This is a genomic window from Micromonospora sp. NPDC048907, assembly GCF_055586885.1.
The window spans coordinates 676,910-725,537 of the sequence record NZ_JBVJHI010000005.1 but is presented as its reverse complement, the minus strand read 5'-3'; the positions used below and the strand labels follow the sequence as shown (position 1 = coordinate 725,537).

The 48,628-nt window shown below is 75.1% G+C and carries 49 protein-coding genes (1 of these 49 only partly in view); 29 read left to right on the top strand and 20 right to left on the bottom strand.

All coding sequences use genetic code 11. From position 1 onward, the window contains the following. The first annotated feature begins 159 nt into the window (after positions 1–159). From ACZ6PY_RS21460 to ACZ6PY_RS21450, 3 genes are read left to right on the top strand one after another with little or no spacing between them, the layout of a single operon-like run. Complete coding sequence (locus ACZ6PY_RS21460; RefSeq protein ID WP_466074670.1) at positions 160–1,104, top strand: hypothetical protein; 945 nt, start codon at positions 160–162, stop codon at positions 1,102–1,104. 51 nt (positions 1,105–1,155) lie between these two features. Continuing rightward, positions 1,156–2,127 carry a pirin family protein gene (locus ACZ6PY_RS21455; RefSeq protein WP_466074669.1) on the top strand — a complete coding sequence of 324 codons (972 nt, stop codon included), beginning with the start codon at positions 1,156–1,158 and terminating at the stop codon, positions 2,125–2,127. Positions 2,128–2,159: 32 nt separating this feature from the next. Next, the gene (locus ACZ6PY_RS21450) at positions 2,160–2,855 is read left to right on the top strand and encodes a hypothetical protein (protein ID WP_466074668.1); all 696 of its coding nucleotides are present in this window, start codon (positions 2,160–2,162) and stop codon (positions 2,853–2,855) included. 245 nt (positions 2,856–3,100) lie between these two features. Here ACZ6PY_RS21450 and ACZ6PY_RS21445 read toward each other — a convergent pair whose 3' ends face one another. Next, complete coding sequence (locus tag ACZ6PY_RS21445) at positions 3,101–3,763, bottom strand: DUF1345 domain-containing protein (RefSeq protein WP_466074667.1); 663 nt, start codon at positions 3,761–3,763, stop codon at positions 3,101–3,103. A gap of 9 nt (positions 3,764–3,772) precedes the next feature. Next, positions 3,773–4,042 (bottom strand): DUF2795 domain-containing protein, encoded by a 270-nt coding sequence (locus ACZ6PY_RS21440; RefSeq protein ID WP_151465257.1) that lies wholly within the window; start codon positions 4,040–4,042, stop codon positions 3,773–3,775. Positions 4,043–4,201: 159 nt separating this feature from the next. Here ACZ6PY_RS21440 and ACZ6PY_RS21435 point away from each other — a divergent pair, with 159 nt between their 5' ends. Then, positions 4,202–4,606, top strand: coding sequence for a DUF2267 domain-containing protein (locus ACZ6PY_RS21435; protein WP_466074666.1), 405 nt, complete (start codon positions 4,202–4,204; stop codon positions 4,604–4,606). Between the two features lie 34 nt (positions 4,607–4,640). Here the strand turns inward: ACZ6PY_RS21435 and ACZ6PY_RS21430 are convergent, their stop codons facing one another. Beyond that, a complete protein-coding gene (locus tag ACZ6PY_RS21430) occupies positions 4,641–5,789 on the bottom strand; it encodes a CaiB/BaiF CoA transferase family protein (RefSeq protein WP_466074665.1) in 1,149 nt (382 codons plus the stop codon). A 249-nt stretch (positions 5,790–6,038) separates the two neighbouring features. Here ACZ6PY_RS21430 and ACZ6PY_RS21425 point away from each other — a divergent pair, with 249 nt between their 5' ends. From ACZ6PY_RS21425 to ACZ6PY_RS21410, 4 genes are all read left to right on the top strand, one after another. Next, positions 6,039–7,058 carry a TerC family protein gene (locus ACZ6PY_RS21425; RefSeq protein WP_466074664.1) on the top strand — a complete coding sequence of 340 codons (1,020 nt, stop codon included), beginning with the start codon at positions 6,039–6,041 and terminating at the stop codon, positions 7,056–7,058. A gap of 85 nt (positions 7,059–7,143) precedes the next feature. Beyond that, positions 7,144–7,743, top strand: a complete 600-nt coding sequence (locus tag ACZ6PY_RS21420; RefSeq protein ID WP_466074663.1) for a molybdopterin-dependent oxidoreductase — start codon at positions 7,144–7,146, stop codon at positions 7,741–7,743. 1 nt (position 7,744) lies between these two features. Next, positions 7,745–8,506 (top strand): ferredoxin reductase, encoded by a 762-nt coding sequence (locus ACZ6PY_RS21415; RefSeq protein ID WP_466074662.1) that lies wholly within the window; start codon positions 7,745–7,747, stop codon positions 8,504–8,506. Positions 8,507–8,523: 17 nt separating this feature from the next. After that, positions 8,524–8,817 (top strand): DUF6510 family protein, encoded by a 294-nt coding sequence (locus ACZ6PY_RS21410; protein ID WP_466074661.1) that lies wholly within the window; start codon positions 8,524–8,526, stop codon positions 8,815–8,817. Between the two features lie 28 nt (positions 8,818–8,845). On the opposite strand, the gene ACZ6PY_RS21405 is transcribed toward ACZ6PY_RS21410, so the two are convergent. After that, a complete protein-coding gene (locus tag ACZ6PY_RS21405; protein WP_466074660.1) occupies positions 8,846–10,504 on the bottom strand; it encodes a glycosyltransferase family 2 protein in 1,659 nt (552 codons plus the stop codon). Then, on the bottom strand, positions 10,486–12,057 hold the full coding sequence (locus ACZ6PY_RS21400; RefSeq protein WP_466074697.1) for a glycosyltransferase family 4 protein: 1,572 nt from the start codon (positions 12,055–12,057) through the stop codon (positions 10,486–10,488). Before ACZ6PY_RS21400 ends, ACZ6PY_RS21405 begins: the two co-directional genes overlap by 19 nt. A 248-nt stretch (positions 12,058–12,305) precedes the next feature. Between ACZ6PY_RS21400 and ACZ6PY_RS21395 the strand changes: the two genes are divergently transcribed. Further along, positions 12,306–12,839 (top strand): GNAT family N-acetyltransferase, encoded by a 534-nt coding sequence (locus tag ACZ6PY_RS21395; RefSeq protein WP_466074659.1) that lies wholly within the window; start codon positions 12,306–12,308, stop codon positions 12,837–12,839. A 51-nt stretch (positions 12,840–12,890) separates the two neighbouring features. Here the strand turns inward: ACZ6PY_RS21395 and ACZ6PY_RS21390 are convergent, their stop codons facing one another. Next, a complete protein-coding gene (locus ACZ6PY_RS21390) occupies positions 12,891–14,339 on the bottom strand; it encodes a M20/M25/M40 family metallo-hydrolase (RefSeq protein WP_466074658.1) in 1,449 nt (482 codons plus the stop codon). 116 nt (positions 14,340–14,455) lie between these two features. Between ACZ6PY_RS21390 and ACZ6PY_RS21385 the strand changes: the two genes are divergently transcribed. Together ACZ6PY_RS21385 and ACZ6PY_RS21380 are read left to right on the top strand one after the other, a co-directional pair. After that, the gene (locus tag ACZ6PY_RS21385) at positions 14,456–16,606 is read left to right on the top strand and encodes an amylo-alpha-1,6-glucosidase (RefSeq protein ID WP_466074657.1); all 2,151 of its coding nucleotides are present in this window, start codon (positions 14,456–14,458) and stop codon (positions 16,604–16,606) included. Positions 16,607–16,648: 42 nt separating this feature from the next. Further along, a complete protein-coding gene (locus ACZ6PY_RS21380; RefSeq protein ID WP_466074656.1) occupies positions 16,649–17,947 on the top strand; it encodes an NAD(P)/FAD-dependent oxidoreductase in 1,299 nt (432 codons plus the stop codon). Positions 17,948–17,963: 16 nt separating this feature from the next. Here ACZ6PY_RS21380 and ACZ6PY_RS21375 read toward each other — a convergent pair whose 3' ends face one another. The 3 genes from ACZ6PY_RS21375 to ACZ6PY_RS21365 all read right to left on the bottom strand — a co-directional run bounded on the left by ACZ6PY_RS21375 (position 17,964) and on the right by ACZ6PY_RS21365 (position 20,964). After that, the gene (locus ACZ6PY_RS21375) at positions 17,964–19,085 is read right to left on the bottom strand and encodes an AI-2E family transporter (RefSeq protein ID WP_466074655.1); all 1,122 of its coding nucleotides are present in this window, start codon (positions 19,083–19,085) and stop codon (positions 17,964–17,966) included. Between the two features lie 42 nt (positions 19,086–19,127). After that, entirely contained in the window at positions 19,128–19,919 is a 792-nt protein-coding gene (locus tag ACZ6PY_RS21370; RefSeq protein WP_466074654.1) for a spermidine synthase, read from the bottom strand. 70 nt (positions 19,920–19,989) lie between these two features. Continuing rightward, positions 19,990–20,964, bottom strand: a complete 975-nt coding sequence (locus ACZ6PY_RS21365; RefSeq protein ID WP_466074653.1) for a DUF2267 domain-containing protein — start codon at positions 20,962–20,964, stop codon at positions 19,990–19,992. Between the two features lie 184 nt (positions 20,965–21,148). Here ACZ6PY_RS21365 and ACZ6PY_RS21360 point away from each other — a divergent pair, with 184 nt between their 5' ends. Next, entirely contained in the window at positions 21,149–21,463 is a 315-nt protein-coding gene (locus ACZ6PY_RS21360; RefSeq protein ID WP_466074652.1) for a hypothetical protein, read from the top strand. A gap of 60 nt (positions 21,464–21,523) precedes the next feature. Here the strand turns inward: ACZ6PY_RS21360 and ACZ6PY_RS21355 are convergent, their stop codons facing one another. Both ACZ6PY_RS21355 and ACZ6PY_RS21350 read right to left on the bottom strand, forming a co-directional pair. After that, entirely contained in the window at positions 21,524–21,871 is a 348-nt protein-coding gene (locus ACZ6PY_RS21355; protein WP_466074651.1) for an STAS domain-containing protein, read from the bottom strand. A 46-nt stretch (positions 21,872–21,917) separates the two neighbouring features. Continuing rightward, on the bottom strand, positions 21,918–22,301 hold the full coding sequence (locus ACZ6PY_RS21350; RefSeq protein ID WP_466074650.1) for an STAS domain-containing protein: 384 nt from the start codon (positions 22,299–22,301) through the stop codon (positions 21,918–21,920). A gap of 205 nt (positions 22,302–22,506) precedes the next feature. Here ACZ6PY_RS21350 and ACZ6PY_RS21345 point away from each other — a divergent pair, with 205 nt between their 5' ends. The 5 genes from ACZ6PY_RS21345 to ACZ6PY_RS21325 all read left to right on the top strand — a co-directional run bounded on the left by ACZ6PY_RS21345 (position 22,507) and on the right by ACZ6PY_RS21325 (position 26,848). Next, the gene (locus tag ACZ6PY_RS21345) at positions 22,507–24,243 is read left to right on the top strand and encodes a PP2C family protein-serine/threonine phosphatase (protein ID WP_466074649.1); all 1,737 of its coding nucleotides are present in this window, start codon (positions 22,507–22,509) and stop codon (positions 24,241–24,243) included. After that, on the top strand, positions 24,240–25,289 hold the full coding sequence (locus tag ACZ6PY_RS21340) for a cobalamin B12-binding domain-containing protein (protein WP_466074648.1): 1,050 nt from the start codon (positions 24,240–24,242) through the stop codon (positions 25,287–25,289). Before ACZ6PY_RS21345 ends, ACZ6PY_RS21340 begins: the two co-directional genes overlap by 4 nt. A gap of 86 nt (positions 25,290–25,375) precedes the next feature. Then, complete coding sequence (locus ACZ6PY_RS21335; protein WP_466074647.1) at positions 25,376–25,723, top strand: STAS domain-containing protein; 348 nt, start codon at positions 25,376–25,378, stop codon at positions 25,721–25,723. A gap of 72 nt (positions 25,724–25,795) precedes the next feature. Beyond that, on the top strand, positions 25,796–26,242 hold the full coding sequence (locus ACZ6PY_RS21330; protein ID WP_355057930.1) for a response regulator: 447 nt from the start codon (positions 25,796–25,798) through the stop codon (positions 26,240–26,242). Positions 26,243–26,362: 120 nt separating this feature from the next. Further along, positions 26,363–26,848 (top strand): ATPase, encoded by a 486-nt coding sequence (locus tag ACZ6PY_RS21325; protein ID WP_466074646.1) that lies wholly within the window; start codon positions 26,363–26,365, stop codon positions 26,846–26,848. A 7-nt stretch (positions 26,849–26,855) separates the two neighbouring features. On the opposite strand, the gene ACZ6PY_RS21320 is transcribed toward ACZ6PY_RS21325, so the two are convergent. Continuing rightward, on the bottom strand, positions 26,856–27,698 hold the full coding sequence (locus ACZ6PY_RS21320; RefSeq protein WP_466074645.1) for a hypothetical protein: 843 nt from the start codon (positions 27,696–27,698) through the stop codon (positions 26,856–26,858). A 93-nt stretch (positions 27,699–27,791) separates the two neighbouring features. Here ACZ6PY_RS21320 and ACZ6PY_RS21315 point away from each other — a divergent pair, with 93 nt between their 5' ends. Further along, the gene (locus tag ACZ6PY_RS21315) at positions 27,792–27,941 is read left to right on the top strand and encodes a hypothetical protein (RefSeq protein WP_466074644.1); all 150 of its coding nucleotides are present in this window, start codon (positions 27,792–27,794) and stop codon (positions 27,939–27,941) included. Positions 27,942–28,029: 88 nt separating this feature from the next. Continuing rightward, on the top strand, positions 28,030–28,980 hold the full coding sequence (locus ACZ6PY_RS21310) for an endonuclease/exonuclease/phosphatase family protein (RefSeq protein WP_466074643.1): 951 nt from the start codon (positions 28,030–28,032) through the stop codon (positions 28,978–28,980). 4 nt (positions 28,981–28,984) lie between these two features. On the opposite strand, the gene ACZ6PY_RS21305 is transcribed toward ACZ6PY_RS21310, so the two are convergent. Then, positions 28,985–29,413, bottom strand: a complete 429-nt coding sequence (locus tag ACZ6PY_RS21305) for an OsmC family protein (RefSeq protein ID WP_262285231.1) — start codon at positions 29,411–29,413, stop codon at positions 28,985–28,987. Between the two features lie 75 nt (positions 29,414–29,488). Continuing rightward, positions 29,489–30,436 (bottom strand): serine/threonine-protein kinase, encoded by a 948-nt coding sequence (locus tag ACZ6PY_RS21300; protein ID WP_466074642.1) that lies wholly within the window; start codon positions 30,434–30,436, stop codon positions 29,489–29,491. Between the two features lie 150 nt (positions 30,437–30,586). Here ACZ6PY_RS21300 and ACZ6PY_RS21295 point away from each other — a divergent pair, with 150 nt between their 5' ends. Beyond that, positions 30,587–30,814, top strand: a complete 228-nt coding sequence (locus ACZ6PY_RS21295) for a hypothetical protein (RefSeq protein WP_466074641.1) — start codon at positions 30,587–30,589, stop codon at positions 30,812–30,814. Between the two features lie 6 nt (positions 30,815–30,820). On the opposite strand, the gene ACZ6PY_RS21290 is transcribed toward ACZ6PY_RS21295, so the two are convergent. Both ACZ6PY_RS21290 and ACZ6PY_RS21285 read right to left on the bottom strand, forming a co-directional pair. Next, positions 30,821–31,618 (bottom strand): alpha/beta fold hydrolase, encoded by a 798-nt coding sequence (locus ACZ6PY_RS21290; protein WP_466074640.1) that lies wholly within the window; start codon positions 31,616–31,618, stop codon positions 30,821–30,823. Further along, positions 31,615–32,568 (bottom strand): SDR family oxidoreductase, encoded by a 954-nt coding sequence (locus ACZ6PY_RS21285; RefSeq protein WP_466074639.1) that lies wholly within the window; start codon positions 32,566–32,568, stop codon positions 31,615–31,617. The genes ACZ6PY_RS21290 and ACZ6PY_RS21285 overlap by 4 nt, the downstream gene beginning before the upstream one ends. A gap of 128 nt (positions 32,569–32,696) precedes the next feature. Between ACZ6PY_RS21285 and ACZ6PY_RS21280 the strand changes: the two genes are divergently transcribed. The 5 genes from ACZ6PY_RS21280 to ACZ6PY_RS21260 all read left to right on the top strand — a co-directional run bounded on the left by ACZ6PY_RS21280 (position 32,697) and on the right by ACZ6PY_RS21260 (position 39,182). Further along, positions 32,697–33,437 carry a response regulator transcription factor gene (locus ACZ6PY_RS21280; protein ID WP_466074696.1) on the top strand — a complete coding sequence of 247 codons (741 nt, stop codon included), beginning with the start codon at positions 32,697–32,699 and terminating at the stop codon, positions 33,435–33,437. Next, positions 33,415–34,923: a HAMP domain-containing sensor histidine kinase gene (locus ACZ6PY_RS21275; protein WP_466074638.1), complete on the top strand. Its 1,509-nt coding sequence runs from the start codon at positions 33,415–33,417 to the stop codon at positions 34,921–34,923. The genes ACZ6PY_RS21280 and ACZ6PY_RS21275 overlap by 23 nt, the downstream gene beginning before the upstream one ends. 45 nt (positions 34,924–34,968) lie before the next feature. Beyond that, complete coding sequence (locus ACZ6PY_RS21270; protein WP_466074637.1) at positions 34,969–37,098, top strand: ArnT family glycosyltransferase; 2,130 nt, start codon at positions 34,969–34,971, stop codon at positions 37,096–37,098. A 3-nt stretch (positions 37,099–37,101) separates the two neighbouring features. Then, the gene (locus ACZ6PY_RS21265) at positions 37,102–38,328 is read left to right on the top strand and encodes a bifunctional glycosyltransferase family 2/GtrA family protein (protein WP_466074636.1); all 1,227 of its coding nucleotides are present in this window, start codon (positions 37,102–37,104) and stop codon (positions 38,326–38,328) included. An 89-nt stretch (positions 38,329–38,417) separates the two neighbouring features. Beyond that, positions 38,418–39,182, top strand: a complete 765-nt coding sequence (locus ACZ6PY_RS21260; protein WP_466074635.1) for a helix-turn-helix domain-containing protein — start codon at positions 38,418–38,420, stop codon at positions 39,180–39,182. 18 nt (positions 39,183–39,200) lie between these two features. Here the strand turns inward: ACZ6PY_RS21260 and ACZ6PY_RS21255 are convergent, their stop codons facing one another. After that, positions 39,201–39,599 carry a VOC family protein gene (locus tag ACZ6PY_RS21255; RefSeq protein WP_466074634.1) on the bottom strand — a complete coding sequence of 133 codons (399 nt, stop codon included), beginning with the start codon at positions 39,597–39,599 and terminating at the stop codon, positions 39,201–39,203. Positions 39,600–39,778: 179 nt separating this feature from the next. Between ACZ6PY_RS21255 and ACZ6PY_RS21250 the strand changes: the two genes are divergently transcribed. The 4 genes from ACZ6PY_RS21250 (at position 39,779) to ACZ6PY_RS21235 (ending at position 44,865) form a co-directional block, all read left to right on the top strand. Continuing rightward, positions 39,779–39,928 carry a hypothetical protein gene (locus ACZ6PY_RS21250; RefSeq protein WP_167364301.1) on the top strand — a complete coding sequence of 50 codons (150 nt, stop codon included), beginning with the start codon at positions 39,779–39,781 and terminating at the stop codon, positions 39,926–39,928. A gap of 5 nt (positions 39,929–39,933) precedes the next feature. Further along, positions 39,934–41,349, top strand: coding sequence for a class I SAM-dependent methyltransferase (locus ACZ6PY_RS21245; protein ID WP_466074633.1), 1,416 nt, complete (start codon positions 39,934–39,936; stop codon positions 41,347–41,349). After that, positions 41,342–43,387, top strand: a complete 2,046-nt coding sequence (locus ACZ6PY_RS21240) for a sulfatase-like hydrolase/transferase (protein ID WP_466074632.1) — start codon at positions 41,342–41,344, stop codon at positions 43,385–43,387. Before ACZ6PY_RS21245 ends, ACZ6PY_RS21240 begins: the two co-directional genes overlap by 8 nt. A gap of 194 nt (positions 43,388–43,581) precedes the next feature. Continuing rightward, complete coding sequence (locus tag ACZ6PY_RS21235) at positions 43,582–44,865, top strand: citrate synthase (protein WP_466074631.1); 1,284 nt, start codon at positions 43,582–43,584, stop codon at positions 44,863–44,865. Between the two features lie 70 nt (positions 44,866–44,935). Here the strand turns inward: ACZ6PY_RS21235 and ACZ6PY_RS21230 are convergent, their stop codons facing one another. The 3 genes from ACZ6PY_RS21230 to ACZ6PY_RS21220 all read right to left on the bottom strand — a co-directional run. Then, a complete protein-coding gene (locus ACZ6PY_RS21230) occupies positions 44,936–47,752 on the bottom strand; it encodes a M14 family zinc carboxypeptidase (RefSeq protein ID WP_466074630.1) in 2,817 nt (938 codons plus the stop codon). A 91-nt stretch (positions 47,753–47,843) separates the two neighbouring features. Beyond that, a complete protein-coding gene (locus ACZ6PY_RS21225) occupies positions 47,844–48,542 on the bottom strand; it encodes a fasciclin domain-containing protein (protein ID WP_466074629.1) in 699 nt (232 codons plus the stop codon). Between the two features lie 73 nt (positions 48,543–48,615). Next, positions 48,616–48,628: the end of a M14 family zinc carboxypeptidase gene (locus tag ACZ6PY_RS21220; RefSeq protein WP_466074628.1), read on the bottom strand. Its footprint extends 2,090 nt past the window's final position; only the last 13 of its 2,103 coding nucleotides appear in the window; its start codon lies beyond the right edge, outside the window; it ends in the stop codon at positions 48,616–48,618.

The window sequence follows — 48,628 nt, the reverse complement described above, 5'->3', positions numbered from 1 at the left end:
AGGCCACCGACATCGTCCACCAGCACTGGAACAGCTGACCCAACGCAAACTGGCCGGCACCCCGGAACACGGGGTGCCGGCCAGCGGCGTATCCGAGGAATGAACTGCGCCCGGAACGGAGACGTATCAGCCGACGGGGACCGGCGAGAGGGGACGACCATGACCGACACCGAGCCGACCGGGTCGGGATGGTCCCGAACCACCCGCGTGCTGGCCGCCGCCGCCGTGCTGGTGGTGGCGCTCGGCGTGGCGGCCGTGGTCGCGACCCTGTCCCACCCGACCCGACTCGGGATCGCCTTCTCCGGCGAGGCACCCCCGCCGGCCCGGGGCCACGGTCCCACGCCCACGGTGTGCCACGATCCCACGCCCTCGGTGTGCCACGACCCGGCGCCGGCCGAGGGCCACGGGTCCACGCCGCCGGAGCCGGCCCCCGCCGACGGTCACCGTCCCACGGCGGGGGAGGACAGCCGGCCGGGCGGCGTGACCACCGCGGCCGAGGAGACGCTCACCGCCCCGCGCGGCGACCGGCGGCAGGCCGATTTCGAGCTGGTCGACCCAATCGCGAGCTTCACCCTGCGGGCCGCCGACCTCGGCGACGACCTGTACCGGGTCGGCGCGCCGGACGGTGCGGGCGTCACCCCGCGGCCCGAGGTCACCGGTGACCTGGTCCGGCTGCGCGTCCAGGGCAACGGCCGGTCCGGGCCGGCCGCCGTGGAGGTGGTGCTCAACTCCGGGGTGACCTGGCGGCTGCGCCTGGCCGGCGGGGTCAGCGAGCAGCAGCTCGACCTGGGTTCGGCCCGGCTGGCCGGGATCGAGCTGGCCGGCGGGGCGTCCCGGACCGGGCTGCGGCTGCCCCCGCTGCGCGGCGCGCTGACCGTCCGGGTGAGCGGCGGCGTCAGCGAGCTGACCGTGATCGTTCCCGGCGGGTCGCCGGCCCGGGTCCGGGTCGCGGCCGGTGCCGGCTCGGTGGCCGTGTACGACGTCCGCCGCACCGGGGTGGCCGCCGGCCAGCTCATCAGCTCACCCGGCTGGGACGGGGCCCGGGACCGGCTCGACCTCGACCTGGCGGCCGGCGCGAACACGGTACGCGTTTCCGCAGGCTGAGCCGGGGGGAACGCCGCGAGCGTCGCGGTCGGCTGAGCGTACAGTCGGGCGGTGGACCGTACCGAATCCCTGCCCGCGCAGACTCTCCCACCTGGCGTGGGCCCCACGGACCCGGGCAGCGTGCTGCTGCCCGGCCACGACGTGCCGCTCGGGCGCTACACGACGGTGCGCCGCCTGCTGCCGCAGCGGCAGCGGCGGCTGGTCGGCGCCTGGTGCTTCGTCGACCATTTCGGACCGGACGACGTGGCCGAGCGCCCCGGCATGGAGGTGCCGCCGCACCCGCACACCGGGCTGCAGACGGTCACCTGGCTGCTCGACGGGGAGATCCTGCACCGGGACAGCCTGGGCAACGTCCAGCCGATCCGGCCCGGCCAGCTCAACGTGATGACCTCGGGGCACGGCATCGCCCACTCGGAACGCTCACCCCTCGTGCATCCGCCGGTGATGCACGGCGTGCAGCTCTGGGTGGCGCTGCCGGACCCCGCGCGGGCCGGCGCGGCCGACTTCGCCCACCACGCCGAGCTGCCCCGGTGGCGCGACGGCGACCTGGACGTCACCCTGCTCGTCGGCGAGGTGGGCGGGGAACGCTCCCCGGCCGTGGTGCACACGCCGCTGGTCGGCGCGCAGCTCGAGGTCCGCGGCCCCGCGCCGGCCACGCTGCCGCTGCGCCGCGACTTCGAGTACGGGTTGCTCGCCATGTCCGGCTCGGCCGAGGTGGACGGCGTGGCCTTCGCCCCCGGCGCGCTGCTCTACCTGGGCGCCGGCCGGGACGCACTGACCCTGCGGGCCGCCCCGGGCAGCCGGTTGCTGCTGCTCGGCGGCACCCCGTTCGAGGAGCCGCTGGTGATGTGGTGGAACTTCGTGGGCCGGTCGCACGAGGAGGTGGTGGCCGCCCGCGAGGACTGGATGGCCGGCCGCCGGTTCGGCACGGTCGCCGACGACGCCGCGCCTCCGCTGCCCGCCCCGGCGCTGCCCACCACCCGGCTCAAGGCGCGGGACCGGCGCGGCGGCATGGTCGGCTGAATGCCCCGGCCCGCCCCGGGTAGACGGCGGGCATGCCCACCACCAGTGCGATTTCCAGTGTCGAGGACAAGAAGCGGCTGGTCCGCCGGCTCGCCGGGGACGGGCGGGGGTTCGCCGAACGGTACGGGTTCCGGGTCACGAACAACCCGTCCCAGCTGTTCCAGGTGCTCTACCTGTCCGTTCTGCTCGCCCGGCGGGGCGACTTCCACAAGGCGATCGACGCGGCGACGGGGTTGCGGGACGCCGGCTGGGACAGCGCGGCCCGGCTGGCCCGGTCGTTGCACGCCGACCGGGTCCGCGTGCTGCGCGCCGCGGGGCAGCGCGGTGATCTGGACGCGCTGGCCGCCACGCTCGGTGACCTGGCGCAGCACGTGGTCGACGCGTACCGGGGGGACCTGCGCCGGTTGCGCACCGAGGCGCACCAGGATCCGGGCCGGGAGCGGCGGTTGCTGACCGGGCTGCCCGGTGTGGACGACGAGGTCGCGGACCTGTTCCTGCGCGAGGTGCAGGCGGTGTGGCGCGAGGTGGCGCCGGTGGCCGACCGGCGGGCGCTCGCGGCGGCCCGCCGGTTGGGGCTGGGCCGCTCCGCCGACGACCTGGCGGAACTGGCCGGCAGCCGCGAGTCGGAGCGCCTGGCCTGGCTGGTCGGGGCGCTGGCCCGGGTGGATCTGGAGAAGCGGTACGCCGAGGTGACGGCCGGCGGCGCCGGGTCGCGGCGCGGCGGATGACGCGCCGCGCGGTCGCCGGGCGCGGCACGTGCCGCGGGCCACAATAACGCGATACTCACCCGTTCGGCTGATGCCCTGTCGTATGATGATCGTGGCAGCGATGCCCGCCCGGTTCGGGCGAACATCCACCGCCTGTCGGTCGCGACCCGGTTCGGGCGCGGACCGGCGGGGACAGGTGCTGCGTGGCGCCCCAGGTCGCGGTTCGTGACCCGGGGCGCCCGCCTGCCTGGGGGGCTGCCCGGGTCTCACTGGGCGAGGCTGGCGAGCAGGTTCACGGTGGCGGCGATGATGACCGCGCCGAACAGGTACGACAGCAGCAGGTGCCGCAGTGCCGTGCGGCGCATCTCGGAGCTGCACAGGTCGGTGTCGGAGACCTGGAAGGTCGCGCCGACCGTGAAGCCGACGTACGCGAAGTCGGAGAAGCAGGGCGGTTCGTCCTGGTGGAAGTTGATCCCGCCCGGCTCGCCGCTGTAGTACAGCCGGGCGTACCGGGTGGTGAAGACGGTGTGCACCACGAACCAGGACACCACGATGCTCAGCACGCCGAGCCCCCCGTAGAGGTCCCGGGGCAGTCCGGGCGGGACGCTGTGCGCGGTGGTCAGCACCAGACCGACCGCCAGCAGGCTGGCCAGGCAGGCGGCCAGCAGCAGGGCGTCGCGTGTCGCCCGGTTGGGGTCCTCCAGCTTCGCCAATCGGGCGGTCCGGACCGCGTCCAGCCGGGACAGCCGCCCCCACTGGAGGACGAGCCAGCTCAGCGCGGCGCCGTCCCAGCCGACGAGCGGGGCGAGGGCCGGCGTGAGCATGGTGGCGGCGGCAGCGGCGGCGAAGACGCCGACCAGCGCCATCACCACGAGCTGGACCGCCGCCGGGATGTGCTCGTGGACCCGCGCGGCCGTCGGGCGGGGCACCGGGCGGGGTCAGATGCCGCGCAGGTGCTGCGAAACCCGCGTGTGCGGCTCCCGGGCCTGCGCGGCGCGCTGGGAGCGGCCCACCTCGGGGGCGGCGTCGATGCCCGCCGAGCGGGCCACCTCGGTGCCGTTGGCGTAGTCCACCGGCGGCAGCGCCCGCAGCGCCTTCAACACCTCCGGCGGCGCGCCCTCCCGTTCGGCCTCCTGGATGACGTCGTCCTTGCCGGCCGGGTAGTCCAGCGCGGACAGGTACTCGAGGACGTCGGTGTAACTCGCCATGGGTGGGGCTCCTCGCGCCTGTAGTTGCGGTCACGACCGGCGGCGGTTACCCGGCGCCGGGCCGGTCACGCACCCGCCGGTGCGGAAAATGCGGCCGTTTCCGGCCCGCCCCGGCGGGTACGCCGCGGGGCGCGTGAGCAGCCCTGAGGGGGTACACCGATGGATTACGAGACCTTCGTCGACCGGGTGGCCGGGCGGGCCCGGACGGCGCCGGAGCGGGCCGCCGAACTGACCCGGGCCACGCTGGAGACGCTGACCGAGCGGCTGACCGGGGGTGAGGTGCTGGACCTCGCCGCGCAGCTGCCGAAGCCCCTCCAGCGGGTGCTCAACCCGCACCCCCGCACCGAGGCCGCGGACCGTTTCGGGGCGGCCGAGTTCGTCGCCCGGGTCGCCCGACGGGCCGCCGTCGACGAGAACGCCGCCCGGGACGCGATCCGGGCCGTGTTCTGCACCCTGCACGAGGCGATCACCAGCGGGGAGTTCCAGGACGTGGCGGTCCAGTTGCCGCGCGACTTCCGGGACATGGTGGAGCCGGCCCTGGCGCCGGCCTCCCGCCGGACCTGAGGCCCCTGGCCGCTCCGGCGCCCCGATGACGTGGTCAGGCGACCGTGCCGGCGGCGCGCAGGGCGGCGATCCGGGCGGCGTCGAGACCGGCCTCGGCCAGCAGTTCGTCGGTGTGCTCGCCGGGCCGCGGCGGGGGCCGGCGTACCGAGGTGGGGGTGGCGGAGAAGCGCGGCGCGGGGGCCGGCTGGGTGACCCCGTCGGGCGCGACGAAGACCTCCCGGGCGGCCAGGTGCGGGTGCTGCGGGGCCTCGGCCCAGTCGAGCACCGGCGCCACGCAGGCGTCCGAGCCGGCCAGCAGCGCGGCCCACTCGTCGCGGGTGCGGGTGCGGAACAGCCGGGCCCAGGCCGCCCGCAGCGCCGGCCAGTTCGCCGGGTCGTGCCGGTCGGGGGCCTCGTCGCCGTCGAGCGGGAAACCGGTGAGCCGGACCAGCTCGTCGTAGAAGCGCGGCTCCAGCGCGCCGACGGCGAGGTGCCGCCCGTCGGCGCACTCGTACGTGTCGTAGAAGGGCGCGCCGCCGTCGAGCAGGTTCACCCCGCGCGGGTCCTGCCACATGCCGGCGCGGCGCAGCGCGTGGATCTGGGTGGACAGCACCGACACGCCGTCCACGATGGCCGCGTCGACCACCTGGCCGGGAGCGCCGGCGCCTACCGCGTAGAGCGCCGCCACGACGCCGAGGGCCAGCATCATCCCGCCGCCGCCGAAGTCGCCGAGCAGGTTCATGGGCGGCACCGGGCGTTCGCCGGCCCGGCCGACGCCGTGCAGCGCGCCGGTCAGGGCCAGGTAGTCGATGTCGTGTCCGGCCGTGTGGGCGAGCGGGCCGTCCTGCCCCCAGCCGGTCATCCGCCCGTACACCAGGCGGGGGTTGACGGCGCGGCAGTCGTCCGGGCCGAGGCCGAGCCGCTCGGTGACTCCGGGCCGGAAGCCCTCGATCAGCACGTCCGCCCCGGCGACCAGGGCGAGCACCACCTCGCGTCCCTCGGGCGTCTTGAGGTCGACGGCGACCGACCGGCGGTTGCGGTTCAGCAGGTCGCCCGGGACGTCGCCGAAGCCGCCGCCGCCGATCCGGTCCACCCGCACCACGTCCGCGCCGAGGTCGGCGAGCATCATGGCGGCGAACGGGCCGGGGCCGATGCCGGCCAGCTCGATCACCCGTACGCCGGTCAGCGGCCCCTGACTGCTCATCGCGCCACCATAGGCCCCCGCCGGCGGGGCACCACGCCCCACCGCCCCGCACAGCGGTTGACCAGGGCAATCATCCGCGTCGAGACTTGGCGCGCGGGTTGAGGTTGGCCTAACCTTGGACCCGCGAGGGGAGTACTTCCCACGAACCATTCCGGTCAGTACGGCGGGCCCCGGGCCCGCCTCGGGTGGTTGCCCACGATCGGTGGGTGAAGGAGACCTCGGACATGGCACCGTGTTCGAGGAGGCTCCATGACCGAGTTGCCGTACCTGTCCGCCGCCGAGTTGTCGTCGGTCGGCACCCCCACCCTCTGGGCGGTGACCGTCGCCGGTGTGCTGGCGCTGCTGGTGCTGGACTTCCTGGTCACCCGGAAGCCGCACGAGGTCTCCCTGAAGGAGGCGCTGGGCTGGTCGGCCTTCTACGTCGCCCTGCCGCTGGCCTTCGGCGCCTGGGTGTGGGGTCGCTACGGCTCGGAGCAGGGCGTCCAGTATCTCACCGGCTACCTGGTGGAGAAGTCGCTCTCGGTCGACAACCTCTTCGTCTTCATGCTGCTGCTGGCCGCGTTCGCGGTGCCCGCCGTGCTGGCCCAGCGGGTGCTGCTCTACGGCATCGCCGGCGCGCTGGTGCTGCGCGCGATCTTCATCGCCCTGGGCGCCGCCGCCCTGCAGACCCTCGACTTCGCCTTCCTGCTCTTCGCGCTCATCCTGGTCGCCACCGCGGTCAAGCTGCTGCGTGACGCCCTCACCGGGCACGAGCAGGAGGTCGACATCGACAAGATGCGGTCGGTCCGGCTGCTGCGCAAGGTCATGCCGGTGGTCGACGAGTACCACGGTCCGAAGATGACCGTCCGGCGGGACGGCCGGCGGGCGCTCACCCCGTTCGCCCTCGTGGTGGTCGCCGTCCTCGCCACCGACGTGGTCTTCGCCGTCGACTCGGTACCCGCCGTCTACGGCATCACCGAGGACCCCTACCTGGTCTTCGCCACCAACGCCTTCGCCCTGCTCGGCCTGCGGGCGCTCTACTTCGTCCTGCACGCCGCCCTGAGCCGCCTCGTGCACCTCAGCTACGGCCTGGCCGCCATCCTGGCCTTCATCGGCCTCAAGCTGGGCCTGCACTGGGCGCACGGCATCTGGCCCGGGGTGCCGCAGATCCCGACCCTGGCCTCGCTCGGCGTCATCATCGGCATCCTGGTGATCGTGACGCTGACCAGCCTGCGGGCCACCCGCGACCGCGCCACCGGCGAGGAGGCCGTGGTCGCCGAGCGGCGCTGAGCCCGGCCGCCGCGCCGGTCACCCGGCGCGGCGGCTCCCGGCCGAACCCGTGGCCGCGGCCCACCCCAGGTGGTACGACTGACGCGTGGGAATCGTCTCGCCAGGCTTTCAGGGCCGGCCCCGTACGGCCGAACCGGCCCTGCCGCCGGGCCAGTACCTCACCCAGGACTTCCCGGTGCTCTCCGCCGGGCCGACGCCCCGGGTGCCGCTGGACACCTGGGAGTTCGTGCTCACCACGGAGACGGGCGCCGAGTACCGCTGGTCGTGGGACGAGCTGATGGGCCTGCCGCAGGAGACGCCGCACGTGGACATCCACTGCGTCACCCGCTGGTCCAAGCTGGGCACCGACTGGCAGGGGGTCTCGCTGGACACCCTGCTCGACGGCGTCGACACCACCGCCTGGTACGCGCTGGCCCACTCCTACGGCGGCTACACCACCAACCTGCCGCTGGACGACCTGCGGGGCGGCCGGGCTTGGGTGGTCCACACCTACGAGGGCGGCCCGCTGCCGGCCGAGCACGGCGGCCCGGCCCGGCTGCTCGTGCCGCACCTCTACTTCTGGAAGTCGGCCAAATGGGTGCGGGGGGTCCGGCTGTTCGCCGACGACCAGCCGGGCTTCTGGGAGACCGCCGGCTACCACGACTACGGCGACCCGTGGCGCGAGCAGCGCTACCAGGGCGACTGAGGTGGCCGCCCCGACGACCGGCGGCCGGATGGTCGCTCCCCTGACCTGGCGCGTCGCCCGGCTGGTGGAGCGGCGCGTCGAGACACCGAGCGCGCAGACCCTGGTGCTGGACGTGCCCGGCTGGCCGGGGCACGAGCCCGGGCAGCACCTGGACATCCGGCTCACCGCCGCCGACGGTTACCAGGCGGCCCGCTCGTACTCCCTGGCCGGGCCGGCCGAGGGGGAACGGATCGCGGTGACCGTGCAGCGGGTGCCCGACGGGGAGGTGTCGCCGTACCTCACCGACACCTACGCCGAGGGCGACCCGGTGGAGGTGCGCGGGCCGGTCGGCGGTTGGTTCGTCTGGCGCACCGACGAGACCGCGCCGGTGCTGCTGGTCGCCGGCGGTTCCGGCGTGGTGCCACTGATGGCGATGGTCCGGGCCCGGCGGGCCGCCGGCAGCCGGGCGCCGTTCCGGCTCATCTACTCGGTGCGCACCCCCGACGACGTCATCTACGCCGACGAGCTGCGCCGCCGCACCCGCGATGACCAGGGCCTCGACGTCGCGTACGTCTACACCCGGGCGGCGCCGGAGGGCTGGCGGGGGGAGCCGCACCGGATCGGCCTGGCCGACGTGAACAGCCACGGCTGGCCGCCCGACCTGGAGCCGCTCTGTTACGTCTGCGGCCCCACCGGGTTCGTGGAGACCGTGGCGGACCTGCTGGTCGGGCTGGGCCATCCGACCCGGCGGGTGAAGACCGAGCGGTTCGGCCCGACCGGCTGACCACCCGAGGAGAGCGCATGACCGACATGTCCTACCTGGACGGCAACATGCTCGACGGGCCGCTGCGCGACCTCTTCGCGGTCGACCTGAGCTCCGCCACCGGGCGCTGCGACCACTGCGGCATGACCGGCCCCGTGGCCGGGCTGCACGTCTACTCGCACGCGCCCGGGCTGATCGGGCGCTGCCCGGCGTGCTCCGAGGTGATGGTGCGGCTGGTCCGCGCCCCCGACCGGGCCTGGCTCGACCTGCGCGGCACCACCTTCCTCCAGGTGCCCATGGCCCTCGACCAGCCGCACCCCCGCCCGCTCTGACGCCGCCCCGGACGACCGGGTCGGCGGCTCAGGACGCGACGGTGAGCTGACCCACCTGGCTCGGGGTCGGCTCGGCGTGGTTCGTCGGGTGGAGCGGCGCCGGGGCGCCCACCGGCCGGGCCGGCGCCGGGACCGGGCGGGCGGCGGCCGGCGCGGTCCGCCGCCACCGCCGGCGCAGCCGGCTGACCAGCTGCCCGGCGGTCACCGGCACCACCGACAGCACGAGCTGGCCGTTGCGCGGGTCGACGGTGGCGGCGATCCCGTACAGGCGGGCGCCCTGGCGCAGCAGCCGGGGGCGCCCGGCGGCGAGCCGGGGCGCGCGGACCGGGGCGCTGCCCCGGCCGTGGCCGCCGTCGACCTCCGCCCGCACCGGGTGGCGCTGGCCGCTGGCCGCGCTGCCGGCGAGGAGCCGGTCGACCGGGAAGTCGGTCCGCACCGTCCGGCCGGTCGGGTCGGTGGCGTCCAGCAGGGTGGTGCCGGTGACCGGGCCAGCCACCAGCCGCACCGGCCCCGCCTCCGCGGCGAAACGGGGGTACGGGCTGCGCGTGGTCACCGCGAGCGTGTGGGCGTCCGTCCAGCTCACCGTGACGGTGTCCAGCCGGGCCAGCCAGTCCGCGCGTACCGCGGTGACGTCGGTCCAGTCGGCCGGCGCGCCCGGGTAGCCGGCGTGCCAGCGGCCGTCTTCCACCACCGTGGCCGGGACGCCCCGCTCGGCGTCCTGCTCGATGACCGCCAGCAGCTCGTCGACGCCCCCGGCGGTCACCGCGCCCAGCCGCAGCCGGGCCTCGATGTCGAGCCGGTCGCGGAGCCCGTCGGTGACGTACCGCTCGACGAGGCGGCGCACCGCCGCGTGCACCCGCTCCTGCGCGGCGCGGTCCAGGCGGCGGAAGTCGTCGCCGACCAGGTTGGCCAGCTCCAGCCCGACGTGCCGGCGCAGCACCGCGTCCCGCCGCGGGCCGGCCGGGATCAGCCCGGCCACGAAGGCGAACAGCCGCTCCACGCTGACCAGGCGCTGGTCGACGCGGCTGTGGTAGGTGATGTTGCGGGCGTCCAGGCGGCGCACCGCGTGGTAGTAGTCGTAGTCGGCGAGCACCGAGATCCGCCGGGCGTGGTAGCAGGCGGCCAGCGTGAACGGCTGGTCGCTGAGCACCGGCATGTCCTCGGGGAAGCGCAGCCCGAGCCGGTCCACGAGCTCCCGGCGGAACAGCTTGGTGTTCGCCAGCGACCAGGGCAGCGCGGAGTCGAACAGGCTCACGTCGACCACGTTGCCGGCGGCGAAGACGTCGGAGAAGACGTGCCGGCCGTTGACACCGACCACCTTGCCGAGGACCACGTCCGAGCCGTACCGGTCGGCGGCGGCGACCAGCCGTTCCAGGGCCTCGGGGCCGAGGTGGTCGTCGGAGCCGAGGAAGAAGACGTACCGGCCGGTCGCCACCTCCAGGCCGCGGTTGCAGGGTGCGGCCGGGCCGCCGGAGTTGGCCTGGTGGAGCACCTTCACGGTGCCGGGGTGGCGGGCGGCGAGCCGGTCCAGCAGCCGGCCGCTGCCGTCGGTGGAGCCGTCGTCCACCGCCACGATCTCCAGGCGGTCGCGGCCGATCGTCTGGCGCAGCAGCGAGTCCAGGCAGGCCCGCAGGTAGGGCCGGGTGTTGTAGACCGGGATGACGACGCTCACGTCTGGGGTGGGCACCGGAGCGCTCCTCGGGAAGTCGACGATTCGGACGGGTCCGTGTCGGGCGGGGGCGGGGCGTCGGGCAGCAGCCGGCGGTACGCCGCCTCCAGCACCTCGGCCTGCGCCGACCAGGTCCAGGCGGCGAGCAGCCCCGGCCGGTCGTACGCGGCGCGGTGCCGGGCCGGGTCGGCCAGCACGGCGGTCACCGCGCGGACGAGGTCGTCGACGTCGCCGGCCCGGAACACCTCGCCCTGGCCGGTCTCCCGCACCGTCGCCGCCATGGTCCGCACGTCGCTGACCACCACCGGCAGCCGCGCGTGCGCGTACTCGAAGAACTTGGTGATCAGGGCGATCTCGTGGTTGGGCCAGTGGTGGATCGGGATCACCCCGACGTCGGCGCCGGACAGGAAGGGCACCACCTGCCAGTGCGGCACGTACGGCAGCACGTGCAGCCGGTCGGCGACGCCGAGCCGGGCGGCCCGTTCGGCGAGCCGCTCGACGTACCGCAGCGCCGGGTTGACCACCAGCGCGAGGTGCACGCCCGGCAGCCGCGGCAACGCCTCGACCAGGGTGTCCAGGCCGCGCTGCGGGGCCGCCGCGCCGCTGTAGACCAGCAGCGGGACGTCGGCGGCGAGCCCGCACTCGGCGCGCAGGTCCGGCGGCGGCGCGTCGTCGGCCGGGCGGTGCTCGTCGGCGGGGGCGTTGAGCAGCACGCCGGGCGTCTCGGCGAGCCGGTGCTCGCGGCGCAGCAGCTCGGCCAGGTCCGCCGAGACGGTGAGCACCGCGTCGGCGTACGGGGCGTACTCCCGCTCGTGGGCCCGGTGGGCGGGCAGCCAGCGGGCGTGGTCCCGCCACGGCTTGATCCCGGGAAGGAACTCGTGGGCGTCCCAGACCAGCGCGATCCGGCGGCCCCGGCCGGCCGCGCGGATCTTGGCGCGGGCGCCGACGCCGAGCATCCGGAAGTCGTGCGCGTGGATCAGGTCCGGGCGCAGCCGGTCCACCTCGGGGCCGTACGCCAGCTCGTAGTCCCAGAGCCCCGGCTCCAGCCGCCGCCACGCGCGGTCGCCCTGGGCGAGCTGCCAGAACAGCGTGTAGGCCCGGTCCCACGGTCCCCGGAAGCGGCGGCCGTACCGCACCCGGTTCATCATCTTCGTGCGCAGCCACACCCAGCGGTCGAGCAGCCGGGCGGCGACCTCCCGCCGGCGCAGCGCCCGCCGCGCCCGGCCCAGGCGGGCGCCGGCCAGCTCGCCGTCGGCGGCCCGCCGGGCCACCAGGGCGCCGCGGACGGCCAGGTCGGCCCGCCAGGCCCGGACCCACTGGGCGCGGTGCTCGGCGATGCCGCCCGACCGGTACGCGAGCGGCCAGCGCAGCGAGCGGCGGAACTCGTGCCGGCGCCGGTGCAGCGGCTCCGGCACCGGCAGCAGCCGCACCTCGGCGGCGCCCAGCCGCCAGGTCCGCTCGACGCCGTCCGGGGAGCGGCCGAGCAGGGTGACGTCCCACCCGGCCTCGGCGGCCGACCGGGCGATCTTCTGCACCCGGGAGTCGCCCTCGACCTTGTTGTCGACGAGCATGACGATCCGGCCGCGGCGCGGCGGTGTCGCCTCGTCGTGTGCCACTGCTGGTCCTCCGCTGGTCGGCCGGCCGCTCCGGCGTGACCCCAACCTGCTGGAGGCATCGGTCGGCGCGGCGACACCGACATGACGCCGAGGTGACCGAGAGGCGGCGGTTGGGTGGTGACCCGGACAGGCGGGCACGGACCGCGCGGGGTGGCGTGACCCGGTTGGACAGCGGGCGGGCGGGTGACCGAGAGTGGATCACCGTGAGGTACCTGCGCAGCGACGGCCGCGTCGCGATCCGCCGTCCCCGCCCCGCCGACGAGGAGGAGTTCGTCGCCGCCGCGCGGCGCAGCCGCGACCTGCACCACCCGTGGCTCGCCGCGCCCGACGACGCCGAGCAGTACGCCGCCTACCTGCGCAAGATCCGGGCGCGGAACAGCTCCGGGTACCTGCTCTGCGACCGGGCCACCGGCGAGATCGCCGGGTACGCGAACATCAGCGGCATCGTGCTGGGCGCGCTGCGCGGCGGCTACCTGGGCTACGCCGCCTTCCGGCCGTACGCCGGCACCGGGCAAGCCTCGGCCGGGGTCCGGCTGGTCGTCGAGCACGCGTTCACCGCGCTGGGGCTGCACCGCCTGGAGGCGAACATCCAGCCCGGCAACGAGCCGTCGAAGAAGCTGGCCCGGCGGCTCGGTTTCCGGCGGGAGGGTTTCTCGCCGGACTACCTGTTCATCGACGGCGCCTGGCGGGACCACGAGCGCTGGGCGATCACCGCGCCGGAGCCGGGGCGGGGCTGACGGCGCGGTGGCGGCCGCGGCGGCCGCCACCGGTCTCGTCGCCCCGCCGGGTCAGCTGCCCGGCCGGGGGAACGCCACCGGGCTGCGGTGCCCCGCCCGGTCCACCGCCCGGACGCCGAAGAACACGTTGTCCTTGGACAGGTCGATGGTCACCTCGGTGACGTCGCCGACCGGGAGCACCTTCTGCCACTCGGGGGCGGTGGTCTCCCGCCACACCACCTCGTAGCCGGCGAGGTCCGGCTCGGTGCCGCGCTGCCACCGCAGGGTGGTGTCGTTGGTCAGGTTGGTGGTGACGACGGTGACCCCCTTCGGGGTGCCCGGCGCCTGCGCGAGGGACCACAGCGTCGCGGCGTTCACCCGGGCCACCCGGGTGATGTAGTCGAAGTCGCAGAACTCCGGCAGGTCGCCGTACTGGACGCCGTCGACCACCCGGACGTCCTGGTGCTGGTGGGCGAAGTCCTCGTTCGGTTCGGTGAACCGGCCGGCCGGCCAGCCCTCGCGCAGGAACGAGATGTGGTCGCTGCCGCGCAGGTAGCGGTCCCGCCGGTAGATCACCCGGACCCGCATCCCGGTGGCGCCGTTGTCGGCCACGTCGGACACGAACCGGGCGAGCTGCCGGGACGGGGAGTCGTTCTCGCCGCCGACGGACTGGCGCACGCTGGCCTCGGCCGGGGTCTCGGCGGTCGGCACGCCCTCGGCGAAGAGCCGGACGGTCCGCGGGTCGCGGGTGCCGTCGTCGGCGGTGCTGCTGCCGACGATGTCGTTGCTGAACATGCCCTGGACGTCCACCCCGGCGGCCTTGAGCTGCCCGGCCAGGTACGCCGAGCCGTACAGCCCCTGCTCCTCGGCGGCCACCGCGGCGAGGACGATGGTGGCCTCGGTGCGCCGGGTGGCGAGCACCCGGGCCAGTTCCAGCACGACCGCCACGCCGGAGGCGTCGTCGTCGGCGCCCGGGGCGTCGCTGACCGCGTCCATCACGTCGGTGGCCCGGGAGTCGTAGTGGCCGGTGATCACGTAGACCCGGTCCGGCGCGGTGTCGCCGCGCAGGGTGGCCACCACGTTGGTGATGGTGGTGGGCGTGGGGATGCGGGAGGCGGGCTGCTGGACGTACGACTGGAGGGCCACGGTCATCCGGCCGCCGGAGGCGGCGGCGTACCCGGTGAGCTGGGCGTGGATCCAGTCCCGGGCGGCGCCGATCCCGCGTACCGGATCGTCCTGTGCGGACAGCGTGTGCCGGGTGCCGAACGCGGCGAGCCGGCGGACGGTGGCCTCGATGCGGTCCTGGTCGATCTCGCGCAGCAGCGCGGTGAGTTCGCGGCCCGGCGGCTGCGGCCGGACCGGGCGTCCGGGGCCGGGCGGCGTGGTGGCGCCGGTGGCGGCGGCCGGCGTGCCGGCCAGCGGTGCGGCGACGGTGGCGGCGGTGGCCGCGGCGGAGGCGGTGAGGAAGGTGCGCCGGGTGGACCTCGTGGGCCGACCCCCGGCGGTCTCGTGGGTTCCCATCAGGGCATCCTCGCCCCGAGGATGACAGTTGTCCATATCGACGACTGTTGATAACGGGGATTTCACCCGGAGCGGGTGATGCCGGCCTCGCCCGCGCTCCTCCTACCGTGGGCGGTATGGCTGTCGCGCGTCCGACTCCCGCCGACCCGACCCCCGGCCTGGCGGCCGCCGCCGAGCCCGGTGACCAGCGAGCCGTCCCGCCCGAGCTGGGCCCCGAGTCGCTCGCGGTGCTGAGCGGGCCCACCTTCATGTACTCCGACCCCACCGGGGACGTGCCCCCGGGCAGCATCGGCGGGCTGGTCCACCTGGATACCCGGCTGGTCAGCGGCTGGGTGCTGACCATCGACGGCCACCGGTTCCCGGTGCTGCGCTCGGAGACCATCGACCACTACTCCGCGCAGTTCATGCTCACCAATCCCGAACTGCCCGGGCTGCCGCCGGACAGCCTCACCGCGCGGCGGCTGCGCTACGTCGGCGACGGGTTCCACGAGCGCATCGAGGTGGTGTCGTTCTACACGGAACCGGTCCGGTTCGAGCTGCGGCTGGCCGTCGCCGCCGACTTCGCCGACCTGTTCGAGGTCAAGTCCGGGGTGCGGGACCGCTCCGCCGACATCGTCCGCCGGCACGGCGCCGCCGGCGCCGCGCTCCAATTCCGGTACGACCGGGACGGCTTCACGGCCACCACCGAGGTGCGCTCCAGCCGGCCGCCGGACCGGATCGAGGGCGACGACCTGGTCTGGCAGGTGGAGCTGGACCCGCGCGAGGACTGGAAGGTCGACCTGCAGGTGCCGCTGCCGCCCGGGCTGGGGGTGGTGGAAGCGGTGCGCGGCGACATCGCCGAGGTGGTGCACCGCCGGGCCGACGACCCGCTGCGCCGGTGGACGGAGAGCCGCGCGCTCCTGCACAGCGACAACCCGGTCCTGGAACGGGTCGCCCGCCGGACCCGCTACGACCTGGCGGCGCTCCGGCTCGACCTGGAGGTCAAGGGCCAGCGGGTCATGCTCCCCGGGGCCGGGCTGCCCTGGTTCCTGACCGTGTTCGGCCGGGACACCCTGATCACCGCCTACCAGACGCTGGTGGCCGGGCCGGGCCTGGCCCAGGGCGCGCTGCTGGCACTCGCCCGGCTCCAGGGGACCCGGTGCGACGACTTCACCGACGAGGAGCCCGGCCGCATCCTCCACGAGGTGCGCAGCGGCGAGCTGACCCGCACCGGGACCAAGCCGTACACCCCGTACTACGGGACGTCCGACGCCACCCAGCTCTGGTTGATCCTGCTGTCCGAGTACTGGCGGTGGAGCGGGGACGACGACCTCGTCCGCCGGCTTCGCGAGCACGCGCTGGCCGCGTTGAACTGGATCGACACCTACGGCGACCGGGACGGCGACGGCTACGTCGAGTACGCCACCCGCTCGCCGGAAGGGCTGGGCAACCAGTGTTGGCGGGACTCCCCGGACGGGGTCTGCTTCTCCGACGGCCGGATCCCCGTGCTGCCGATCGCCACGTGCGAGATCCAGGGCTACACCTACGACGCGAAGCTGCGGCTGGCCGAGCTGGCGGAGGGCCCGCTGGCCGACGCGTCGCTGGCCGCCCGACTGCGCGCCGACGCCGCGCGGCTCTACGAGCGGTTCAACCGGGACTTCTGGCTCGACGAGCGGGGCGGCTTCTACGCGGTCGGCCTGGACGGCGACAAGACCCCGATCGACTCGAAGACCTCCAACATGGGCCACCTGCTGTGGAGCGGCATCGTCCCGCCGGAGCGCGCCGAGGCGGTGGTGCGCCAGCTCATGCATCCGGACATGTTCACCGGCTGGGGCATCCGCACCCTGTCCCGGGAGGACCGGCCGTACAACGCCCTCGGCTACCACCTCGGCACGGTGTGGCCGCACGACAACTCGATCGCGGCCCTTGGGCTGACCCGCTACGGCTACCGGGCCGAGGCCAACCGGGTCGCCCTGGCCCTGCTCGACGTGGCCGAGCAGTTCGGCCACCGGCTGCCCGAGGCGCTCAGCGGGTACGACCGGCACCGGACCATGTTCGCCGTGCCGTACCCCACCGCGTGCAGCCCGCAGGCGTGGGCGGCCGGCGCTCCGCTGGCCCTGATCCGGGCCATGCTCGACATCAACCCGGTCGACGGGCGGCTGGAACTCGACCCGGACGTACCGCCCGAACTGGGCCGGGTCACCGCCGAGCGGGTCCGCGCCTTCGGCCGCTGCTGGGACCTCGAAGCGGTCGGCCGGACCGGGTACGTCCGGCTCGCCCCCGACTGACCGCCACGTTTGTCGGGGTCCTCGACGGGAACGGCAGCGGGCATGACGAAACCTCGTGTGGTGATCGTGGGGGCCGGGTTCGCCGGATACCACGCGGCGAAGACGTTGAGCCGGCTGGCCGGCAAGCGGGCCGAGATCGTCGTGCTGAACACGACCGACTACTTCCTCTACCTGCCGCTGCTGCCCGAGGTCGCCGCCGGCGTGGTCGAGCCCACCCGGATCGCCGTGCCGCTCGCCGGCACCCTCGACGGCGTCCGCGTGGTCATCGGCGAGGCGGAACGGGTCGACCTGCAGAACCGCTGGGTCGGCTACCGCTCTGTCGAGGGCGACCACGGCCAGCTCGCGTACGACCGGCTGGTGCTGTCGGTCGGCAGCGTCAACAAGCTGCTGCCGATCCCCGGGGTCACCGAGTACGCGCACGGCTTCCGCGGCCTGCCCGAGGCGCTCTACCTGCACGACCACGTGGTCCGGCAGATCGAGCTGGCCGAGCTGGCCGAGGACCCGGCCGAGCAGCGCTCCCGGACCACCTTCGTGGTGGTCGGCGCGGGCTACACCGGGACCGAGGTCGCCGCGCACGGCCAGCTCTTCACCGACCGGCTGATGGCCCAGCGGCCCCACCTCAAGGTGCGGCCCCGCTGGATGCTGCTGGACGTGGCCCCGCGCGTGCTGCCCGAGCTGGACCCGCGGCTCTCCGTCACGGCCGACCGGGTGCTGCGCCGGCGCGGCGTCGACGTGCGGATGGGCACCTCGGTTTCCGAGGCCACCCCGGACGGGGTGCTGCTCACCGACGGCGAATACGTCCCCACGTGCAGCCTGGTCTGGTGCGTCGGGGTGCGCCCCGACCCGTTCGTCGCCGAGCTGGGGCTGCGTACCGAGAAGGGCCGCCTCGTGGTGGACGAGTACCTCAACGTCCCCGGCTACCCGGAGGTGTTCGCCTGCGGCGACGCGGCGGCCGTGCCCGATCCGACCCGCCCCGGGCAGATCTGCGCCATGACCGCCCAGCACGCGCAGCGGCAGGGCAAGCTCGCCGCGCACAACATCGCCGCCTCCTACGGCAGGGGCACCCGGAAGACGTACAAGCACCGCGACCTGGGCTGGGTGGTCGACCTGGGCGGCAAGGAGGCGGCGGCGAACCCGCTGCACGTGCCGCTGGCCGGCCTGCCGGCCAAGACGGTCACCCGCGGCTACCACCTGTACGCCATGCCGAGCAACCGGGCCCGGGTCGGCGCGGACTGGCTGCTCGACGCCACCCTGCCCCGGCCGGCCGTGCAGCTCGGCCTGGTCCCGGCGAACGCGGTGCCGCTGGAGAGCGAGTCGCCCGAGATGGTCCGGCACCGCTGACTCCGGTCCGCGCGGCTCACCCGCCGGCCGGCGGCGGCTTCCCGTCCCCGGGAGCCCGTCCGCCGGCCGCGGCGTCCGGCGCGGGCGCCGGGACGGGCAGGGCCTCCCGCCCGGTCCGGGCGAACTCGCGCAGCAGCACCTGCCCGATCCCGGCCACCGGGATGGCCAGCAGGGCGCCCACCAGCCCGGCCAGCTCGGCGGCGAGCAGCACGCTCACCAGCACGGTCAACGGGTTCAACCGGACCGCACGGGCCATGATGACCGGTTGCAGCAGGTGGTTCTCGACCTGCTGGTAGACCACGAAGAAGACCAGCACCACCACGCCGGCCGTGGGGGAGTGCAGGAACCCGGCCCCCGCCGCGACGATCGCCCCGATGGTGGCCCCGACCAGCGGCACCAGGTCCGCCAGCGCGACCACCAGGGCGATCACCCCGGCGAACGGCACGCCGACGAGGGCGAGCACCGCGAAGGTCAGCCCGCCGCAGATGACGCTGATGAGCAGGTTGCCGCTCAGGTAGCCGGTGATGATCCGGGAGGAGTCCCGGCCGATGCGCCGCAGCCGTTCCGCCGCGCCGTCGCCGATCAGCTGCAGCGTGCCCGCGATGATCTTCGGGGCCTCCAGCACCATCAGGTAGGCCAGCACCACCACGGTGAGCACCGCGGCGACGATCTCCAGCACGCCCCGGAGCACCCCGACCGCCGGCTGGCCGAGCCGGGAGCCGTAGCGCTCGATCTGGTCGGCGTGGGTGTCGGCGTACCGGAGCAGGTGGAACCGGTTGAGCACCTCGCCGACCGGTCCCCGCCCGGCGCGTGCCTCGCGGAGCAGCTCCGGCGCCCGGTCGGCGAACCGGCCCAGCTCGTCGGCCAGCGGCAGCACGATCATCGCGCCCAGCGCGGCCAGCAGCACGAAGGTGGCCAGGAAGACCAGCAGGGTGGCCAGTGCGCGGCGCCGGACCAGCCGCCGTTCCACCCGGTCGACCAGGGGGTTCAGGGCCACCGCGAAGAACGCCGCGACGAGACCCCAGACCAGCACCCGCCGGGTCGCCCACACCAGCGCCAGCCCCGTCAGCGTGGCGAGCACCAGACCGATCACGATCAGCGCCCGGCGGGCGGTGGACCGGTCCTCGGCTCTGCTCATCCGGCGCGGCTACCCGCACCGGATGAGTGGAAACCCCGCCGGTCAGCGCTCGGCGAGGGTGGCGTCGGTGGCCGGCCGGGTCCCCGCGACGAACGCGTCCAGCGTCGCCCCGTGCAGCACGCCGCCGGGCACCGGGTCGCCGGCGGCGCGGGCCACGAGCCGGCGTACCGGCAGCCGGTCGGGGCCTGAGGACGCGGCGAGGACCAGGTTGCCGTACCGCCGGCCGCGCAGCATCCGCCGGTCGGCGACCAGGAGGACGTCGGCGAAGACCGCCCGCAGGGTGGCCACCTGGGTCCGGGTGTGCACGAGCGGCGGCAGGTCGGTGACGTTGACCAGGAAGACGCCGTCCGGGCGGAGCACCCGGGCCACCTCGGCGGCGAACTCCACGCTGGCCACGTGCCGGGGCATCCGGGCCGCCCGGTAGACGTCGGCCAGCACCACGTCGTACCCCCCGGCCGGAGCGGCGGTGACCGCGTCCCGGGCGTCGCCGATCTCGACGACCACCTCGGGCGGCACCGGGGGCAGCTCGCGGCGGACCAGCTCGACCACCGCCGGGTCCCGCTCGATCACCCGCTGGGGTGAGCCGGGCCGGGCGGCGGCCAGCCAGCGGGGCAGGGTGAGCGCCCCGCCGCCCAGGTGCAGCACGGCCAACGGCCGACCCGGCGGGGCGGCCAGGTCGACCACGGCGGCCATCCGCCGCACGTACTCGAAGTGCAGGTGACGCGGGTCCGCCACGTCGACGTACGACTGTTCGACCCCCGCGGCGAGCAGCGTCCGGCCGGTGGGCCGGACCGGGTCCACGACGATCTCCAGGGCCTCGGCGTCGCTGTTCACGGCGGGCAACGGTACCCGGCGCACCCCGGGCCGGCGGGCGAGGCGCCCGCCGGCCCGGACCGGCCGAGGCTCAGCCGGCGGCCATCCCGGCGCCGGCCTCGTCGATCGCGTCGTCGACCCGCCGGGCCAGGTCCACGTCCGCCGCCGTCACCCCGTCGACCTGCTGGCTGCGCACGGTGAGCACGGCGCTGTCCGGGTCGGGGCGGCCGATCTGCGGGCCGCGCCCGGTCTCGCCCCGGAGCTGGTCGAGCCGGTCGAGCACCCGGTCCAGGTTGCCGTTCGGCAGCTCGATGGTGCGCACCAGCGACTGCCGGTCGCTGGACCAGTACGGCAGCCGGCCGAGCGCGTCGCGCAGTTCCGCCTCGTCCAGCGGGGCGGTGGCGGACGTCGCGCCCACCAGCCCGCCGCCGACCGCCGGCGGCGGCGCGAGCAGGTCCTGCAAGCCGTCCGGTACGCGCAGGGACTCGACGAGTTCGCCGTCCGCCTCGGCCAGCGCGGCCAGGGTGGCCTGCGCCTGGTAGCGGGCCTGCTCCGGGGTCAGCCGACTGCGGCGGCCCACCTCGGCGAGGAAGCCGGGCAGGTCGTGCCGCCGTGCGAGCCCGTCGACCGGCACCACGTCGTGCAGCTTCACCGGCACCGCCTCGAGCAGCCGTTCCCGCTCGGTCTCGTCGAGCGCCCGGGCCAGTGCGAGCACGGTCGCCTCCGCCGCCACCTTGGCGGTGGCGAAGTCGACTCCCGCCCGCCGGCTCACGTCGCCGACGAGGTCCCGGTAGCCCAGGGTGGTCACCGGGGCCGGCCGCTCGTCGGGCAGCGGGCGCGGGCGCTCCGCCACGGCCGCGGGCGGCGGGGCGGGGCCGCCGCGCGTCGTGTCCGGCTTGCGCCGGCCGGCCGGCGGCGGGCCGGACCGTTCGTTTCGGTCCAGCGAGGTGATCTGCTTGGACGCGCTCAGGCTGGCGCCGGTCTGGCTGGGAAGCCGACCGCGTCCCCGCGCGTCCCGGGCCAGAGCCCGGCGGCGCTGGTTGTCGCCCTCCATCTGCTTGCGCATCGTCGCACCTCGTTCCTGGTCGGTTGCGCTTGCGCCGGTGGCCTTCCCGGCGCTGCCGGGAAGGAAACGGCCGCCGGCGGACCGACAGCTTCACTCCCTGCGGGTGAGGGCCGGTCACCCCGGTGAGCCGCACGATCGCGGTGGACCGGAAGAACTTCCGACGCACGCGGAAGGGCAGGTCGTCATGAAACGGATCGTGGAGATCGTCCCCGCCCGGCCCGGCTGGTACGCGAGGTGGCAGGTCGACCCGGAGGCCACCCGCAGCTACCCGGTGACCCTCTGGGCGCTGCTGGAGGAGAACGACGGCGGCGGACGCGAGGTCGTCGGCGTCGACTGTGTGGGGCAGTGGCCGGGAGCCGACGACAACGAGGTGGGTGGGGAGTTCGTCCGTTACCTGTTCCAGACGCCCGATTCGGGCACGCCGGAGGACGCGGCGTCGCCCACGGTGGGGGAGCTGCGCGAGTCCGGCCCGCGCCTGCAGGCCGTCCCCGCCGGCTGAGCCACCCTCCCCGGCCCCCGGCCCCTGGTCCCAGGGTCGGGGGCCACCCCCCGTCCGCCGTCAGCCGACGTCGCGGGTCGCCGCCGTCTCCCCGAAGGGCCGGACGGCCAGCAGCTCGGCCAGCCCGGTGCGGTCGAGCAGCTGCCGCACCCGGGGGCTCACGGCGTCCAGCCGCACCGGACCGTCGCCGGCCCGGTGGATGACCACCAGCGCGCTGAGGCCGGAGGAGTCGCAGAGCGCCACGCCGGAGAAGTCGAGAAGCAGCTCCCGGCAGCCGTCGCGCCGCAGCTCGGCGGCGGCGGCGACGAGTTCCGGCGCGCTGTCGAAGTCCAGCTCGCCGGTCAGCCGAAGCCGGGCACGTCCGGCGTCGAGCCGGTCCACCTCGATGGTCAACAGCTGCGGGCGCATGCCGCCATGTTTCCAGCTCGAGCCGGCCCCGCAAAGCCCAGAGTGCTCAGACACGAGCGGACGGGCCGGTCGTGGGCCGATCGGGCTGCGGGCGGGACAGCAGGCCGGCGACCCCGGTCATGTCGAGGATGGTGGCGAGGAAGCGGGGCGTCTCCCGGAGCTGGACGGCCGTGCCGCCCCGCTGGCCGTCCCGCCAGGCGTGGACGATCAGCGACAGGCCGGTGCTGTCGATGAAGAGCAGGTCGCGGAAGTCCAGCACGAGCGTCCGGGGGGTCCGGGCCAGCAGCCGGTCCACCTCGGTGCGCAGCGGGGCGGCCGTGGTGTAGGCGAGGTCCCCGCCGATCCGGATGGCCGGCGCGGTCGGGTCGGATCGGTCCACGGAGATGCGCAGCGGGGTCGCCTCGGGGATTCTCCGTCGGGGTGCCACCATCACGCCTTTCGCGGCTGCCGGTCGGACCGGGTCGCCCGGATCGTAACAACCCTCGGACCGCCCCGCCGGACGGCGCGTCCGCAGGCCGGGGCATGAGCGTGGGGTGGCGGTACCGGCGCACCGGCGTAGGGTGGGCGAAGGAAGATTTGACCATACGCGCCGTTTCGCGGGGACCGCGGGTATCGACAGGAGTGGGGCTCAGCTGGTGACTGCTGCCGACGTCAGGGGCGCTGACCCGGGCGACGGACGGATCTCCACGCCGGGTGCCAGACGGCCTCGGGCGTGGTCGCAGGCCCTGCCGCCCCTGGCCCCGGACCGCGGCCCGGGCACCCCCGACCTGTCGGAGGTGGTGGAGCACTTCCGCGAGGGTCTGATCGTCTGCGACGCCGACGGCGTGGTGCGGCACCTCAGCCCGGTCGCCGAGCGGCTGGTCCCCGAGGTGGTGCCCGGCAAGGTGCTCGCCGCGGCCGGCGTGCCCGCCCTCGGCGGCGACCCGGGCGAGTTCACCCATCACGGCCGGCGACTGCGCCTGCGCCGGGTCGGCCTCTCCGCCGGCCGCCGCTGCTGGTACGTCGAGGACGTCACCGAGAGCGTCAGCCGGGCCGACGCGCTGCTCGCCGAGCGGGCCCGCTCGGCGTTCCTCGCGGTGGTCGGGGAGAAGCTCGGCAACCCCCTGCACCCCGACCGTGCCGCCGCCGCGGTGGTGCGGCTGGCCGTGCCGACGGTGGCCGACGTCGCCGTGCTGGTGCTGACCCCGCGCTCCGGCCGGGCCCGCTGGTGGCGGGCCGTGCCCGCGGACGACGAGGTGCCCGCCGTCGACAGCGGCGTGCTCGCCGCCGCGGAGCTGCCGACGGCGATCGGGGAGGGGCTCGGCGGTGTCGAGCCGCACGCCCTGGACTGGCTTGTGGAGCAGGCCGTCGAGGCGGGCTGGCTGCCCGGTGTCGACGCGGCCGGCGCCACCGCGCGGGTGGTGCCGCTGCCCGGGCGGGACGCCCCGGCCGGGGTGCTGGTGGTCGCCCGCCGGGCCGACCGCTGGTACGACGACGCCGACCTCGACCTGGTCCGCGCGTTCGCGGCCCGGGCCGGCGCCGCGCTCACGACCGCGCTGCTCTACCGCGACCAGGCCGAGGTCGCCGACACCCTCCAGGCCAGCCTCCTGCCCGTCGAGCCGGCGGCGGCCCCGGGCGTGCAGTGGGGGACCGCCTACCGGCCGGCGCAGGCCGGGCTGCGGATCGGCGGGGACTTCTACGGCTCGCACCGGCTCCTCGACGGCGGCTCGGTCTTCTTCCTCGGCGACATCTCCGGCAAGGGCGTCGAGGCGGCCGTTTTCACCGGCCAGCTCCGCCAGTGCCTGCAGGCGCTGCACCGGGTCGAGTCGCAGCCGGGTCGGCTGCTGAAGCTGCTCAACGACGCGCTGCTGGAGACCACCCAGGCGAACGGGCAGGGCCGGTTCGCCACCGTGGTGCTGGGCGTGGTCCGCCCGCAGCGCGACGGCGGCCTCACCCTGGCCATGGCCGGCGGTGGCCACCTCCCGCCCCTGGTGCTGCGGGCCTCCGGCGAGGTCGAGGTGGTGCCGCTGAGCGGGATGCTGATCGGTGTGGTGCCGGATCCCCGGATCGGCGAGGTGACCGTGCGCCTGGCGCCGGGCGAGACCTGCCTGCTCTACAGCGACGGGGTGACCGAGGCGCGCGGCGGCCGGCGGGGTGACGAGCAGTTCGGCCCCGAACGGCTGGTGCACGCCGTGACCGGCTGTCACCGGATGCCCGCCCCGGCGCTGGCCGAGCGCGTCGAGCAGGTGACCTGCGACTGGCTCGGTCACGGCGACCACGACGACATCGCCGTGCTCGCGTTGCGGGCGACCGGCCCGGTCCGTTCCGGCCGCCACCTGCACGCCGTGCCCGGCCTGACCGACGCCGAGCGGACGAGGGAGACCGACGCGTGACCTCGACGACCACGGAGGCCGACCCGGCGCAGGTTTTTCCCGGCTACCTGGAATGTCTGGCGGAGGCCGACGAGCAGGCCGCGGTCGAGGTGGCCCTCGGGCTGCTGGAGTCCGGTGTGCCGGCCGAGCGGGTGCTCCTGGACCTGGTCGCGCCGGCGCAGGCCGAGGTGGGGGAGCGGTGGGCGCGCGACGAGTGGAGCGTGGCCCAGGAGCACGCCGCCACCCACATCAGCGAGCGGGTCGTGGCGGCCGTCGCCGCGTACGCGAATCCGCGCCCGACCCGCGGCCGGATCGTGGTCGCCTGCATGGACGGCGAGTGGCACGCCCTGCCGGCCCGGCTGGTGGCCGAGGTGCTGCGGCTGCGCGGCTGGCAGATCACCTTCCTCGGTGCCAGCGTGCCCGCCGCACACCTGGTGTCCTACCTGCACCGCCACGACGCGCACGCGGTGGCCCTCGCCTGCGCGCTGCCGATGCGGCTGCCGCACGCGCACCGCATGGTCGAGGCGTGCCGCCGCTCGGACGTGCCGGTGGTGGTCGGCGGGCGCGGCTTCGGGGCCGACGGGCGCTGGGCCCGGGCGCTCGGCGTGTCGTGGGCGCCGGACGCGCCGACCGCGGCGGACCTGGTGGCCGACGAGCGGGCGCTGCGGGCGGTGGCGCCGGTCCGGCTCGGCCACCTCGCCGACGACGAGTACGCGAGCCTGGCCAAGCGGCGCGGTGAGCTGATCGACAGCGCCCTGGCCGACCTGCGGGAGCGGGTGCCGGGGGTGCGCGACTACAGCCCGGCGCAGTTCGACTCGACCGTCAGCGACCTCGGCTACATCGTCGACTTCCTCGCCGCCGCCCTCTACGTCGACGACGAGACCCTCTTCACCGAGTTCGTCGAGTGGCTGGTGGCGATCCTGGTCAGCCGCGGGGTTCCGGCGGGCGCGGTCGGGCTGACCCTCGACCACTATGGACAGCGGCTGCGCGACTTTCCCCGGGCCGGCCGGTTCCTCGACCGGGCCCGCGCGCTGGTCGGCGGGCTGTCTGCCGGATCGGGGCGCTGACCGGCGGGCGCGGGCACACCGGGGCGACCCGCGTATACTTGGCGCACTGCAAGGATCGGCCTGCGGTCGGAGCGAGAGGGGCCACGGTGACGTTCTCCGTCACGCACGGCCAGCGGGAGGGCGTTCCGGCCCGCCTGCGGCTCGCGGGCGAGCTCGACCTGGGCACCGCGCCGGAGCTCAACGCCGCCATCGACCGGCTGGCGGCCGAGGGGCACCGCGAGCTCCTGCTGGACCTCACCGAGCTGACCTTCTGCGATTCCAGCGGCATCGCTGCGTTCGTCCGCGGCGACAATCTCGCCACTGCGGCGGGTGGCTGGCTGCGGATCACCGGGGCGACCGGGCGGGTGGCCCGGGTGCTCCAGGTGACCGGCCTGGCCGAGGTGTTGAGCCACGAGGCGGACGTGGCCGACCCGGCCACGCCGGCCGCCTCCTGATCGGATAGATTGCCCCGCCAGCCGTCGACTCCGCCGTCGGCGTCCGCCTCCCGAGACGAAGCAGGTAGTCCCATGGGTCATGGCACCCCGAGCCCCGTTCGCATCCTGGTGGTGGACGACGACCCGGGCGACGTCCTGATGATCGAGGAAGCCCTCGAGGACTCGGACGTCGAGAAGGTCATCGACGTGGTCAACGACGGCCAGGAGGCGATGGAGTTCCTCCGTCGCGAGGGCCGGCACACCGAGGCCCGGCGCCCCGACGTCATCCTGCTCGACCTGAACATGCCGCGGATGGACGGGCGTCAGGTGCTCGGCGAGGTGAAGCGGGACGAGAACCTGCGCACCATCCCGATCGTGGTGCTCACCACCTCCAACGCCGACACCGACATCCTCGGCAGCTACACCCTCCAGGCCAACGCGTACGTGACGAAGCCGATCGACCTGGACGACTTCAACGACGTGGTGCGCCGCATCGACGAGTTCTTCGGCCGGGTGGTCGTGCTCCCCAAGCACCCCTGAGCGCTTCGTCCGGGCGTCCGGATGCTGAACATTTTGCGGGAAGCGCCGCGGGCGTGGCCGCCGGCCGCCCAGGATCGTCAGGTGGGGGACGTGACACCAGCTGCCTGGGGGGCGACACAGATGAGGTTCTCCGTGGTCGAGACCGGATACGACCAGCGGCAGGTCGACGCCTGCCTGGACGAGCTGAAGATCCGGTTGGTCCGGCTCGCGGCCCGCGCGGAGAACGCCGGCGCCGGACGCGAGTGGGACCAGGTCCGGGAGGACGCCACCCACCTCTGCGACTTCCTGCGCCGCCGGACCGCCGTCGTGGACGGCGAGGAGGCCGCCGGGACGGCCGCCGAGCGGGAGGCCGCCGCGCTGCTGGACGAGGCCCGCGGCGAGCTGGAGGCCGCCCGGGAGGAGGCCCGGCGGGTACGCGAGCAGGCGTACGCCGACGCGGTCCGGGCGCGCCGGGACTTCGAGGCGGCGCTGCTGGCCCGCCGCCGCCGGGAGGCCCGCGTCGACGAGATCCTCGCCGGGGCACGGGGCGACACGGTGCCCCCGGACACGCCCACCGCCGCCGCGGGCGTGCCGACCGCCGGCGCCGCCGGGCGCAGCGCCGCCTGAGCGCGGCTCAGACCAGCGCCGCCACCACCATGGTGGCCCGCTCCTCGTGCTGCGCGTACGCGTCGGGGAAGGCGGAGACCTGCACGGCCTGGGCCGCCGCGGTGAGGCTCATCTCGGTCCAGCCGGGCACCTCGTTGAGCGCGGTGAAGAAGGCGCGGGCCGCGTACGCCGGACGCATGATCTCGGCGACCGTGCCCCAGCCGCTGCTGGGTCGCTGCTGGAACAAGCCGATCGAGTCGTGGTCGGAGCCGCTGCCCTGGTGCGGGTAGTCGAACGACTCGGGGAGCACGTCGCTGGCCAGGTTGTAGAGGTTGCTCTCCTGCATGGCGGTGGCCACGGCCACCACGAGCGCCCGGCGCGGCATCTTCATGGCCAGGCCGGCGTCGACGATCGCCTTGGCGTTGTCCATCTGCCGCTGGTCCAGCCCGGCGACGGGCCGGGGGTGCTTGGGTCGGACCGGCTTCTTCGGCGTCTTCTTCCTCGTGGGCGCCGGGGTCGGGGTGGCGGCCGGTATCGGTGTGACCGGCACGGCGACCGGCGGGGCGGCGCGCTCGAAGTCCCGGGACGCCCGCTGCTCGGCGGCTGCGGCAGCCCGGTCGGCGAGCGCCTCCTGGACCGGCTCGTGCCGCTGCCCGGGCTCGCGCGCGCCGATGACGCCGATCAGACCGAGGCAGCAGGTCACGCCGGTGGCGACGGCGAGCCGGGCGGGGGTGGAGCGGACGGGTCCGCGGCGGGCCGGCTCCGGGGCCCGGTGCCGCCCGATCCTCCGTTCGGCTGATGCCGGGTCGATCGTACGGCGAACGGGCCGCGTCTCGGTCGTCTGCTGCGTGTCGGGGTGGTCGGGATGCACCCGCCGAGGCTAGAGAGCTTCCCGGCGCTTGCCATCGGGGTGATTGGTGGCATGCGCCACACTTTGCCATGATCGGCCCGCACATTACGCTCGGTGGACCACGAATTCGATCATCCACGTCTTTCGCATTTTCCGTTCATGCCGGAAAGGGACGGACAAACCCCGCGCATGATCTTCCTCTCGGCGGTTCCGCCCGCCCTCCTCCGTTCGGGTGAGGTGCATGCCCGTCACCTGGGCGAATGAGCGTGGGCCGGACAGCCCAGGTCGCCGGAGACCCCGGGTGTCCGGATCGACCCCACCGGAGATCCCGTCGCTCGATACGATGCGGACGGTGACGGAGCAGATGGTCGATGAGCGGGCCGCCGACGAACCCGCCGGCCGCCAGGGCCGGCGGGGGCTCGTCGTCGCCCTGTGCGCCGTCCTGCTCGCCCTGCTGATCGTCGGCCACCGGGCGGTGCCCAACGTGCACGGCCTGGGCAGCCTGGTGGACAGCGCCACCCCGCTGCTCGGGCTCGGCGTACCCCTGCTCGCCCTCGCGGCGCTGCTGCGCCGGTCCCGCCGGGCCCTGCTCGTGGTCCTGCTGCCGGCGCTGGTGTGGCTGGCGTGCTACGGCGGCGCGTGGTTGCCTCCGGCCGCCGGCGCGGGCGCCGCATCGCTGCGGGTGGCCAGCCAGAACCTGCGCTCCGGCAACCCCGACCCGGCCGCCACCGTCGACGCCCTCGTCGACGCCGCCCCGGACCTCATCGGGCTTCAGGAGATCGACGACGGCGAGCAGGTCGCCGGCGCGCTGGGCGGGCGCTACCCGCACCGGGCCGCGGTCTCCACGGTCGGGCTGTGGAGCCGCTGGCCGATCCGTGAGGCGCACGGCGTGGACACCGGCCTCGGGTGGGACCGCGCGCTGCGGGCCGTGGTCGCCACCCCGCAGGGCGACCTGGCGGTCTACGTGGTGCACCTCGGTTCGGCCCGGGCCGGGCACACCGCCACCCGCGACGAGACGCTCGCCGCGCTCGCCGCGACCGTCCGGGCCGACGACGCGCCGCGACTCCTGGTGCTCGGCGACCTGAACACCGCCACCACCGACCGGGTCTTCGGGCCCCTCACCCGCCTGCTCGGCGACGCCCAGGCCAAGGCCGGGCAGGGCTTCGGTTTCACCTGGCCGGCAGAACTCCCGGTGACCCGCCCGGACCACGTCCTCTACCGGGGGCTCACCCCCACCGCGGCCGGGGTGCTGCGCACCCCGGACAGCGACCACCGCGCGGTGACCGCCGGTTTCCGCTGGTGAGCGGTCAGTGCCGGCCGTTCTCCGCCGGGGTGACGGTCAGCCGGTGCCGGCTGTTGTCGCCGCTGGAGAACGGCCAGAGCCGGTCGGCGTGCGCGACCAGGTCGGCCAGCTGCTCCCGGGTGAGACCGGCCGAGGAGATCTCGGCGTGCACATCGGCCCGGTAGCGGCCGTCGTCGTCGCGCCCCAGCTTCGCCGCCGCGGTCACCTCGACGGTGTGCGCCTCGTCGGTGATCTCACCGGCCGCCTCCACCGCCGCGTGGTGCAGGCAGGAGGCGAACGCGGCCGCCAGGAGCTGCTCGGGCGTCAGGCCGGTGCAGTGCGGCGCCAACGGCGACGCCAGGGCGGAGGAGAGACCGCCGTCGTCGGTGCGTACGTGACCGCCCGCGGCGGTCGCCGTGGCCGTCTCAGCCAGCCAGGAACTCGGATCCGGCATCGCGTTCCTCCCGTCACTCACCCGCCCGGCTTCCCGGCCCCGGGCCGGCGAAACCCTGCCTGAGCAGGCAGGGCGTCAGTGGGCCCGGCCGGTCGGCTGCGCGTCGACGGCGATCGCCTCGGTCGCCTCGGCCGCCGCCTGGTCGGTCCACGCGGACACCGTGGCGCCACGCTGCCGGGGTGTCGGCGCGACCATCGGCACGTAGACCCGGGCGTCCACCACCTCGGCGAGCAGCAACGCCGCCATCAGGCTGCTGGGCCGGGCGGTCGGGTCCACGGCGAGGCAGCGGCGGCACAGGTCGGCCGCCTCGGCCGGCAACCCGTCGATGTCGGGCAGCGGCTCCGGCACCCGACGCCGGCCCGAGCCGAGCAGTTGGGTGGTGCTGTCGGCCGGGTACGGCAGCCGGCCGGTCAGGCAGTAGTAGAGGAGCACGCCCAGGGCGTACATGTCCGCGGCCGGGGTGGCGGGCTGCCGGTCGAGCTGCTCCGGCGCCAGGTACGCCGGCGTGCCGACCACGATCCCGTCCGGGGTGTGGTCGGGTGCGCCGGCCGGGCTGGCGATCCCGAAGTCGAGCACCTTCACACCGGCCGGGGTGAGGATCACGTTCGCCGGCTTCACGTCCCGGTGCACGATGCCGTGCGTGTGCGCGGCGGCCAGGGCGGCGCTCACCTCGGCGCAGACCCGCACGGCGATCCGCCAGTCGAGCCGGCCGCGGCGCAGGTGGGCGGCGAGCGTCTCGCCCTCGGCCAGCTCCATCACGATGTAGGGCACCGCCCGGCCGTCCGGCAGGGCGGCGGTGCCGAAGTCGTGCACGCTTGCCACGTTTGGGTGCACGAGCCGGGCCGCCGAGCGGGCCTCGCGCCGGATCCGGTCCACCGAGGTGGACTCCCCGTCCAGCCCTGGCGAGATCAGCTTCACGGCGACCGTCCGGTCGAGCACGAGGTCGTGCGCCCGCCACACCTCGGACATCCCGCCGATGCCGATCCGCCGTTCGAGCTCGTACCGCTCGCCCAGCGTCCTCATCGACCACTCCTCGCCCTCGTCGGTCCCTCCGGTTTCGCTACCCGGCCCCGGAGCAGGGCAAACCGCCGGGGATTCCGGCCACCGGGCGGCCCCGGGGCGGGGTAGCTTCGCGAGCAGGGGACCGTGTCGACGGTGAGACGGAGGGTGACCGTGGCTCTGGTGCGCGTGCGGTTCGTCGGTGGGCCCGCCGACGACCTGGTCCGGGACCTGCCCGCCGAGCCGGACGGGGCGCCGCCGCCGCGGTGGATCCTGCGTCACCCCGACCGGCCGCCCGGCGGCGAGGCCGACCACCTCTACGAGCGCGACCACCACCGCGGCGGGGGAGGCGACTGGACGATGCGGTACGTGCGCACCGACCCGTTCGGCGCCACCGAGTGACCCCGGTCAGGCCGCCCGCGCGCCGGTGGTGCCGAGGATGACCGAGGCGACCAGCTCCGGGTCGTCGTGCATCGGCACGTGCCCGCAGCCGGCCAGCTCCAGGTGCCGGGCCGCCGGTAGCCGGGTCCGCGCCAGCGCGGCCTGCCGGTAGGGCAGGATCCGGTCCCGGGTGCCCCAGGCGACCGTCACCGGCACGGCCGGCGTGCCGGCGAAGGCGTAGCCCCGGCCGGCGCGGGCCACCGCGCGGAACGCCCGCGCCTCGCGCAGCGCCCGCGCGTCGGCGAGCGCCTCGGCCAGCGCCATCCGGTTCGGCCGGGCCAGGATCATGCCCAGCGCGAGGGTGCGCAGCGCCGGGTTGGCGAACAGCGACCGCAGCACCGGCTCCGGCAGCCGGGCCGCGTTGCGGTGCAGGCTGAGCACGGTGAGCGCCCAGCGCAGCTCACGAGGGGTGCAGAAGCCGGCGGGGGAGAGGGCCGTTGCGGAGGAGACCTTCCCGGCGGCGGCGAGCTCCAGGGCGATCGCGCCGCCGAGGCTGTTGCCCGCCACGTGCGGGCGGTCCAGCCCGAGCGCGGCGAACAGCTCGACGATCGCGGCCACCAGGCCGGGCATGTCCGCCGGCAGGCCGGCCGCGGGCACCGGCGAGCGGCCGAACCCGGGCAGGTCGACGGCGATCACGTCGTGCGCCTCGGCGAGCCGGTCCAGCACCGGCGACCAGGCCGCCCAGTGGTGGCCGATGCCGTGCAGCAACACCAGTGGCGCGCCGGCCCCGCGCCGTTCGAAGACCACCTCCACGGGAGCGCTCATCGCCGCGTCTCCTCCGCTCGTGACCGCGCTGCTCCCGGAACCGGCACACTCCTCGCGCCCGCCGTCACCTCCGGGGTGCTCGCCCCGAAGCCGCGCCCCAACGCCCGGGACTGCTCCTCGATGAGCGGGACGGTCTCCCTCGCGGTCCGCCCGACCAGCCTGTCGGCGAGAGGGCTCACCAGCAGCGAACGGATCGCCTGCACGCCGCCGACGGCGCGCGGCACGTAGACCCGGCGGCTGCGGCGCTCGATCGCCCGGACGAAGGCCGCCGCGCACTCCTGCACCGTGGTGGTGCGCCGCATCGGCCAGGGCAGCTTCGCCAACGCCGTCCCGAATGCCGGCAGGTCGGCCCGCGCCTCCCGGACCAGGTCGGTGTCCACCCAGGACGGGTGCGCCGTGCCCACGGCCACGCCGCGGTGCGCCAGCTCCAGCCGGATGGCGGTGCCGAAGTGCTCGACGCCGGCCTTCGAGGCGCAGTAGGCGGCCATGCCGGGCAGCGCGGCGAACGCGGCGGCGGAGGAGACGATCAGCAGGTAGCCGCGGCGGGCGGTGAGCGCCGGCACGGTCGCCGCCGCGGTGCGCACCACCCCGATCAGGTTCACCTCGACCGTGCGGACCAGCGCCTCGACGTCGCCGACGGCGATGGTGCCCCGGTTGGCGACCCCGGCGTTCGCCACCACGGCGTCGATGCCGCCCAGCTCCGTGACCGTGCCGTCGACCGCCGCGGCCAGCTCGGCCTGGTCGGTGACGTCGGCGGGGAACCACACGTGGCCGGGACCCAGCTCGGTGGCGAGCGCGGCGAGGCGGTCGGGTTCCAGGCCGACCAGGGCCAGCCGCGCGCCCCGGGCGGCGGCGAGCCGGGCGGTGTGCGCGCCGATGCCCCGGGCCGCGCCGGTCACCAGCACCACCTTGCCGGCCAGCCGGCCGGCGGGACGACCGTCGATGGACATGCCGGCAAGTTACCACCGGGTAGCGTGCCGGGGAAGGGCGGTGGTCCCGCCGTGCGACCCGCACAGCTGGTACACAGGATCGGGACAGGCCCGGTACAGCGGGTGCGCCCACGATGGGGAGCATGGTCATGAACGGGCAGGCCGCACAGGGCCGGATCGAGCTGCGCCGGCCGGACGGTGAGCCGGTGCGGGTGCTGGTGGTGGACGACGAGCCGACGCTCACCGACCTGCTCTCGATGGCGCTGCGCTACGAGGGCTGGCAGGTGACCACCGCCGGCAACGGGATGGCGGCGATCAGCGCGGCCCGGCAGTTCAAGCCCGACGCCGTGGTGCTCGACGTCATGCTCCCGGACCTGGACGGCTTCCAGGTGCTGCGCCGGCTGCGCGAGCAGGCGCCCACCGTGCCGGTGCTCTTCCTGACCGCGCGGGACGCGGTCGAGGAGCGGATCGCCGGGCTCACCGTCGGCGGCGACGACTACGTCACCAAGCCGTTCAGCCTCGAGGAGGTGATCGCCCGGCTGCGCGCCCTGCTGCGCCGCTCCGGGTTCGCCGTCGCCGCCCGCGAGGAGGCCGTGCTCACCGTCGGCGACCTGAGCCTCGACGAGGACAGCCACGAGGTACGCCGCGGCGGCGACCTCGTCACCCTCACCGCCACCGAGTTCGAGCTGCTGCGCTACCTCATGCGCAACCCGCGCCGGGTGCTGAGCAAGGCGCAGATCCTCGACCGGGTCTGGAACTACGACTTCGGCGGCCAGGCCAACGTGGTCGAGCTGTACATCTCGTACCTGCGCAAGAAGATCGACGCGGGCCGTGAGCCCATGATCCACACCTTGCGCGGGGCGGGTTATGTCCTCAAGCCCGCGGACTGACCGGGGCGGGAGGCTGCGGCGCCGGCTCGCCGGCTGGTCGCTGCGCCGGCGCCTGGTGCTCTCCGTGGTGGCGCTGCTGGCCCTGGTCAGCGTCGGCATCGGCGGCCTGACCACCATCGCGCTGCGGCACTTCCTGGTCGGCGAGGTGGACAAGCAGCTCACCATGGCGGACCGGCGGACCGGCGACGTGCCGCCGTGGCTGCGCCCGCCCGGTGACCCGCGCCGGGCCGACCCCTGCGACCAGCCGCTACCGGAGCCGCCGCGCGGCTTCCCGCCCGGCTCGATCGCCCTGCGGACCGCCTGCGGCGCGACCACCGCCACGGTGCGGGCCGAATCGGGGGAGGCCGACGAGTTGCCGGCCGCCGACGCGGCCGCGCTCGCCACGCTGCCGCCCGACGGGCGGCCCCGTACCGTCGAGATCGGCGACCGGGGTGACTACCGCGCGGTGGCCCACCGGTCGCCGGACGGCCAGGTGCTCGCGGCCGTCGCCATCCCGCTCGCCGGGGTCCAGGACACCGTCATGTGGGTGCTGGTCGCCCAGGCCGGCCTGATCGCCGCCGGGCTGGTCATCGCGGGCGGCCTGGGCGCGCTGATCGTCCGGGCCGCGCTGCGCCCGCTGAACCGGGTCGCCGCCACCGCCGGCCGGGTCACCGAACTGCCGCTGGACCGGGGCGAGGTGGCCCTGTCGGTGCGGGTGCCGGAGGCGGACACCGACCCGCGCACCGAGGTCGGGCAGGTGGGCGGGGCCCTCAACCGGATGCTCGGCCACGTCGCCGCCGCGCTCGCCGCCCGGCAGGCCAGCGAGATGCGGGTACGCCAGTTCGTCGCCGACGCGAGCCATGAGCTGCGCACCCCCCTGGCCGCCATCCGCGGCTACGCCGAGGTGGCCCGGCGCGGCCGGGACGAGGTGCCGGCGGACGTGGCGCACGCCCTGCGCCGGGTGGAGTCCGAGAGCACCCGGATGACCAGCCTCGTCGACGACCTGCTGCTGCTCGCCCGCCTCGACTCCGGTCGCCCACTCGCGACCGAGCCGGTCGACCTCACCGCCATGGTGGTCGACGCGGTCAGCGACGCGCACGTGGCCGGCCCCGAGCACCGCTGGCAGCTCGACCTGCCCGACGAGCCGGTCAGCGTCACCGGCGACGCCCACCGGCTGCACCAGGTGCTGGCGAACCTGCTCGCCAACGCCCGCGTGCACACCCCGCCCGGCACCACGGTGACCACCCGGCTCGCGCCGGTGGCCGGCGGCGTCGAACTGAGCGTCACCGACGACGGCCCCGGTGTGCCCGCCGAGCTGCAACCCGAGGTGTTCGAGCGGTTCGCCCGCGGCGACAGCTCCCGCTCCCGCACGCACGGCAGCACCGGCCTCGGCCTGGCCATCGTGGCCGCCGTGGTGGAGGCCCACCACGGCGAGGTCGCCGTGGCGAGCCGTCCCGGGCGGACGGTGTTCACGGTGCGGCTGCCGGGATCCACAGCCGACGCATAGGCCGCGCACGGGGGCGGGTCAGCGGCCGGCCGGAGGCTTGCCGGCATGGACAGAACAGAGAGCCTGCTGACCGCGCCCACGGCCGGGTCGCCCGCGACCGACCCGGTGCCCGCGCCCGCCCCGGAACCGGTCCGGACCCCGGCGCAGCCGCCGGCCGAGCCGCCCCGTCGCGACCCGCGCTGGACGCGACCGGCCCTGCTCGGCCTGCTGCTGGCCACCGCGCTGCTCTACCTCTGGGGCCTGGGCGCCTCGGGCTGGGGCAACGCCTTCTACTCGGCGGCCGTGCAGGCCGGCGCGGAGAGCGGGAAGGCGTTCTTCTACGGCTCCTCGGACGCGGCCAACTCGATCACCGTGGACAAGACCCCGGCCTCGCTCTGGCTGATGGCCCTCTCGGTCCGCATCTTCGGGCTGAGCAGCTGGTCGATCCTGGTGCCGCAGGCGCTGCTCGGCGTCGCCTCCGTCGGCGTCCTGTACGCCGCCGTGCGCCGCTGGTACGGGCCGGTCGCCGGCCTCCTGGCCGGCGCGGTGCTCGCGGCCACCCCGGTGGCCACGCTGATGTTCCGGTTCAACAACCCCGACGCCCTGCTGGTGTTCCTGCTGGTCGCCGCCGCGTACGCCACGGTGCGTGCCGTCGAGACGGCGAGCACCCGGTGGATCACGCTGACCGGCGCGCTGGTGGGTCTCGGCTTCCTCACCAAGATGCTCCAGGCGTTCCTGGTGATCCCGGTCTTCGCCGGCGTCTACCTGCTGGCCGCGCCGACCGGCTTCTGGCGGCGGATCCGCCAGCTGCTGCTCTCCGGGCTGGCCGTGGTGGTCGCCGCCGGCTGGTGGGTGGCGATCGTGGAGCTGGTCCCGGCGAGCGCCCGCCCGTACGTCGGCGGCTCGCAGCACAACAGCATCCTGGAGCTGACCCTCGGCTACAACGGACTCGGCCGGATCACCGGCGACGAGGAGGGCAGCGTCGGCGGCGGCGGCCGGATGGGCGGCGGGGGCGGGGGCCCGTTCTCCGGACAGTCCGGCCTGCTGCGGATGTTCGGCACCGAGGTCGGCGGGCAGATCTCCTGGCTGCTGCCGGCCGCGCTGATCCTGCTGGTCGCCGGGCTGTGGCTGGCCGGGCGCGCGGCGCGTACCGACCGGACCCGGGCCGGGCTGCTCCTGTGGGGCGGCTGGCTGCTCGTCACCGGGCTGATCTTCAGCTTCATGTCCGGGATCTTCCACCCGTACTACACGGTGGCCCTGGCCCCGGCGGTCGGCGCGCTGGTCGGCATCGGAGCGACGGTGCTCTGGCGGGCCCGGACCACGCCGGCGGACGGGCCGTTCGCCCCGGGCCGGCGCCGGCTCGCCGCGACCGTCGTCCTGGCCGCCGCCGTGGCGGTGACCGCGTGGTGGTCGTGGCGCCTGCTTGGCCGCAGCGCCGACTGGTACCCGTGGCTGCGGACCGCCGTGCTGGTGGCCGGCCTGGCCGCCGCCGCGCTGCTCGTCCTCGCCGACCGGCTGCACCGCCGCGCGGCGCCGGTGCTGCTGGCCCTGGGCGCGGCGGCCGCGCTCGCCGGCCCGGTGGCCTACTCGCTGCAGACGGCGGCGACCCCGCACACCGGCTCGATCCCGAGCGCCGGCCCGGCCGTGCAGGGCGGTTTCGGCCCGGGAGGTCGCGGCGGCTTCCCGGGCGGCGGCCGGATGCCGGCCGGCATGCCCCCGGCCGGCCAGTTCCCCGGCACCGGCCAGAACGGCCAGTTCCCGGCGTTCCCGGGCGGTGGCACCGGGCAGGTTCCCGGCGACGGCCGGTCGGCGCGCGGCGGCGCCATGGGCGGGCTGCTCGACGCCCGCGAGCCGAGCGCCGAGCTGAGGGCGCTGCTGGCGGCGGACGCGGACGACTACACCTGGGTCGCCGCGACGGTCGGCTCGAACAACGCCTCCGGCTACCAGCTCGCCACCCGCCGGCCGGTGCTGCCGATCGGCGGCTTCAACGGCAGCGACCCGTCCCCGACCCTCGCCGAGTTCCAGCGGTACGTCGCCGCCGGACGGATCCACTTCTTCGTCGGCGGCGGCGGGTTCCGGGCCAACGGCGGCAGCAACGCCTCCGCCGAGATCGCCGCGTGGGTGACCGGGAACTTCACGGCGCAGACCGTCGGCGGCGTGACCGTGTACGACCTGAGCAGCGGGAAGCAGGGCTGAGCGATGACCGACACCCGCGAACCCCGGGCCGCCGTGCGGGCGCGGCCCACGGCGCCCACCGCGGTGCTGGACGTGGTGGTGCCCGTCCACAACGAGGAGGCCGACCTGGGGCCCTGCGTCCGGCGGCTGCACGCCCACCTCACCGCCCACTTCCCGTACCCGTTCCGGATCACCGTGGCGGACAACGCCAGCGTGGACGGCACGCTCGCGGTGGCCGAGGCGCTCGCCGCCGAGCTGCCCGAGGTGGGGGTGCTGCACCTGGCGGCCAAGGGGCGGGGCCGGGCGCTGCGGGCCGCCTGGTCGGCCTCCCCGGCGCCGGTGCTGGCGTACATGGACGTGGACCTCTCCACCGACCTGGCCGCGCTGCTGCCGCTGGTCGCCCCGCTCATCACCGGTCACTCGGACCTGGCCATCGGCACCCGGCTGGCCCGGACCAGCCGGGTGGTCCGGGGCGCCAAGCGGGAGGTGATCTCGCGCGGCTACAACCTGCTGCTGCGCGGCACCCTCGCGGTGCGCTTCTCCGACGCGCAGTGCGGGTTCAAGGCGATCCGCGCCGACGTGGCGGCCGGGCTGCTGCCGCTGGTGCAGGACAGCGGCTGGTTCTTCGACACCGAGCTGCTGGTGCTGGCCCAGCGGGCCGGCCTGCGGATCCACGAGGTGCCGGTGGACTGGGTGGACGACCCGGACAGCCGGGTGGACATCGTGGCCACCGCCCTGGCCGACCTGCGCGGCATCGGGCGGTTGGGCCGGGGCCTGGTGACCGGGGCGCTGCCCCTGGCCGACGTGCGCGCGCGGCTCGGCCGGGCGCCGCTGCGCACCCCGCCGGCCCAGGTGCCGGCCGGGTTGCCCCGACAGCTCGCCCGGTTCGCCGTGGTCGGGGTGGCCAGCACGCTCGCGTACCTGGTGCTGTTCGTGCTGGCCCGCGGCCCGCTCGGGGCACAGCCGGCGAACCTGCTGGCGCTGCTGGTCACCGCGGTGGCCAACACGGCCGCCAACCGGCGGCTGACCTTCGGCGTCACCGGCCGCTGGCACGCCGGCCGGCACCATCTCCAGGGGCTGCTCGCCTTCGCCCTCGGCCTGGCCCTGACCAGCGGCTCCCTGGCGGTCCTGCACGCCACCGCCGGCACACCGCCCCGCGCCCTGGAGCTGGCCGTGCTGATCGCGGCCAACCTCGCGGCGACCGTCCTCCGTTTCACCCTGCTCCGCCTCGCCCTGCACCACCGCCCCTGACCGCCGGATCCCGGCGCGTTCCCCGTGCGGCGGGAACGCGCCAGGATGCGCGCGGCGGGGATCCGGTGACGGCGTGGCAGGGTGGAGGGATGTACCGGGAGGGACCGGCGCCGGCTGTCCCCGGCGCCGTGCGGTGGGCGAGCGTCGCGCGCGGCGACGGGCCGGTGCGGGTGCTGCCGGACGGGTGCCTGGACCTGCTCTGGTCCAGCCGGTCCGGGCTGCTCGTCGCCGGGCCGGACCGCACCGCGCACCTGTCGCGGAGCATTCCGGGGGAGCGGTGGGTCGGGCTGCGGCTGCCGCCGGGCACCGGACCGACCGTGTTCGGGGTGCCCGCCGAGGAGCTGCGGGACCGGCGGGTGCCCCTCGCCGACCTCTGGGGACGGGCCGCCGCCGACCTGGCCGACCGCGTCGCCGCGGAGGATGCCCGCGGCGCCGGTGCGACCTCCGGCCGCGCCGGTGGCCGCCCCGGCGCCTCGGCGTTCCGCGGGTCGTCGATCGCCGCCCTGCTGGAGGAGGTCGCCCTGGCCCGGCTGCGGGCCGCCGGCGGCCCGGACCCGCTCGGCCGTGCGGTCGCCGCCCGGCTGGCGGCCGGCGCGACCGTCGCCGCGACCGCCGCCGAGGTCGGCCTCGGCGCGCGGGCCCTGCACCGGCGCAGCCGGCTCCTCTTCGGGTACGGCCCGAAGACCCTCGCCCGCATCCTGCGCATGCGCCGGGCCCTCGACCTGGCCGGCGCCGGGACCCCGCTGGTCGAGGTCGCCGCCCTGGCCGGGTACGCCGATCAGGCCCACCTCACCCGCGAGGTGAAGGAACTGGCGGGCGTCCCACCGACCCGCCTGCTGCCGCCCGCCGCCTGACACGGCTCGTCGGCGGCGTCACGCGGACGTCAGCGGGGCGAACAGGTCGACGCCGTTGCCGTCGGGGTCGTGCAGGACCGCGTACCGCTGGCCCCAGAAGGCGTCCCACGGCGCCAGGTGGCCGTGGTGGCCGGCGGCGGTCAGCTCGGCGTACCAGCGGTCCACCTCGGCCGGGTCGGCGCAGCGGAAGGCCAGGCTGGCGCGGGGGCTCCCGGTTGCCGGGGTGTGGTCCGGGTCGAAGCTGCGGATCGTCTCGACGGTGTCCCAGGCCAGCCGGACGCCGTTGTCGAGGGTCACCTCCACGTGCGGCTCGTGTTCGGCGCCGGGCGGGACCGGCAGCCCGAGCCGGCGGTAGAAGTCCAGGGTGCGTCCCATGTCGGTGACGACCATGCCGATGAGATCGAACTGCGGTGTCATGCGGCCACCGTAGAGGCCGGCGCGGCGGCCCGTCTTGAACGGATCGGACGGGGGACGAGTCGCCGGTGTGGCCCGCAGAATCAGGAGCACAGGCGTACGGTGGGGCAAGTCCGGCTTAGAGCAGTAAAGCTCACATATCGGGCTGGACTCCGATGACTGGCGAGGGGAAGGAAGCAGCAGTGACGCACCTGGCCTACCTGGACGCGGGATCCGGCAGCCTCATCGTGCAGGCGGTGGTCGGCGGGGTGGCCGGCGTGGCGGTCGCCGCCAAGCTCTACTGGAGACGCCTGGTGGCCCGGTTCCGCCGGCAGCCCACCGACCAGGGCTGACCGGCGTGGCGCTCCCCGACGCCGGCCTGCGCGCCGACCCCGGCTCCTTCCGCGACCCCGGCAACCGGGTCTTCCACCGTGCCGGCGAGGTGCTGCGCGGGCTGGACGAGCGGTCCGCCCGCGACTGGCGCGCCCTGGCCGCCAGCGACTTCTTCCGCGACCTGCTCGCCAACCGGCAGGTCTGCGGCACGGAGGAGCTGTTCCCGACCCCGGTCGACGTGCCGTGGGCCGCGGTGCTGCGCCACGAGCGGATCCCGTTCGTGTCGCACCCCTACGAGTGGTCGTACGGGATGCTCCGCGACGCCGCCCTGCTGCACCTGGAGGTGCTGCGCGCCGCGCTGGCCGCCGGCTTCACCACGAAGGACGGCTCCGCCTACAACGTGCAGTGGCGCGGCGCCCGGCCGGTCTTCATCGACGTCGGCTCGTTCGAGGCGGCCCGCGACGGCGAGCCGTGGGCCGGCTACCGGCAGTTCTGCCAGACGCTGCTGTACCCGCTGCTGGTCCAGGCCCACCTCGGTCTGGACTTCCAGCCCTTCCTGCGGGCCCGGATCGACGGCATCGAGCCGGACCAGATGCGCCGGCTCTTCGGTGGGGCCCGGCGCTGGCGGGCCGGGGTGCCCACCCACGTGCACCTGCACGGCGCGATGCAGGACAGCAACGCCGAGGCCAGCACCAGTGCGGTACGCGCCCAGCTCCGGTCCGCCGGCTACTCGCGCGAGCTGGCCCTGGCCACCGTGCGCGGGCTGACGAAGCTGGTCCGCCGGCTGGACCGCCGCCCGGGGGCGACCCACTGGTCGGACTACCAGCGCACGTGCGCGTACTCGGTGCCGGACCGGCAGGCCAAGGAGCAGTTCGTCGACCGGGCGGTGGCCGCCACCGGGCCGGGCCGGGTGCTCGACCTGGGCGCCAACGACGGCCGCTACGCCCGGATCGCCGCCCGGCACGCCGACCACGTGGTCGCCGTCGAGCAGGATCCGGCGGTGGTGGACGCCCTCTACCGCGCGCTGCGCGAGGAGGGGGAGACGCGGATCCTCCCGCTGGTGATGGACCTGGCCGACCCCTCGCCCGGCGGTGGCTGGCGGGGCGCCGAGCGGGCCGCCTTCGCCGACCGCGCCCGGGCCGACGTGGTGCTCGCCCTGGCCGTGGTGCACCACCTGGCGATCGGCCGGAACGTGCCGCTGCCGGAGGTGCTGGATCAGCTCGCCGCGCTGACCGTGACCGGCGGCAGCCTGGTGGTCGAGTTCGTGCACCCGGACGACCCGATGGCCCGCCGGCTGCTGGCCAACAAGCCGGACGGGCTCTTCCCGGACTACCGCCGGGAGGTGTTCGAGTCGCTGCTCGCGGTACACGGGCGGGTCGTCGGCCGCACCGAGCTGCCGTCGGGCACCCGCACCCTCTACCAGGTGGTGGTGGGTGGCTGAGGACACGCTCGCGCCACCGCAGGCCCCGCCGGCGGCCCCGGACCGCACCCGCGTCCGGGGCGGCTGGCGCGGCGAGGCGGGCCGGCTGCTGGAGGTGGTGGCCCTGGTCGGGCTGGTGGTCACCCAGCCGCTGCTGGACGTGCTCGGCCGCAGCCCGGACTTCTTCCTGTTCCACCGCGCCACCCGGACCGACGTGCTGCTGCTGGTGGCGCTGATCGCGATCGCACCGACCGTGCCGTTCGCCCTGCTCGGCGCGCTCGGCCTGGTCGCCCCCCGGCCCGCCCGGGCGGCCCTGCACACCCTGGTCGTGGGGCTGCTGCTGGCCGCGCTCGCGGTCCAGGTCGGCCGGCACGTCACGCCGCTGCGGGGCGTACCCCTGCTGCTGGCGGCCGTCGCGGCAGGCGCCGCCGCGGCCGCCGCCCACCGGCGGTGGCGGGCCCTCGCCCGGGTGCTGCGGGTGGCCGCGGTCGGGCCGCTGGTCTTCGTCGGCCTGTTCGTGTTCGCCTCGCCGGCCTCGGCCGTGGTGCTGCCCCGCGGGCACGGCGGCGCCGCCGGGGTGGCCGGGGCGGGCGCCCACCCGCCGGTGGTCATGATCGTCCTGGACGAGCTGCCGCTGGTCTCCCTGCTGGGCCCCGACCACCGGATCGACGCCGCCCGGTATCCGCACTTCGCGGAGCTGGCCGCCGGCTCCACCTGGTACCGCAACGCCACCGGCGTCAGCGGCTGGACGCCCTACGCGCTGCCGGCCATGCTCACCGGGCGCTACCCGGCCGAGCCGATCGCACCGCACTACTCGCGGTACCCGGACAACCTGTTCACCGCGCTCGGCGGCCTGTACGACATCAAGGCCGAGGAGAGCATCACCCGGCTCTGCCCGCCCAGCCGCTGCGAACAGCCGGTCAGCCCGGAGCAGGGGCTCGGGGTGCTGGTCCGGGAGAGCGGCAAGCTGCTGCGCCAGGTCACCGCCCCGGTGGACAGCCGGATCGACCCGGAGGACTCCTACCGGGAGCAGACCCGGGCCGAGGCGGGGCTGGACGCGGCCGAGCCGGTGCCGAACGACCCGAAGTTCCGCTGGGACACCCTCGACGACAACCAGCCGGCCCGGTTCACCACCTTCCTCGCCGGGCTGCGCCCCGCCGACCGGCCCACGCTGCACTTCCTGCACCTGCTCATGCCGCACTCGCCCTGGGTCTACCTGCCGTCCGGGGCGCGCTACGTCGCCCCCGAGGACCTGCGCAGCGACGGGACCGGGTGGGTGGACCTGGCCCGGGCCCGGCACCTCGCCCAGCTCGGCTACACCGACCGGCTGATCGGCGAGACGCTGCGCACCCTGCGCGCCACCGGCCTCTACGACCAGGCGCTGGTGGTGGTCACCGCCGACCACGGCGTGAGCTTCCGCAAGGACTGGCAGGGCCGGGGGCTGGACGCCATCAACCACGCGCCCGACCAGGTCGCCTGGGTGCCGATGTTCCTGAAGGAACCGGGCCAGCGGACCGGCCGGGTCGACGACCGGAACTGGCAGCACGTGGACCTGCTGCCGACGATCGCCGACGAGACCCACATCCGGGTCCCCTGGCGGATGGACGGCCGCCCGGCGAGCCAGGCCCCGCGCGACGGCGCCGACAAGCGCTTCTACGACACGCCCGGCCAGCCGCTCACGTTCCCCGGCGGGGTCCCGTCCCCGCCCGCGTCACCGGCCCCCGACCCGCTGGTGGGCACCACGGTCGGCGCGGTGCCGTCCGGGGGTACGGCGACCGTGGCCAACCTCGCCTCGTTCCGCGACGTCGACCCGGCGCACGGCGAGCTGCCCGCGCTGGTCTGGGGGACCGTGCCCGCCTCGGTGCCGGACGGCACGCGGCTCGCCGTGGCGGTGAACGGCACGGTCGGGGCCGTCGTCCCGGTGGTCGCGCCGGACTCCGCGGGCCGGCGCTTCGCCGCGCTGCTGCCCGACGACCGGCTCTTCGCCGCCGGGGCCAACCGCCTCGACCTCTACCGGGTGGGCACCGACGGATCGCTGCGCCGGCTCACCCTCTCGTGATCATCCGCGGGATCGCCGGGTAGCCTTCCCAGCTCGGGGTGGTCGCGCTTCCACCGGGTTTCCGAGCCGGCAAGTCGGGAATCGGGTGACGCATACCTCACCACCGAACCATGACGAGCGGTGTCCTCCCCACCGTGATTACGGTAAAAGCGAAGGCAACTCAACGAAGATCTTGCCGGCGAAGCGAGGAACAGATGACGGAAGTCAAGCTCGACCACCCCGGTGGGCAGCTGTCGATGCCGGTGCAGTCCGCGGTCGAGGGGCCCGCCGGGATCGGGGTGGGCAAGCTGCTGAAGGAAACCGGGATGACGACGTACGACCCCGGTTTCGTGAACACGGCGTCCTGCTCGTCCGCGATCACCTATATCGACGGTGACGCGGGCATCCTGCGGTACCGCGGCTACCCGATCGAGCAGCTGGCCGAGAAGTCCTCCTTCCTGGAGGTCTCCTACCTGCTGATCTACGGCGAGCTGCCGAGCCAGACGCAGCTCACCGAGTTCAGCGACCGGATCCGCCGGCACTCGCTGCTGCACGAGGAGATGCGCCGCTTCTTCGACGGCTTCCCGCGCGACGCGCACCCGATGGCCGTGCTCTCCTCGGCGGTGAGCGCGATCTCGACCTTCTACCAGGACAGCCTGGACCCGTTCGACTCCGAGCACGTGGAGATGTCGACGATCCGGCTGATGGCGAAGGTCCCCACCATCGCCTCGTACGCGTACAAGAAGTCGATCGGCCAGCCGCTGCTCTACCCGGACAACTCGCTGGGCTACGTCGACAACCTGCTGCGGATGACCTTCGGTGTGCCGGCCGAGGAGTACGAGGTCGACCCGGTGATGTCGAAGGTGCTCGACATGCTGTTCGTCCTGCACGCCGACCACGAGCAGAACTGCTCCACCTCGACCGTCCGGCTGGTCGGCTCCAGCAACGCCAACCTGTTCGCCTCGGTGTCGGCCGGCGTGAACGCGCTGTTCGGCCCGCTGCACGGCGGCGCCAACCAGGCCGTGCTGGAGATGCTCCAGAAGATCCAGGCCGACGGCGGCGACGTCCGGTCCTTCGTGCAGAAGGTCAAGGACAAGCAGGACGGCGTGAAGCTCATGGGCTTCGGCCACCGGGTCTACAAGAACTACGACCCGCGCGCCGCCATCGTGAAGAAGGCCGCCCAGGACGTGCTCGGCCGGATGGCCAAGCCGGACCCGCTGCTCGACCTCGCGGTGCAGCTGGAGGAGATCGCGCTCGCCGACGACTTCTTCGTCTCCCGCCGGCTCTACCCGAACGTGGACTTCTACACCGGCCTCATCTACAAGGCCATGGGCTTCCCGACCAAGATGTTCACGGTGCTCTTCGCGCTGGGCCGGCTCCCCGGCTGGATCGCCCAGTGGCGCGAGATGATCAACGACCCGGAGACCAAGATCGGCCGCCCGCGGCAGATCTACACCGGCTACGCCGAGCGGGACTACGTCCCCGCCACGGAGCGCTGAGTCCGGTCCCGACGGCGAAGGCCGCCGACCCCGTGCGGGTCGGCGGCCTTCGTGTCTGCGGGCCGGCGCGTCAGCCCACCAGGGAACGCAGCGGGATCCCCGCGTCCCGGAGGGCGCCCACCAGGTCACGCAGGTACGGGTGCTCGTCGGCCTGCAGGCCGGCCGGGTTCGGAATCACCAGGTAGGCCGACCCGTTCGCCACCGAGACCCGGGCGGTGTCGGTGTACCGGGCGACGACCGCCTCGGCGCGACCGCGGTCGCCGGCCGCCACCTCGACGGTGATCGGCCGCCACTCGCCGCCCAGGTTGTCCGCGACCGGCTGGGCCGCCGCGGCCGCCCGGGCGGGCTCGACACCTGTCGTACGCCGCGGGGTCGCGCGGTCCGCCGCCGCCCCCGAGGGGTAGAGCAGGGCGTTGGCCACCAGGTGCAGCCCGTTCTCGTTGTACGCCCGGAAGAGCGGGTTGAACGCGAACAGCACGGCCCGACCGGCGCCGGTGGGTTCGTCCACCAGTGCGACAGTCCCCTTCAACACGTCGCTGCGCACGGTGTAGCCGTTCGCCCAGAAGGTGTCGTCGGACGGGTAGGTGAGCACGTTGGTGCCGGTGCTGCTCGGGTTCAGAATCGAGTCGCTGTTGTTGAACTCGAAGTCCTCGGCCGGGCGGCCCAGCGCGACCGGGCTGCCGCCGTCGACGTCGACCCGCAGGTGCGACCCGATCATCCGGTAGTCCGCCGGCTTCGTCTTCTCCGTGGTGGAGGTGAGGCCGGCGGCCCGGGCCAGCCGGGTGCCCTCGTTGCGCAGGCCGACGTAGGTGTGGCCCTGGGCGATCCAGTTCCGCAGGTTGGCCTGCCCGGCGGCGGTGAGCCCGCCGGTCGCGCTGCTGCCGTCGGGCACGAGCAGCACGGTGCGCCCGGTGAACGCCGGGGTGTTGTCGTTGATGTCGGCGGTGGTCACCGGCGTGAGGTCCAGCCCCCACCGCTTGCCGAGCACGTAGCGGGCCTCGCCGTGGGAGCCGGAGGTGGTGGAGATGCCGGTGCCCTCGAACAGCCCGACGTCCGGCAGGTCCACCGGGCTCCCGCTGGCCGCCGCGCGGCTCGGGCGGAGGGTCACCCCGAGCGACCGGGCCAGTTGGTCGATCTCCCGGGTCAGGCTCCTCGCGGGGAAGCCGACCACGCTGGTGTCGAGGTCCCGGACGAGCGGCACGCCCCGGCCGAGCAGCCGGAAGGTGAGTTCGGCCGCCGCCGCCGAGTCCAGCGGGTACGCGTACGACCCCTTCGCCCCGGCCGCCGAGGACGTGCCGCCGGTGATCTGCCGGACCGGCCGGGCGTGCGGCCGGACGTCGTCGCCGGTGTAGATGGTGTCCACGCCCATGAGCAGCGGGTTGCTCCAGGAGGACACGTCGTAGAAGTAGGGGAACGGGACGTACGGGTCCTCGCCCATGATCGCCTGGATCCAGTGCTTCTGCGGCTGGTCCATGGGGATCCAGTAGGCGCCGACCGGCACGGTGACGTCGGTGGCGGTGCGCCCGCCGAAGACCCGGGCGGTGGGCACCGTCGTCGGCCTGGTCACCTCGTAAACCTCGACGTCCATCCGGCGCAGCCGCTCGACCAGCTGGCGCACGTCGGCGAGCTGCCGGTCGGGGAGCAGGAAGTACGAGCGCACCTCGATGTCCGGCACCGGGAACTGGACGCTGTTGGTCGGCTGGACCACCTCGTTCGGCTCCAGCGTCCCGGCCCTGCCCTCGGCGAGCGCGTCCGTCCAGATCTTGTAGTAACTGGTCAGCACCTCGTGCTTGTTCGCGGCGGCCCACCCGAGGGTGGCCCACTGGGTGTGGAACTGCTGCTGGACCCGGTCGGCCACCGCCGACGCGCTGCCCTTCTCGAAGGTCATCCCGGCGGCGCCGAAGCCGGCGGACGGGACGGTGTCGCCGTAGCCCATGAAGAACAGGTCGTAGGTCGAGTAGTTGAAGTAGCACTCCGTGGTGACGGCGCCGCCGCAGGCGCCGTTGAAGCCGAAGCCGGCCTTGTTGGCCTCGCCGATGCGGTTGATCCAGTCGACGTTCTCGCTGGCTATCTCGTGGTGGATCGGGTCGGCGTTGGGCGGGAAGAAGTACTGCCGGCCGCCCATCTCGTGCGCGTCGACGAAGACCTGCGGCGGGTACCGCCGCAGGAGTTCGATCTTCCCGTCGGTCTCCTGCTGGGTGCGGGCGAACCAGTCCCGGTTCATGTCGAAGCCGTACTCGTTCTGCCGGCGGCTGGCGTCGCGGCCGTCGGGGTTCTGGGTCGGCACGATGACGGTCAGCAGGTTGTCGTTGCGCTCCGCGACCGCGCAGGACAGCCCGGAGGCCAGCTCGTACAGGGTCTTGAGCGCGGCGTCGGTGCCGCTCTTCTCTCCGCCGTGCACGTTCCCGGCCACCCAGACGATGGCCGGGCGGTCGGACGCGGTCTCGGCGGCCTTCTTCGCCCTGGTCCGGCGCGGGTCCCGCAGGTCGCGGATGTCGTCCGCGATCTGCTTCAGCGCGCCCGGCCGGACGTGCCGCTCGTTGGAGACGATGGCGTACGGCAGCGGCTGGCCGAGCACGCTCGTCGCCATGACGCCGGTGACCACACGGTCGGAGGCGGAGTCGACGGCCTTCAGGTAGCCACGGACCTCGTCGTTGGTGACGACCCGCTCCTGGCCGGTGCCGAGCGGGAAGCCCAGCGCGGACTCGGGGCTGGGCACGGTGGACAGCCGGGCGGCGGGGTCGTTGCTGCAGCCGGGGGCCGTGGGGGCGGCGCCGGCCGGCGCGCCTCCGAGCAACGGCGTCAGACCGGCCAGCAGGAGCAGCGCGGCGACGCCGGCCGTTCTTCTCGTGTGGACCGTCCCGGGCGGACGCTTCGACAGGCGCATCGGGATGCCTCGTTTCACTCGGTGGAGATCTAGCGAGATCGATCGGAACGTATGACCGGCGCTATCCCGGGTCAAGACCCGGATCGTGCGGTCAGTGGGAGCGGTGGCCGCCCTCGCCGCCGGTGGTGGGCAGGCTGCCGAGCACGTGGTCGATGAGGTGGATCCGCGCGTTGGCGACCCGGTAGTCGGCGCACACGGTGTCGGCCTGGCCGGCCAGGCGGGCGGTCCCTCCGCCCCCGGTGACCGTCACCGTGGTGCCGGCGAGCGTGGTGACGCTACCGGCGGCCACCAGGTCGGCCAGCGACAGCGACCCGGCGACGAGGTGCTCGCGGAGCAGGCCGCGGAGTTTGTCCTTGTCGGTCAGCAACAGGTGGTCCAGGTCGTCCTCGGAGAACTTCGCGGCGAAGGCGTCGTCGGTCGGGGCCAGGATCGTCACCCCGGAGCCGCCGTGCAGGTCGGCGGACATGCCGGACGCCCGCACCGCCGCCTCGAACGTGGTGAGGACGGGCAGCCACTGCAGGGCCACCTCGGCCGGCTGACCGGCCAGCGCCGCCGGGTTGCCCGGGTCGCTGCCGGAGGGCAGCAGGTCGCACAGCGGACCGCGCACGGCGGGCGCCGCGTCCGGTGCGGCGCCGCCGGCCGCGGCCGGCGTGCCGGCGCCGGAGCAGCCCGTGCCGGCGAGCACCAGGGACAGCGCGACCGCGGCGAGCGCACCGGCCCGTCGCCGGCGGGCCGGCCACCGGAGCCGGGGGAGAGATCGGGATCGCGGGGGGATGACGGGCCGGTCCACGGCGTTCTCCCGTCGGGTCGGGTCGCACCGGCAGGCCCGGGGGGCCGGACCTGCCGGTACGACGGTCAGCGGGTCAGAGGCTCGCG

What these genes read in the sequence shown, in the direction of transcription:
- ACZ6PY_RS21460 (WP_466074670.1), top strand. Translation starts at nt 160, where the DNA reads ATGACCGACACCGAGCCGACCGGGTCGGGATGGTCCCGAACCACCCGC.
- ACZ6PY_RS21450 (WP_466074668.1), top strand. Translation starts at nt 2,160, where the DNA reads ATGCCCACCACCAGTGCGATTTCCAGTGTCGAGGACAAGAAGCGGCTG.
- ACZ6PY_RS21440 (WP_151465257.1), bottom strand. Translation starts at nt 4,042, where the DNA reads ATGGCGAGTTACACCGACGTCCTCGAGTACCTGTCCGCGCTGGACTAC.
- ACZ6PY_RS21435 (WP_466074666.1), top strand. Translation starts at nt 4,202, where the DNA reads ATGGATTACGAGACCTTCGTCGACCGGGTGGCCGGGCGGGCCCGGACG.
- ACZ6PY_RS21430 (WP_466074665.1), bottom strand. Translation starts at nt 5,789, where the DNA reads ATGAGCAGTCAGGGGCCGCTGACCGGCGTACGGGTGATCGAGCTGGCC.
- ACZ6PY_RS21425 (WP_466074664.1), top strand. Translation starts at nt 6,039, where the DNA reads ATGACCGAGTTGCCGTACCTGTCCGCCGCCGAGTTGTCGTCGGTCGGC.
- ACZ6PY_RS21410 (WP_466074661.1), top strand. Translation starts at nt 8,524, where the DNA reads ATGACCGACATGTCCTACCTGGACGGCAACATGCTCGACGGGCCGCTG.
- ACZ6PY_RS21400 (WP_466074697.1), bottom strand. Translation starts at nt 12,057, where the DNA reads ATGCTCGTCGACAACAAGGTCGAGGGCGACTCCCGGGTGCAGAAGATC.
- ACZ6PY_RS21390 (WP_466074658.1), bottom strand. Translation starts at nt 14,339, where the DNA reads ATGGGAACCCACGAGACCGCCGGGGGTCGGCCCACGAGGTCCACCCGG.
- ACZ6PY_RS21385 (WP_466074657.1), top strand. Translation starts at nt 14,456, where the DNA reads ATGGCTGTCGCGCGTCCGACTCCCGCCGACCCGACCCCCGGCCTGGCG.
- ACZ6PY_RS21380 (WP_466074656.1), top strand. Translation starts at nt 16,649, where the DNA reads ATGACGAAACCTCGTGTGGTGATCGTGGGGGCCGGGTTCGCCGGATAC.
- ACZ6PY_RS21375 (WP_466074655.1), bottom strand. Translation starts at nt 19,085, where the DNA reads ATGAGCAGAGCCGAGGACCGGTCCACCGCCCGCCGGGCGCTGATCGTG.
- ACZ6PY_RS21365 (WP_466074653.1), bottom strand. Translation starts at nt 20,964, where the DNA reads ATGCGCAAGCAGATGGAGGGCGACAACCAGCGCCGCCGGGCTCTGGCC.
- ACZ6PY_RS21360 (WP_466074652.1), top strand. Translation starts at nt 21,149, where the DNA reads ATGAAACGGATCGTGGAGATCGTCCCCGCCCGGCCCGGCTGGTACGCG.
- ACZ6PY_RS21355 (WP_466074651.1), bottom strand. Translation starts at nt 21,871, where the DNA reads ATGCGCCCGCAGCTGTTGACCATCGAGGTGGACCGGCTCGACGCCGGA.
- ACZ6PY_RS21350 (WP_466074650.1), bottom strand. Translation starts at nt 22,301, where the DNA reads ATGGTGGCACCCCGACGGAGAATCCCCGAGGCGACCCCGCTGCGCATC.
- ACZ6PY_RS21330 (WP_355057930.1), top strand. Translation starts at nt 25,796, where the DNA reads ATGGGTCATGGCACCCCGAGCCCCGTTCGCATCCTGGTGGTGGACGAC.
- ACZ6PY_RS21325 (WP_466074646.1), top strand. Translation starts at nt 26,363, where the DNA reads ATGAGGTTCTCCGTGGTCGAGACCGGATACGACCAGCGGCAGGTCGAC.
- ACZ6PY_RS21305 (WP_262285231.1), bottom strand. Translation starts at nt 29,413, where the DNA reads ATGCCGGATCCGAGTTCCTGGCTGGCTGAGACGGCCACGGCGACCGCC.
- ACZ6PY_RS21300 (WP_466074642.1), bottom strand. Translation starts at nt 30,436, where the DNA reads ATGAGGACGCTGGGCGAGCGGTACGAGCTCGAACGGCGGATCGGCATC.
- ACZ6PY_RS21290 (WP_466074640.1), bottom strand. Translation starts at nt 31,618, where the DNA reads ATGAGCGCTCCCGTGGAGGTGGTCTTCGAACGGCGCGGGGCCGGCGCG.
- ACZ6PY_RS21285 (WP_466074639.1), bottom strand. Translation starts at nt 32,568, where the DNA reads ATGTCCATCGACGGTCGTCCCGCCGGCCGGCTGGCCGGCAAGGTGGTG.
- ACZ6PY_RS21280 (WP_466074696.1), top strand. Translation starts at nt 32,697, where the DNA reads ATGAACGGGCAGGCCGCACAGGGCCGGATCGAGCTGCGCCGGCCGGAC.
- ACZ6PY_RS21275 (WP_466074638.1), top strand. Translation starts at nt 33,415, where the DNA reads ATGTCCTCAAGCCCGCGGACTGACCGGGGCGGGAGGCTGCGGCGCCGG.
- ACZ6PY_RS21270 (WP_466074637.1), top strand. Translation starts at nt 34,969, where the DNA reads ATGGACAGAACAGAGAGCCTGCTGACCGCGCCCACGGCCGGGTCGCCC.
- ACZ6PY_RS21265 (WP_466074636.1), top strand. Translation starts at nt 37,102, where the DNA reads ATGACCGACACCCGCGAACCCCGGGCCGCCGTGCGGGCGCGGCCCACG.
- ACZ6PY_RS21260 (WP_466074635.1), top strand. Translation starts at nt 38,418, where the DNA reads ATGTACCGGGAGGGACCGGCGCCGGCTGTCCCCGGCGCCGTGCGGTGG.
- ACZ6PY_RS21255 (WP_466074634.1), bottom strand. Translation starts at nt 39,599, where the DNA reads ATGACACCGCAGTTCGATCTCATCGGCATGGTCGTCACCGACATGGGA.
- ACZ6PY_RS21235 (WP_466074631.1), top strand. Translation starts at nt 43,582, where the DNA reads ATGACGGAAGTCAAGCTCGACCACCCCGGTGGGCAGCTGTCGATGCCG.
- ACZ6PY_RS21230 (WP_466074630.1), bottom strand. Translation starts at nt 47,752, where the DNA reads ATGCGCCTGTCGAAGCGTCCGCCCGGGACGGTCCACACGAGAAGAACG.